This window comes from Eisenbergiella porci, from assembly GCF_009696275.1.
Classification (GTDB): Bacteria; Bacillota; Clostridia; order Lachnospirales; family Lachnospiraceae; genus Eisenbergiella; species Eisenbergiella porci.
In genome coordinates this window covers 56,635-114,305 of sequence record NZ_VUMI01000010.1, presented here as the reverse complement: position 1 = coordinate 114,305, position 57,671 = coordinate 56,635, and the positions used below count along the sequence as shown (strand labels likewise).

Annotated in this window: 52 protein-coding genes and 1 pseudogene (2 of these 53 only partly in view); 5 read left to right on the top strand and 48 right to left on the bottom strand. The window is 48.4% G+C overall.

Translation table 11 applies throughout. From position 1 onward, the window contains the following. The 32 genes and pseudogenes from FYJ45_RS08435 to FYJ45_RS08285 all read right to left on the bottom strand — a co-directional run. Positions 1-865: the 5' end (the start) of an NAD(P)-binding protein gene (locus FYJ45_RS08435; protein ID WP_154464243.1), read on the bottom strand. 986 nt of this gene lie to the left of the window's left edge; the window shows 865 of its 1,851 coding nt (coding positions 1-865); the start codon lies at positions 863-865; its stop codon lies off the left edge, out of view. A 485-nt stretch (positions 866-1,350) separates the two neighbouring features. Continuing rightward, a complete protein-coding gene (locus FYJ45_RS08430; RefSeq protein WP_154464242.1) occupies positions 1,351-1,806 on the bottom strand; it encodes a hypothetical protein in 456 nt (151 codons plus the stop codon). 44 nt (positions 1,807-1,850) lie between these two features. Next, the gene (locus FYJ45_RS31415) at positions 1,851-1,985 is read right to left on the bottom strand and encodes a hypothetical protein (RefSeq protein ID WP_268890926.1); all 135 of its coding nucleotides are present in this window, start codon (positions 1,983-1,985) and stop codon (positions 1,851-1,853) included. Further along, the gene (locus FYJ45_RS08425) at positions 1,982-2,407 is read right to left on the bottom strand and encodes a hypothetical protein (protein WP_154464241.1); all 426 of its coding nucleotides are present in this window, start codon (positions 2,405-2,407) and stop codon (positions 1,982-1,984) included. The genes FYJ45_RS31415 and FYJ45_RS08425 overlap by 4 nt, the downstream gene beginning before the upstream one ends. Positions 2,408-2,618: 211 nt before the next feature. Continuing rightward, positions 2,619-4,517 carry a M56 family metallopeptidase gene (locus tag FYJ45_RS08420; protein ID WP_154464240.1) on the bottom strand — a complete coding sequence of 633 codons (1,899 nt, stop codon included), beginning with the start codon at positions 4,515-4,517 and terminating at the stop codon, positions 2,619-2,621. 17 nt (positions 4,518-4,534) lie between these two features. Beyond that, positions 4,535-4,915, bottom strand: coding sequence for a BlaI/MecI/CopY family transcriptional regulator (locus tag FYJ45_RS08415; protein WP_154464239.1), 381 nt, complete (start codon positions 4,913-4,915; stop codon positions 4,535-4,537). Between the two features lie 145 nt (positions 4,916-5,060). Further along, positions 5,061-5,822 (bottom strand): EFR1 family ferrodoxin, encoded by a 762-nt coding sequence (locus FYJ45_RS08410; protein ID WP_154464238.1) that lies wholly within the window; start codon positions 5,820-5,822, stop codon positions 5,061-5,063. Positions 5,823-5,838: 16 nt separating this feature from the next. After that, positions 5,839-6,186, bottom strand: a complete 348-nt coding sequence (locus FYJ45_RS08405) for an ArsR/SmtB family transcription factor (protein ID WP_276890702.1) — start codon at positions 6,184-6,186, stop codon at positions 5,839-5,841. Positions 6,187-6,196: 10 nt separating this feature from the next. Beyond that, a pseudogene (locus tag FYJ45_RS33115) lies at positions 6,197-6,824 on the bottom strand (4Fe-4S binding protein). A gap of 291 nt (positions 6,825-7,115) precedes the next feature. Then, entirely contained in the window at positions 7,116-7,847 is a 732-nt protein-coding gene (locus FYJ45_RS08395) for a response regulator transcription factor (RefSeq protein WP_154464237.1), read from the bottom strand. 20 nt (positions 7,848-7,867) lie between these two features. After that, complete coding sequence (locus FYJ45_RS08390; protein ID WP_154464236.1) at positions 7,868-9,427, bottom strand: ADP-ribosylglycohydrolase family protein; 1,560 nt, start codon at positions 9,425-9,427, stop codon at positions 7,868-7,870. Beyond that, positions 9,424-11,313, bottom strand: a complete 1,890-nt coding sequence (locus FYJ45_RS08385; protein ID WP_154464235.1) for a cache domain-containing sensor histidine kinase — start codon at positions 11,311-11,313, stop codon at positions 9,424-9,426. Before FYJ45_RS08385 ends, FYJ45_RS08390 begins: the two co-directional genes overlap by 4 nt. 21 nt (positions 11,314-11,334) lie before the next feature. Continuing rightward, positions 11,335-12,129 (bottom strand): carbohydrate ABC transporter permease, encoded by a 795-nt coding sequence (locus FYJ45_RS08380; protein ID WP_154464234.1) that lies wholly within the window; start codon positions 12,127-12,129, stop codon positions 11,335-11,337. Next, complete coding sequence (locus FYJ45_RS08375; protein WP_276890708.1) at positions 12,129-13,016, bottom strand: carbohydrate ABC transporter permease; 888 nt, start codon at positions 13,014-13,016, stop codon at positions 12,129-12,131. The genes FYJ45_RS08380 and FYJ45_RS08375 overlap by 1 nt, the downstream gene beginning before the upstream one ends. 60 nt (positions 13,017-13,076) lie before the next feature. After that, on the bottom strand, positions 13,077-14,453 hold the full coding sequence (locus FYJ45_RS08370; protein WP_154464232.1) for an ABC transporter substrate-binding protein: 1,377 nt from the start codon (positions 14,451-14,453) through the stop codon (positions 13,077-13,079). Between the two features lie 609 nt (positions 14,454-15,062). Next, entirely contained in the window at positions 15,063-15,461 is a 399-nt protein-coding gene (locus FYJ45_RS08365; RefSeq protein WP_154464231.1) for a hypothetical protein, read from the bottom strand. Positions 15,462-15,657: 196 nt separating this feature from the next. After that, positions 15,658-16,527, bottom strand: coding sequence for a YitT family protein (locus tag FYJ45_RS08360; protein ID WP_235930724.1), 870 nt, complete (start codon positions 16,525-16,527; stop codon positions 15,658-15,660). 84 nt (positions 16,528-16,611) lie between these two features. Next, positions 16,612-18,570: a ribosomal protection-like ABC-F family protein gene (gene abc-f / locus FYJ45_RS08355; protein ID WP_154464230.1), complete on the bottom strand. Its 1,959-nt coding sequence runs from the start codon at positions 18,568-18,570 to the stop codon at positions 16,612-16,614. 608 nt (positions 18,571-19,178) lie between these two features. Further along, on the bottom strand, positions 19,179-19,811 hold the full coding sequence (locus tag FYJ45_RS08350) for a nuclease-related domain-containing protein (RefSeq protein ID WP_154464229.1): 633 nt from the start codon (positions 19,809-19,811) through the stop codon (positions 19,179-19,181). A gap of 24 nt (positions 19,812-19,835) precedes the next feature. After that, on the bottom strand, positions 19,836-24,032 hold the full coding sequence (locus FYJ45_RS08345) for a DEAD/DEAH box helicase (protein WP_154464228.1): 4,197 nt from the start codon (positions 24,030-24,032) through the stop codon (positions 19,836-19,838). Between the two features lie 102 nt (positions 24,033-24,134). After that, positions 24,135-25,601 carry a DUF389 domain-containing protein gene (locus tag FYJ45_RS08340; protein WP_025489799.1) on the bottom strand — a complete coding sequence of 489 codons (1,467 nt, stop codon included), beginning with the start codon at positions 25,599-25,601 and terminating at the stop codon, positions 24,135-24,137. Between the two features lie 212 nt (positions 25,602-25,813). After that, positions 25,814-26,233 carry a hypothetical protein gene (locus FYJ45_RS08335; protein WP_154464227.1) on the bottom strand — a complete coding sequence of 140 codons (420 nt, stop codon included), beginning with the start codon at positions 26,231-26,233 and terminating at the stop codon, positions 25,814-25,816. 600 nt (positions 26,234-26,833) lie between these two features. Continuing rightward, the gene (locus FYJ45_RS08330) at positions 26,834-29,347 is read right to left on the bottom strand and encodes an FAD-dependent oxidoreductase (RefSeq protein WP_154464226.1); all 2,514 of its coding nucleotides are present in this window, start codon (positions 29,345-29,347) and stop codon (positions 26,834-26,836) included. Positions 29,348-29,517: 170 nt separating this feature from the next. Continuing rightward, positions 29,518-30,195 (bottom strand): Crp/Fnr family transcriptional regulator, encoded by a 678-nt coding sequence (locus FYJ45_RS08325; protein WP_021635813.1) that lies wholly within the window; start codon positions 30,193-30,195, stop codon positions 29,518-29,520. A gap of 81 nt (positions 30,196-30,276) precedes the next feature. Beyond that, positions 30,277-30,546: a 4Fe-4S dicluster domain-containing protein gene (locus FYJ45_RS08320; protein ID WP_021635814.1), complete on the bottom strand. Its 270-nt coding sequence runs from the start codon at positions 30,544-30,546 to the stop codon at positions 30,277-30,279. Between the two features lie 14 nt (positions 30,547-30,560). Further along, positions 30,561-32,270: a hypothetical protein gene (locus FYJ45_RS08315; RefSeq protein WP_235930723.1), complete on the bottom strand. Its 1,710-nt coding sequence runs from the start codon at positions 32,268-32,270 to the stop codon at positions 30,561-30,563. A gap of 37 nt (positions 32,271-32,307) precedes the next feature. Next, positions 32,308-32,598: a hypothetical protein gene (locus tag FYJ45_RS08310; protein WP_235930722.1), complete on the bottom strand. Its 291-nt coding sequence runs from the start codon at positions 32,596-32,598 to the stop codon at positions 32,308-32,310. Positions 32,599-32,938: 340 nt separating this feature from the next. Beyond that, on the bottom strand, positions 32,939-33,901 hold the full coding sequence (locus FYJ45_RS08305; RefSeq protein WP_154464225.1) for a tRNA dihydrouridine synthase: 963 nt from the start codon (positions 33,899-33,901) through the stop codon (positions 32,939-32,941). A gap of 320 nt (positions 33,902-34,221) precedes the next feature. Then, positions 34,222-34,419, bottom strand: a complete 198-nt coding sequence (locus FYJ45_RS08300; RefSeq protein ID WP_154464224.1) for a hypothetical protein — start codon at positions 34,417-34,419, stop codon at positions 34,222-34,224. A 215-nt stretch (positions 34,420-34,634) separates the two neighbouring features. Beyond that, positions 34,635-36,149: a hypothetical protein gene (locus tag FYJ45_RS08295; RefSeq protein ID WP_154464223.1), complete on the bottom strand. Its 1,515-nt coding sequence runs from the start codon at positions 36,147-36,149 to the stop codon at positions 34,635-34,637. 23 nt (positions 36,150-36,172) lie between these two features. Then, on the bottom strand, positions 36,173-36,274 hold the full coding sequence (locus FYJ45_RS33110; RefSeq protein ID WP_154464222.1) for an RNA polymerase sigma factor: 102 nt from the start codon (positions 36,272-36,274) through the stop codon (positions 36,173-36,175). Positions 36,275-36,278: 4 nt separating this feature from the next. Continuing rightward, positions 36,279-36,629, bottom strand: coding sequence for an RNA polymerase sigma factor (locus FYJ45_RS08285; RefSeq protein WP_154464221.1), 351 nt, complete (start codon positions 36,627-36,629; stop codon positions 36,279-36,281). Positions 36,630-36,765: 136 nt separating this feature from the next. Here FYJ45_RS08285 and FYJ45_RS31410 point away from each other — a divergent pair, with 136 nt between their 5' ends. Further along, a complete protein-coding gene (locus tag FYJ45_RS31410) occupies positions 36,766-36,900 on the top strand; it encodes a hypothetical protein (RefSeq protein WP_268890928.1) in 135 nt (44 codons plus the stop codon). 38 nt (positions 36,901-36,938) lie between these two features. On the opposite strand, the gene FYJ45_RS08275 is transcribed toward FYJ45_RS31410, so the two are convergent. From FYJ45_RS08275 to FYJ45_RS08225, 11 genes are all read right to left on the bottom strand, one after another. Then, on the bottom strand, positions 36,939-37,949 hold the full coding sequence (locus tag FYJ45_RS08275) for a GGGtGRT protein (RefSeq protein WP_021635823.1): 1,011 nt from the start codon (positions 37,947-37,949) through the stop codon (positions 36,939-36,941). A 15-nt stretch (positions 37,950-37,964) separates the two neighbouring features. Continuing rightward, the gene (locus FYJ45_RS08270) at positions 37,965-38,657 is read right to left on the bottom strand and encodes an iron-sulfur cluster assembly scaffold protein (protein WP_021635824.1); all 693 of its coding nucleotides are present in this window, start codon (positions 38,655-38,657) and stop codon (positions 37,965-37,967) included. A gap of 265 nt (positions 38,658-38,922) precedes the next feature. Continuing rightward, positions 38,923-39,717, bottom strand: coding sequence for an ABC transporter ATP-binding protein (locus FYJ45_RS08265; RefSeq protein WP_021635826.1), 795 nt, complete (start codon positions 39,715-39,717; stop codon positions 38,923-38,925). Next, positions 39,710-40,639, bottom strand: coding sequence for an ABC transporter permease (locus FYJ45_RS08260; RefSeq protein WP_276890725.1), 930 nt, complete (start codon positions 40,637-40,639; stop codon positions 39,710-39,712). The genes FYJ45_RS08265 and FYJ45_RS08260 overlap by 8 nt, the downstream gene beginning before the upstream one ends. A 256-nt stretch (positions 40,640-40,895) precedes the next feature. Then, a complete protein-coding gene (locus tag FYJ45_RS08255) occupies positions 40,896-41,969 on the bottom strand; it encodes an ABC transporter substrate-binding protein (RefSeq protein ID WP_021635828.1) in 1,074 nt (357 codons plus the stop codon). 320 nt (positions 41,970-42,289) lie between these two features. Further along, positions 42,290-42,982 carry an acyltransferase gene (locus tag FYJ45_RS08250; protein WP_154464219.1) on the bottom strand — a complete coding sequence of 231 codons (693 nt, stop codon included), beginning with the start codon at positions 42,980-42,982 and terminating at the stop codon, positions 42,290-42,292. Between the two features lie 67 nt (positions 42,983-43,049). Next, a complete protein-coding gene (locus tag FYJ45_RS08245) occupies positions 43,050-45,182 on the bottom strand; it encodes a DNA topoisomerase (protein ID WP_154464218.1) in 2,133 nt (710 codons plus the stop codon). Between the two features lie 23 nt (positions 45,183-45,205). Beyond that, positions 45,206-46,291, bottom strand: coding sequence for an aspartate-semialdehyde dehydrogenase (asd, locus tag FYJ45_RS08240; RefSeq protein WP_154464217.1), 1,086 nt, complete (start codon positions 46,289-46,291; stop codon positions 45,206-45,208). A gap of 76 nt (positions 46,292-46,367) precedes the next feature. Beyond that, entirely contained in the window at positions 46,368-47,756 is a 1,389-nt protein-coding gene (gene argH, locus FYJ45_RS08235) for an argininosuccinate lyase (protein ID WP_154464216.1), read from the bottom strand. Positions 47,757-47,850: 94 nt separating this feature from the next. Continuing rightward, entirely contained in the window at positions 47,851-48,072 is a 222-nt protein-coding gene (locus FYJ45_RS33105) for a hypothetical protein (protein WP_195841730.1), read from the bottom strand. Then, complete coding sequence (locus tag FYJ45_RS08225) at positions 47,985-48,452, bottom strand: hypothetical protein (protein WP_154464215.1); 468 nt, start codon at positions 48,450-48,452, stop codon at positions 47,985-47,987. The genes FYJ45_RS33105 and FYJ45_RS08225 overlap by 88 nt, the downstream gene beginning before the upstream one ends. A gap of 204 nt (positions 48,453-48,656) precedes the next feature. On the opposite strand from FYJ45_RS08225, the gene FYJ45_RS08220 reads away from it, so the two are divergent. Then, on the top strand, positions 48,657-49,427 hold the full coding sequence (locus tag FYJ45_RS08220; RefSeq protein ID WP_021635835.1) for an ABC transporter ATP-binding protein: 771 nt from the start codon (positions 48,657-48,659) through the stop codon (positions 49,425-49,427). Next, a complete protein-coding gene (locus FYJ45_RS08215) occupies positions 49,417-50,244 on the top strand; it encodes an ABC transporter permease (protein ID WP_154464214.1) in 828 nt (275 codons plus the stop codon). The genes FYJ45_RS08220 and FYJ45_RS08215 overlap by 11 nt, the downstream gene beginning before the upstream one ends. A 131-nt stretch (positions 50,245-50,375) precedes the next feature. Here FYJ45_RS08215 and FYJ45_RS08210 read toward each other — a convergent pair whose 3' ends face one another. Beyond that, positions 50,376-52,076, bottom strand: a complete 1,701-nt coding sequence (locus FYJ45_RS08210) for a glycoside hydrolase family 3 protein (protein WP_154464213.1) — start codon at positions 52,074-52,076, stop codon at positions 50,376-50,378. A 56-nt stretch (positions 52,077-52,132) separates the two neighbouring features. Next, positions 52,133-52,990 (bottom strand): HAD family hydrolase, encoded by an 858-nt coding sequence (locus FYJ45_RS08205; RefSeq protein ID WP_154464212.1) that lies wholly within the window; start codon positions 52,988-52,990, stop codon positions 52,133-52,135. Positions 52,991-53,347: 357 nt separating this feature from the next. On the opposite strand from FYJ45_RS08205, the gene FYJ45_RS08200 reads away from it, so the two are divergent. Both FYJ45_RS08200 and FYJ45_RS08195 read left to right on the top strand, forming a co-directional pair. Continuing rightward, positions 53,348-55,033 carry a DUF4091 domain-containing protein gene (locus FYJ45_RS08200; RefSeq protein ID WP_154464211.1) on the top strand — a complete coding sequence of 562 codons (1,686 nt, stop codon included), beginning with the start codon at positions 53,348-53,350 and terminating at the stop codon, positions 55,031-55,033. Between the two features lie 220 nt (positions 55,034-55,253). Further along, positions 55,254-55,502: a GlsB/YeaQ/YmgE family stress response membrane protein gene (locus tag FYJ45_RS08195; protein ID WP_154464210.1), complete on the top strand. Its 249-nt coding sequence runs from the start codon at positions 55,254-55,256 to the stop codon at positions 55,500-55,502. Between the two features lie 72 nt (positions 55,503-55,574). Here the strand turns inward: FYJ45_RS08195 and FYJ45_RS08190 are convergent, their stop codons facing one another. The 3 genes from FYJ45_RS08190 to FYJ45_RS08185 all read right to left on the bottom strand — a co-directional run. Then, positions 55,575-56,720 (bottom strand): SH3 domain-containing protein, encoded by a 1,146-nt coding sequence (locus tag FYJ45_RS08190; protein ID WP_154464209.1) that lies wholly within the window; start codon positions 56,718-56,720, stop codon positions 55,575-55,577. Positions 56,721-57,014: 294 nt separating this feature from the next. Next, on the bottom strand, positions 57,015-57,329 hold the full coding sequence (locus FYJ45_RS30550) for a hypothetical protein (protein ID WP_235930721.1): 315 nt from the start codon (positions 57,327-57,329) through the stop codon (positions 57,015-57,017). After that, positions 57,314-57,671, bottom strand: partial view of a linear amide C-N hydrolase gene (locus tag FYJ45_RS08185; RefSeq protein WP_235930720.1) — the 3' portion only. 425 nt of this gene lie beyond the right edge of the window; the window shows 358 of its 783 coding nt (coding positions 426-783); its start codon lies off the right edge, out of view; it ends in the stop codon at positions 57,314-57,316. Before FYJ45_RS08185 ends, FYJ45_RS30550 begins: the two co-directional genes overlap by 16 nt.

Below are 57,671 nucleotides of genomic sequence, written 5' to 3'. Positions count from 1 at the left end.
TGGACAGAATCGCTTCAATATCCTCGTCCAGCCGTTCCCTCGGGAAACGGTAGTTGGGAATTCCGTAGCGCAGCATTCCGCCCAGCTTGCTTTTCTGCTCAAAAACAACAGCATGATGCCCCATCAGCTCCAGATAATAAGCGGCGGAAAGGCCGCCGGGGCCGCCTCCGGCAATGGCGATCCGTTTTCCTGTGGACGGCGCTTTGGGAGGCACCGGGACTGTATTGGCCCGCGCATTGTCCACGGCCATTCTCTTCAGGCCGCGGATGTTGACGGAGCTGTCAATCATATTCCGACGGCAGCGGGCTTCGCAGGGATGTTCGCAGATGAGGGCGCATGCGGTGGGGAAGGGATTGTCCTTACGGATAAGAGATACGGCGTCCGCGTACCGTTCCTCTCCCACCAGCGCAATATAACCTGGAATATCCACCCCCGCAGGACAGAGTGCCACGCAGGGCACCGGCTGGGTGATGGAATAGGAGCATTTTCCGTGCTCAATATGATAGATAAAGTCATCTCTGCAGCCCTGGAGTCCTGCCAGCACCATGTGGGCGGCTTCAAAGCCGATGGCGCAGTCTGCGGAATCCGTAATGTTGTTGGCGGTTTCTTCGATGAGCGCCAGGGTATCCATGGTCGCGGTGCCGTCCAGAACCTGTTCCAGCAGATTCTGAAGCTGTCCCAGGCCTATACGGCAGGGTACACACTTACCGCAGGTCTGCGCATGGCACAGCTTGAGAAATGACAGCTGCAAATCCACCGGGCACAGACCCGGCGGGCTGGCAACGATATGACGCTCCAAATCCTTGTACAACCGTTCCACAGTCAGCTGGGCCCGGTCTGGTGTGCTGATTTTCAGTCGGCTCATTGATATGTAACTTCCCCTTTCCTTCTGCTTTTGCATATTTTATGTATTTTCTGATTCTGAGGATTTTAAGACTGTTAAAATTATAACATATATTTATCCTGTATACTAGCATAATTGAATAATTTTAACTTTTATATGCAAAAAATATTAATACATTTTTACAAGAAGCAAATCAATTGTGTACACTTTAATATTCAATTGTGCCTTACGTTTTACATGAATTCTTGTGTTCCACAGTCATTTTGACTGTAAAAACAAGAATAATCAGGATTAGAAAATACAGGGAAGCTTTTCAGGAAACGAATCCGTAGGCTTTATGATTAAATAAAAAAACGCAGCGGCATCAGATGTTAAAAATCCGATGCGCTGCGTTTAAAAATATTATGAGGAAGCACTTTCCAGAATAACCTCCACCGCTTTTTCAATCAGTTCATCACGGCCTTCCCAGATTCCCTGGATGGTGGGTTCCACATAAATATCCGGAGTCAGTCCCCACCCTCTGTGTCTGCGACATTTTTCCCTTTATAGTAATCTGGATTATCAACGCCAACATACATGGGTTTATCTAAAATAAACCGGCCGGGGACCGTCAGGGACATGATAACATAGTTTTTCTGTTCCGGCATAATAAGGCAGCCCAGGGAATAAACGATGAAATCGCTGGGATAATGGCGCAGATCCACAATGATACCCAACGTATCCTTAAATTCTTCCATGATGGTAAAGATTTCTTTTGCCTTCAATGCACCCGGATCGATATAGCCTATGGAATTCTCAAGCAGCCGATGGGAAAACGGTTCAGGCTCATTGGAGGATTCACTCCTGACCCGTTCAATGCAGGGAACGGCAATATCAAAAATTTCATCGTCCCTTTTTACGGTCAGTGTGATTTCATCCGCATATCCCCGGAAAATATCTTCAGGCAGGTCATTGAGCACCACAGTGGATTTGATTTTGCTTTTCTCCGCGATATAATCTCATATCTCTATGCCGTCAGGAATTCCAGGAATACACTGTCCCAGTCCTCCCCAATTATGTCCTTATAAGGATAATAATACTCTATCATATTCCAGTAACGGAAAAGGCCCAGCATACGGTAGCCCTGATCGGCATAATTCATTGGGGAACCATTATTTTATCAAAGGAAACATAGGAACGGTTTTTATCTATATAGCCTGATTTGGAAATATTGATAAGAAGGCTGCTCAGCTCCGGGGATAAGTAGCTGCTGTCATAAATCCAGTCCGTTCCGGCCTCCAGGACTATCTCGCCCTTTTCCTCAGATTCATTCTCCTTAACCGTCCCCAGCTTATGAATCCAGCCATATAAAACAGCATTGACTTCCTCTTCGTCCGATGCACCGATAACAGCCGGAAGGACGCGGAAAAGCTCGTAATCCCAGTTGACATCGCCCTTCAGGATTTTAGGATGGTAATACTTTGCAAAACCCCCAGACCCGGCACAGCTTATGAAGCCGCTGCGACATTTCCTGATCCGGCGAGCCGATGGAAACACGGCTTCCATCATCAAATTCGTGATCAAACTGTCTGCCCCCTGCTTCTATCCTGTAGCAGAGAAAACAGATTAGAACCGTTATGCACGCAATCAGCCCCCATTTAACCCATGCGCGCGGCCCCTTCTTCCATTTTGACATATACAGCCCCACCCATGCACAAATACTTTTTATCAGTATACCATCTTTTTAATAAAAAGTCCCAGCTTTTCGGTTAATATATAGCAGTAAAAAAGGAGCCTATTCTTCCACTCTGATAGCGGTCTGCAGGATATAGTCCTCATTTTCCCCGTTTTCATGTTCTATGGTAAAGACCTTCTGTATGAGATATTCTCCCGGCGCTGTTCCTTCATACATAATGGAAAAATCGATGGTTTCTTCGGCGCTGCCTCCGGCGGGGATGACCCGCAGGACCTGAAGCCATGCCGTATTTTCCTTCATGGGCAGCTCGCGGTAGCCTCCGTTTTCTTTTATCAGCATACGATATTCGTCATCGTAATAAACAGTCTGGCCGGTAAAGTTTGAAATGGTCAGGGTAAGGCTGGTATCATCTGCGGTGCAGGTATCCCTGTCGGTTTCCATGAGAATACCCTCCTCCGGCTGTGCCGGAGGAAACAGCTCGGCTTCTTCCTTTGTCATAAAATCAATGTTGGAATTTAGGATTTGCCCGGAAACAGCGGTATATAAACCATCAGGATAATTCTCTGAAGCATAGGCTTCCAGCTTCGCCAGAAGCTGTCTTGTTTTATCCCTGTCTGAGGAATACTCATACAGAGGGCCGAAAACCTCCTCCAGACTGCTTCGTTCATACTGGTGATAATAGGTGTTATTGCCTTCCTCGATAGCATAGCTGATTTTCCCTGCGTTTTCTATTGTGGCGAAAAGCAAAACCGCATTGGAGAAGGTCCACCCGGAATCCTCCGGCCGCTGGCTGCCGTCCTTTACCCGGTAGATCATACGCAGCTCATAAGGTTCCTCCGAGGTCTGCAGTTCCATTTTCTCATAGACCAGCTCCTCCGGTACGGGTAGCCTTCCAAATAAAGCCTGATCCTGGAAGGGGCTTCCGATATAAGGAGTCCTTCCGGCGGAAAGATAAGCAGCCAGCTCGTCTGCTGACAGAGCCTTGCCGTCTGCTGGAATTGTCTCTGCCACAGCTTCCGGTCCGGGCTCTTTTCTTACCGGCGAAGTCAGAAGGACGACTGCAACTGCCGCTACCAGAAGCAGCGCCGCAGCGCATAGCCAGCCGGCAGGCTTCCTGAAGCCAAGAGCATGCTGAATCCGTTTTTTGGTATTGCTCTCTCCGAAGGCCATGGGCGCAAGCAGATGGATACCGCTGCTTTTCATACCCAGCTGCAGCAGTGTTTCCGCATAGCCGGCACGCTCCTGTGACGTCATTTTACGGAGCACCCGGTCGTCGCAGGAACGCTCCATGTCCTCTGTCATCAGCTTGAAATAAAGCCAGACAAGGGGATTAAACCAGTGCAGCAAGGCGGCAAGAAAACAGAATGGCTTAACAAGATAATCCCGGCGGGAAAAGTGTTCGTTTTCATGAGAAATCACATGGTGCTGCTCTTCCTGGGACATCCCGGCGGGCAGGTAGATCACAGGATGGAAAAATCCCAGCAGAAAGGGTGTTTCCAGCGCTGCCGATTCGTAAACCGGCGCCCGTCCTTTCGTATTTTCCACAAGAATTACGGCCTGGGCCGTTCGTTTCTTCAAGCGCAGAAAAGTATACAATGCAACCGTCAATATTATGAACACTCCCAGCAGCCACAGAGTGAAAAACATTCCCATCAGCAGTCTGTCAGGCGCGATGCCGCTTCTTCCGGCCGCAGCTGTCGCCCTGCGTACGGCACTGTCCGGCGCAAGGCTGTTGACTACGGAGGTATATGCCTGAAAACCGGCGGAAACCATCCCTTTATAGGTTACTGTATCCTGCCGGACTGGAATAAGGCTGAGAGCCGATTCCAGGCTGAAGGGACACAAAAATCTTACAAACACCAGGATCCAGAGCGCATAAAAATACCCCGCAGGCACTTTTTTCAGCAAGGCTCTCAGAAGCAGGACCACAACGCCCGCACAGGAAGCGGACAGGGTCATGTTCAGTATTTTCGGAAAAATATGCAGCAGGCCTTCCATATTTTTTCTCTCCCTTCTTATGAATCGTTTCGTCCATCCGACATGCTTGCGGCATCTATCAGACGCTTCAGCTCTTCCGCTTCCTGACGGGTCAGCTTCTTATCCCTGAGGAAAGCGGCGACAAAGGCAGGCAGGGAGTTTCCGAAACTCCGGTGTATCAGCTGTTTGCTTTCCTGCCTGCATACCTCGTCTTTTTTTACAATAGCGGTTACGGTAGCATTTTCATTTTTCAGAATGCCTTTTTCACACAGCTTTCTTAAAACGGTGTAGCTGGTGGCTTTCTTCCAGCCAAGGCGTTCCTGGGCTGTCTTAATTAATGCTGTGGAATTTATGGGCTCGTTCTCCCATACAAGATCTGCAAAACGGTATTCTCCATCCGGGATTTTCGGTATTTCCATGAATGTCGGGCCTCACTTTCTTCATTGGCGGTTAAACAGCTGTTTTCAGTTTATATATGTAAAAAGGTTTATTGTCATAAACCTAGTTTATAACAATAAACCTTCCCTGTCAATTTATTTTGCCGCAAATACATTTTTACGTACCTCAGCTTTTTTCCGGGTTTTCCGGGCAGATGTATCGTATCAGGCCCTTACTGTGTTCTCCGTATTCAATCGCTTCCGCAGGGCAGCGGCAGATACAGGCCATGCAGTGGGTGCAGCTCTTACCCCATACAGGTTTTCCGTCTGACAGGCGGATATTGTCCAGGGGACAGACCTGAATGCATTTGCCGCAGGAAATGCAGGAATCATCAGCATAAAATTTCCGGGCATGGACGAATACCGGATAAAAAATGTCATTCACAATACCGCTGCTTATTTTATCCTTCAATGCGACGGCAGGCCGGGGAAATACTTTGCCGCTCTTTATCAAAAGGGCGGCCTCATCCATCACTTTTTCCGACCGGCGGATAATTTCCAGCGCCTCGTCCTGTGCCGGCGCGGAATACATCGCAATATAGTTTTCCGGCATTACCACTTCCATGCAGCCGCAGAAATCAAGCTTCTTTGCATTGCATAACTTTTCAAGATAAGCGCCTGCATTTCCGATACTGCCGCCGCAGGTCATTACGAAATAAATGCTTCTGTTTCCCGTAAGCGCTGTATTCTCCAGCCATTCCTGCACGATGCGCGGTATCCTCCAGGCATAGGTGGGGACAACGATAACCCAGGGCTTTTCTGAGTGCAGCTGAGAATAATCATGACTGCGGATTTTCCCAAATAAATCCACGGCGTCGTCATTGATTGCTTTGCCGATTCTCTTAGCGGCATATTCACTGTTACCTGTCCCGGAAAAGAATAAAATCATAATCTGCTTCCTCCTGTCATGATTTGCTGATATGCCGGACGCTTGCATAAATAAGGTTGATTACATCTGAAATCTCTTTCCACTGCGTTTCATCGGCGCTCAGATAATAATAATTTTTCGTTCCCTCTCTCCGCATTGCGACGATTCCGGCTTCTTTCAGGATCTGCAGATGATGGGAAACGGAAGGCCTCGTTAAATGGGTTTTTTCCGCAATCTCCCCAACCCGGATTCCCGACAGAGCACTTTCCAAAAGCACGAGAAGAATCAACTGTCTCGTTTCATCGCCAATAGCGGTGAATGCATTCCGGCAGTCTCGGAACCCGGCCACGATTTTCTGTAAATTTTCTTCACATTCTTTTGCCACTTTTAGCCCTCTACATATATTTGACGATTAATTTTTACGTTGTACGGAACGTAAGAATTTCACATCCGGATAGCCCAGCATCAATGTCATGGCGGCACGTTTTCCCTTCGGAATGCCTATTGCCTTTCTGATTTTAGAGGAGGTATTTGCCGCCATTGTGAAAAATCCACTGAATAACACGCCCAGGCCGTTCGCCTCCGCCACAAATTCCATATTCTGTGCGGCGAGGATACCATTCGTTTTATCCCTGGCCAGAATAACAATTACTGTCGGAGCGTTAAAAAAGAAGAAGTGTTCATCAATTTTATTTTTGCGTGCCATGGGGCTGAATAAATCGGCAAACGGCTTTATTTTCCGGAACACTGCCTTATGGATCTTCGGAAACGGATGACGTCCAAAACCTCCTCGGGCTTCAGGCGGAGATCTTCTTTTTTCTCATTTTGTCCGGTATCGTAGCCGCTGATTGAAACGGCCCTCATAGGGCAGACTGCGGTGCATTGCCCGCAAATCAGGCAATCGTCCAACAGGGTTACTGCTTTTTTGTCCTTTATCTCTATGCTGTGCGCGGGGCATACCCTGGCGCATATACCGCAGCCAATGCATTTTGACGTATCAATTTCCACTTGATGCTGTTTCATTATCCGGGCTCCTTTCGTTTAAGTTCATTAACCATTATACTATAACGAAGCGGGTGGATTATTCAACATCGGTAAAGAAAATCGTTACCAAGCTTTTTATTCGCTCTGAGCTTCCCATGCTCTTTTCAGAAGGAAGGATGCGCCACGAAAAAAGGATTCCGGCCGCTGTGCGGCTGACGAAATCCTTTTTTTTCGGGAATTAATCCGGTATTGTTTTGAATATATAATTATGTTGCAAAAAATATCATGCTATAGCAAACTGATCATTTGAAAATTTTTCAAAATTATTTGTTACAAAAACCGGTTCCTGTAAGCGGAAGGCGACTCTCCCTCCACGCTCTTAAACACCTTGGTAAATACCCTGTAATCATGGAACCCGGCTTCACCTGAAATTTCGCATATACTCTTCCTGGTTGCAGCAAGCAGTGTTTTCGCTTTATCTATGCGGAGCCTTGTCAGGTAATCATGGTATTTCATGCCCAGCTCATTTTTGAACAGCTGGCTGATATAGGATGGATTCATGTGAAACTCATCCGCCAGGCTCTGAAGTGTGATATCCTCTGACAAATGCTGCTGCAGATAGGCTGCCAGCTGGAATACCGGCTTATTGTCTTTTTCTTCCGCCGCCGGCTGCTTTTCCCGGATAAGCTTAAGTTTTACGGCGTCGATTACCTTGCCGAATTCCCTGAAATCAACCGGCTTTAAGATATAATCCGTTATTTGCAGGCGGAGGGCTTCCCGGCAGTATTCAAATTCATCATAGCCGCTTACAATAATGCAGGCACAGTTCTCATTATGGCTCCGAATCATGCGCAGGGCATCCAGGCCGGACATTACCGGTATATTGATATCCATTATGATAATATCCGGCTTATATGTTTTTGCCAGATTGACAGCCATTACCCCGTCGTATGCTTCACAGACGATTTCACAGCCATAGGCCTTCCAGTCAAACAGCCTTTTAAACCCTTCCAATATTGTCACTTCATCATCAACCAGCATCACCTTCAGAGAATTTCCCATGCCTGCCTCCAGTTTAAAAATTATGCCTCTCTCATCAGTGTAACCTTAACCGCGCCTGAAGAATGTCTGCCTTCCAGAGATACTTCAATTATAAATTCCAGCCTGCCGCCGTCAAACATATCCGCATTAAAAACGATTTCAGCTTCAGCCTTTGAGCCATACAGATTATTCAGGGGAAGCGTAAATGCCCTTCCGTTTTTCAGTTCCACGCCTGACGGCATATAAACCGTAATCCTGGCCCACTGCTGCTGCCTCATCGTATGCGAATTGGTAACGGTTACTTTTACCTTACGCTCTTCTCCTGCTTTGAAGAAAACGGAATTTTCATAATCAACCATAAGGTTAAAAGCAGGGAAGGAATATCTTACCGCATAGGGAGACAGGCGGCAAAGCTCTCTGATGGGCAGCGCTTCATCCTTTCCGTTGCCGTTTATTTTAGGCAGATAATCCGTCGTCCTGCTGCAATACAGCGCTTTGCCCTCTTTACATTCGATTGTCATTCCGCCCTCGGCAAAAATATCGCAGATATCCTGTCCCAGGAACCCGGGGGCTGCCTTCATTACCCGTTCTGTCAGTTCGGTTACCGTGGAGGGCACCCAGATTCCCCCGCTTGTTTTGTCAATACAGAGCGTTGCAATTTTGTCGTCAAGGGGAGCTGTCCATTCTTCCGGAAGGCCTGATGCGCCGGCTATGATTCCCAGTACTGCGCCTAATGTGGCGCATGTGCAGTCCGTATCTTCGCCGCAGGCCACCGCCATGCAGAGGCTTCTGCCGAAATCCTCTTCGCCGTATAACCAGCCGGCAATAGTGAATGCCACATTTTCAGGAGCGTCAAAGCCCGGTGCTCCCGTCTCCATTCCTTCGTTGCCTTCCACGGGGATTTCATTGAGGGTGCCGCTTTGAATGCCAAAGGTACCGGGAGCCGTGTTATGGATCTGGATGCGGGCTTCCCTGAAATCCGTATGCTTATCGTAGCATTCCAGAGCCTTCAGGATAGCTTTTGCCGTTGCGCTTTCCTCAGGAATATAGGACAGGGCGATATCTATCAGGGTCCGTTTGTCACTTTCCGCAAAGGCGGCGCTCTGCAGAGCCGCGAAGAAAATTTCACCATACATGCCTTCGCCTTCATGATCGACAATGGCATCCTCGTAGGCATAGCGTGCCGCCAGATCCGGATGGCCGGGAGCCAGGCAGGCCCAGATTTCGGAGCGGATATAGCAGCCGCAGCTGTCCTTATAAGTATTATCGATCAGGCCCGAAAGGGGAGGCTGCAGGCCCGCCCGCAGGTTAGCCTTTCCTGTCCCGTATTCCACCCAGTTGGGAATACAATAGGAAAGCCAGTATTCTCCCAAAATAGAAGCATTTACATTCCTTCCGTAACGCTCCACCGCGGCCAGCCAGATAATCTGCAGATCCAGATCATCGTTGGGCGGAGGCCCCATGGACAGATCCTGCGTATAGAAAGAAATATCGTTTACCTGACGCCTCCCTTCGAAGGGCGCCCCCAGCACACCTCCGATGTTTTTTCCTGCCCAGCAGCCCATCACCTTGTCTTTGTAGGTTGCAAAATCCAGTTTCATTTTTTCATACCCTCTCTTTCTAAATTGTTGTTTATTATTAATGTCACCGTTACGCCGCCTTCCGGATTATCCTGGTATGACAGGCCCGCCGTATCTGGGTAAAACATTTTCAGCCGTCTTTGTACATTAACAATCCCTATGTGCATTTCTTCCGATCCTGTTTCACAGGATTCATCCCCTGCATTCTTGAGCACATTCTCCAGAAGACTTTTCGTTCCCCGGGACATGCCTGCCCCGTTATCATAAATTTTTATTATAATTTTCTCTTCATTTTCTTCAGCGCGGCATACGGAAAGTTTCACCTTTCCACGGTATCCCACCGCACGAAGGCCGTGCATGACGCTGTTCTCTATCAAAGGCTGGAGGATAAAATTAGGCATTTCCACCTGCAGCAGCGTTTCGTCTATTTCGTACTCACAGATAAGCTGCGGATATCTGCAACACATCAGCTTCAGATATGCCTGTATCAGCCGGATTTCATGGCTTACCGTAACCATCTGGCTGTCCGCTTTTACACTGAGCCTGAAAAAATCCACCATCTGCATAATCATTGCCGCCACGTCCCGGTCTCCATTCAGCTCCGCCTTTATCCGTATGGTATCCAGCGTATTGTAAAGGAAATGGGGATTGATCTGATTTTTTAAATAAAGCAGTGACATTCTCTGCTGTTTCAACTCCGCTTCTTTCAGCCGGACCTTTCCCTCATATTCAGATTCAATCAGCTGGTTGATGATATCCATCATATTATTGAAGGAGGCGACCAGCTGGCCTGTTTCATCCTGTGTGGTGACCACAAAACGCATCCCCATATCGTCCTGGTCAAAATGAGCCATTGAATCTGACAGGAATTTCAGCGGCCGCAACATCCTTTTTGTCCCATGAAAGGTCAGCCATACGGTGATCCCCAGCAAAATAACAAATATGATTACGGTTATACCGATAAAACGCATGGCATCCTTCCATATCAGCCCGACAGCCCTCCTGGTAACGAGGATCATACCGCTGTAATCCGATTTCTGGTAGGTGATAAGCCAAGGCACACCGTTGATATTTTCCTGGAAAACACCGCTGCTGCCGTTCATTTTATAATATATTTCAGGTGCTGCATTTTTCATGTTTTTTCCAAGACATTCGGAGGCCTCGTCGCAGACAATGTCTCCCTCCTCCGTGAGCAGCGTATATTCCACCTCATCATCCAGATACTCATTCAGCACATCCCGGATATCCTCCATATTGGTAATGAGTACGATATGCCCTATCTGCTCATTGGGAGAAAAACTTTTAATCCCCCTGACCAGATAAATGCAGTGATTGGTGTATTCATTTTCAAGCCGCCTTAAGCTGTAGCGCATAAAATCCGGCTGGGTACCCACAACAAGCCGGCATCCGGACACACTTTTTTCCCTTCGTTCCCACTCCTCCATTTTTTTGATAAAGCTACTCATGTCATAATTCCTTCTCTGGGAAGGATCCATGTTGTCCTGCCAGAAAATCAGGGAATCCAGGTCAAACAGGTAAACGGAATTGATATCTTCCCTTATGGTAATCAGTGAGGTGTATAATTTTCTCAGATATTCCACACTTTCAAGCTGTTTGGCATACTCGTAGGAATTATAGGACTTTAATATTTCCTGGGTCCTTTCATCGGAATAGGTCATGAGGGAAACACGTCCCATATCCTTCAGCTTGTTATCTATGGAACTCAGCGTATTGGAAATATAAACATTCATTTTCTGCTTTTCATTCCCCAGCGTCAGTTGATAATTGATGGATACGGTTGCAATTATCAGGGTGATGAAAATCAGTAGAATAATGCTCACATTCATCCATGTAATCTTGGCGCTGAGGCTCTTTTGGATCCGAAGTTTGTAAAGAATGCCTTTCATGCTTCCTCTTTTCGGGACTGCTTATCCTTTGATGGCTCCCTGTGTCAGTCCGGCGATTAAAAATCTGGAACCAAAGATGTAAAAAACTGCAATCGGACTCAGACAGATGACCAACGCCGCATACATAACTTCCAGAGGGAAGCCCTGTACTCCTGCCGTCTGTGTAAAACGCAGCGGGACTACCGAAATCGGCTGCAACGATGTATCATTTATAAAAATCATTGCCATCTGCAGCTCGTTCCAGGCGGAAAGAAATGTCTGAATCAGCACAAAAGCAAGTCCGGGTACGGCGATAGGCATCATGATGCTTGTAAAAATCCGTCCCTTTCCCGCGCCGTCAATTCGGGCGGATTCCATTAATTCATTGGGCAGCGCATCAAAATAATTTTTCAGTACCATCAAATTAAAGCAGCAGTTCAGGGTTGCGTACGGAAAAATCAGGGAAAAAGGGGTATTATTTATTTTAAGCCCTTTTACGATTTGAAACAATGGGAAAATCAATGCAGAGGTCGGTATCATCATTCCCGTTAAAAGCATATAGTAAATCGCCTTTTTGAAAGGAAAATCCAGCTTGGAAAAGGCAAAAGCCGCCATTGCCGCCGCAGCAGATACAATGACAAGGGTGCCGAAAACAACCGCGATGCTGGTAAGGAAATTGGGCGCCAGATTTACCGTTTTAAAAACCCGCACATAATTATTGATGCCCCTTCCCTGAAAGGAGCGGATTACCATGAGCACCAGCGGAAACAGGAATACCGCGGTAGCCGCCAGACAGATCAGCTGTCCGGTTATTTTAAAAAGTAATGATTTTCTCATCAGCCTGCCAACTCCTTATCCTTATCATTCCGATAATAAAATTTCAGCTGTATCAGCGTTATTATCATTGCAATTAGAAACATCACAACTACAATTGCGGAGGCGGGACCCTGCTTAAACAGATTAAAGGACTGTTTATAAATATAGGTGGAAAAGAATTCCGTTGCATAATTGGGTCCTCCCTTCGTCAGCACATAGGGAAGATCAAAGCATTTCAGCGATCCCAGCATTCCCATAATGAAAAGCGTATAATGGGTGCCACGAAGCAGCGGAAAAGTGATTTTCACAAACTGCTGTATCTGCCCTGCGCCATCAATGGTCGCCGCTTCATAAAGATCCTGAGGAATATTCAGCATGTTTGCGTAGTACATCAGCATACTGTAGCCGGTCCACTGCCAGATATTTACGAAAATAATACATACCAGCGCCCATTTAGGATCGGCCAGCCACTGCTGGCAGAAGCCGTCCAAATGAAGGAACCGCAGGAATACATTCAGATATCCCCTGTTTGTTTCGAAAATTTTGGAAAAAACATTTCCTACAATTGCAGGGGTAGCAATTACCGGGATATAAAAGATAATCCGGTAAAATTGCGAAAACTTAAGCCGCCTGATAAAAAAATTGGCAAATACCAACCCGAAAAATGCCTGGATGATTATGGTGAACAACGCAAAAACAACGAAGTTTTTAATAATCTTACGCATAATCGGATCACGAAGAACCGTTTTGTAGTTATCGAATCCCACAAATAATTTTTCGATATTAATCCCATTCCATTCAAAAAAACTGATAACGAAATTGTAGCATATGGGATAGACAATAAATATCAGAAACAATATTATGATGGGAAGGATAAACAGGTAGCCTGAATAATCTTTCTTTTTCACGGTTGCCCTTCCTTTCAATACAGCGGCGCCCATGTCCAGGCACCGCTGTGGGTATTATAGTTATCGGGACTGTGTCTGAGAGGCGGCCTCAATTGTGGCAGCCGCTTCTTCGGGTGTGGCTTCTCCTAAGGCAAGGACCGTCAGTTGGTCACTGATTATCTGTTTCAGATCCGCATAAGCCATTTCACGATAGCCGCCCAGATTATTTTCAGCCTGTTCCAATATGTAAGCCAGGTTGTCAAGCCCATCCTGGTTCATTCCCTGTACCTTCAGATCCAGATCTTTTCTGGAAGGACAATAGGAAAAATAATGGTTTATCAGTATATCCTGTCCCTCATGCAGCATGAAATCGATAAAGGTCCAGGCCGCATCCGCATTCTTAGTGTTTTTATTCATGCAAAGACATACGTCAACAGAAGCCGTAACCGGACAGATCTTACCGTCGTTATTCCAGTCAATCAGAAAAATATCATGGTCCGCGCCTTCCGAATTGAATACCTTATCCTGGTCCGGATCACCGCTTACATAAAAGCCAGCGGCCCAGGAACCATTCTGTATCATGGGAATGCTTCCTTCTTTTTCAAAAAGGTCTGAGGTATCATTATAAACACCCACACCTAACGCTCCGTCCTGAAAAATCCCTTCCGTAAAGCAGGACTGCCAGATTCTGAAGGATTCCACCAAATCAGGATCTGTAAAAGGTGTTTTTCCCTCAATTGCTGAGTACAGCTTTTCTGAATTGATATCATTTGCCATGCTCATCCATGTATCGATGTTAATCCAGGCATCTTTAGCTCCGATGGTAAGCGGATATTGTCCGTTCTCCCTGAGAACCCGGGCGCATTCTTTCAGATCGTCATAGGAGCCGGGGATTTCCAGGCCATATTCCTTCAGCATATTTACATCCGCCCAGGTAAAACCGGCGTAGGTAAGTCCTAAAGGAAGGCCGTAATAGTGCCCGTCCTCGTTCAGGAGATCCATGCAGAAGTCCATGTATTGTGACTGCCAGTCGGAGCCCCAGAAGTTTTCCGCATATGGAGTCAAATCCATCTCAAAGTCTCTGAATTCCTTGATTGTTGCACCTGTCTGCATTCCGAAAACATCGGCTCCCTCGCCGCTTGCCAGATCAATTTTCAGCTTTTCCACATGATCAGTATAGGGCATATAAACATGATTTACTTTGATGTTGGAATACTTTTCCTCAAAAGCTGCAATGACCTCATCAATAGCTGCCCCTTCACCCGGATTCCATGTCTGGAAATTGATTGTCACCTGCTCCTGCGTTCCTTCGGACTGAGCAGTATCTTTACCAGTGCCCTGCTCAGGCGCTTCGCTTCCCGCGTTCCCTCCTGTCTGGGCAGGGCTGCTTCCGCAACCTGCCGTCAGTGAAGCCGCCATAAGAATTGCTAACACCATACATCCTAACCTTCTCTTCATAACGAATTCCTCCACAATTCAATATATTTGTTTTTTGTTGACAAAATTATTATATAAATTTATTTTGTGCACTTATACCCATTATTTATTGAAATATGTGTTATTTTTTTAGATTTTTATAAGCTGGTGATTGCGATTAATTGGTCGCATTGTAAAATTGCTTATAATACAGCCTTTTTGCATATTGTAAGCAAACATTTTTATGAGGCGGGAGTTGATATTTTGATAGAGATATAATACAGGCGGATATGTGATATTCTGATGGCGGTATAATCCAGACGGACAAATGATTTTCAGCAGATGAATGTATAATGCAAAAAATACCGGTTCCATTGTCAGGGAACCGGCATTTTTTACCACCTCCGGCGGCAATATTTTTTCTGCCTTTCTGTAGCCCATTCTGCCCTCCTGAAAAGTCAAATCCCCCGCAGTAAGCTGCGGACATTTGATTCCCGCGACAGAAGCCAATTGGATATATAACCTGGCAGTGTTCACTGCATATCCGGCCGGCCTGCCGTCCGCGGGAATAGTTTCCCGGATGAGCAAAGGCTATTACAAGTCTTTCATATTATATGATTTATTGTCTGCAATAGCATATCCAGCTCATTGCTACATCCTTCCTTCCGCCCTGGCCTTTGCCGCCTTCAGTATTTCCACGAAGGCATCGGCCTTGGATACCGCCTCAGCGCCTATTCCGGATTTCGTACTCACCACCCGGTTGGTCAGAAGGGTCGGCATGGATATTTTTTTACCATCCAGATAAAAAACAAAACGTATCCCTGTCATGGCGGAAGCGATTGTTTCAATACGGTCAATGCGGGAGGCATTGAAAATCTGGATTTTAAAAGGATTGTAGGAAGAAATGAAGCCAATCATGCCGTTTGTCATGTCGATATAGAGAATTCCGCCTCTCCCCTGAAAAGAGCTGTCAAATCGGTAAGGAAGCGCGTCAACCTCCTTCGCCGTCTTTTTTACAAACAGGCTTGAAAAATTACCCCATGCAATCAAACTGCGCAGCTGTCTTCCCTTTAAAATCCAAAGCTTCCAGCTCTTTTGCCAAATCAGGGCAAAAAAGGTAAGGTGTTCATTCAAAGCCTTTCGTAGTTTTCTTCTCCCCATCCGGGAAGTTTGTGTTCGAAGGCCTCTTCCCAGGCCTTTTTGTTTTCATTAAAATAGTTCATTTATTTTCTCCTGTTTTCTAATATCACCAAACCTTCGGCCGGTAGCGCATATCTGTGACCGTATAAACCGTAATAAATGCCTCCGGGTCCTCATGGTTAATATAATTCATCAGCTTCTGGTACTCGCTTTTATTTACAATAGTAATGATTTCATTATGCTTTTCCAGATTGTAAGCGCCGATTGCCTCATAGACGGTAGCGCCGCTGTGCAGGGTATTGATAATAAAATCTCTCAGCTGTCTTTCTTTTTTTGTGATGATGCAGACCCGCCGTTTTACATTCTGCCCGAAGATAAAATGATCCAAAATCATGCCGTTCAGGTAGGTTCCCAGGATGCTGAGGATTACCGTCTTTTTGTCATAAATCAGGGCGGAGGAAAGCGCCACGCACATTCCGGAAAGAGACATAGCCTTACCCAATTCCATATGCAGGTACTTATTCATGATTTTAGCTACAATATCCAGCCCGCCGGAAGAAGCATTTCTGTTGAATAAAATACTCAGCCCGATGCTGACTACGAAAATATAGCAGACCACATCCAGCTCCGCGCTGCCCGTCATTGACTGGTTATCCGGCAGTACCCGTTCAAAAATGCCTAAGAATACGGGCAGAAGAATGCTTGTGTAGACCGTCTTGACACCAAAGGTCTTTCCGCAGGTAAAGAAACCAATCACCAAAAGTATCACATTTAAAATCATTGTGATGGCTGATATGGATAAGGGAACAAAATTGGAAAGCACTATGGCCAATCCGGAAATACTGCTCACCGAAGCATGGCTGGGTATTAGGAAAAAATATACCGCCGCCGAAATAACGGCTACCGCTGCTGTCAATACCAGCATTTCCATAAACCATCCTGCCTGTTTTGCCTGCTTTTTTTGATTCTTTTCCATAGTTCCATTCTCCTTTTACCTGCTTTTTTCAGGACGCTTCCTGAAAGGAACGATTAAAATGTTCCCTTTTATTATCATTCATTTTTACCCTTCCGTCAATTCCAGCCATTCCTCCATTTTTTCATCAATCTGGTTTTCCAGTCTTTTTTTCTCAGCTTCCAGCTCCAGCAGCCGCTCATAATCAGTTCCTGCCGCAGCCGTATCGGCCTCGCAGGCGTTTTTTAATTTCTCCAGCATCCTGATTTCCTGCTCCAGCTGCTTCTGGCGGTATTGGTTCCGTCCGCTTCCTGTCGCAGCCGGTTTAGCCGGGACAGTGTTTGTTTCCCACCTCCTTTCCGTTTTCTTTTCCGTTTCCTGAGCGGGCGCACTTGGCATGGCGGCTCTTTTTGCCTTTTCCTGCCGGTAATATTCATAATTGCCGGCATAGCTGCAGGCGCCCGTTTGCGTGATTTCCACCATCCTGTCAGCCATTTTGTTCAGGAAATACCTGTCGTGGGATACAATAAGAAGCGTCCCCTTAAATTGTTCCAGCGCTGTTTCCAGATTTTCTCTGGAAAGAATGTCCAAATGGTTGGTTGGCTCATCCAGTATCAGGAAATTGATGCCCTGGCTATTTTCTCCGGGAGTATACACCCCGGTCTGCATCAGCCTGGCCAGATAAAGTCGGCTTTTCTCGCCGCCGGACAGATTTTCCACCTTTTTAAAAACACTTTCACCGGTAAAAAGATATCTGGACAGTTCTTCACGTGCCTTGCCCTCCCCGATAACCAATCCATCCCGAAAGGCCTCCAATACGGACACATCCTCCCTGGGGAAATGCACCTGCTGCGGCAGATAGCCGATTCTGGCGCTGGCGCCCACACGGATGCTCCCTGCGTCTGCCGGAAGCTCTCCCAGTATCATACGGAGCAGCGTTGTCTTTCCGCACCCGTTTCTTCCAAGCAGAGCCACATGTTCCTGATAATACACCTCCAGATCGAGATTGGAAAAAAGCTTTTTATTACCAAAGCTTTTTGCAACGCCTTCCAACAGCAGAACATCCTTTCCGGAACGCTCACCCTCCTCAAAAGTTACCCGCATTCCCGGGCCCTCGTTTTTCGGACGCTCCACTTTTTCCATCCGATCCAGCCTCTTCTGCATGGAAGCCGCCCGCTTATACATACTCTCATTATCAGCCTGCGCGGCCCAGGAACGCATATCCTTGATTGCCTTTTCCATAGCCTTAACTTTCTTCTGCTGTTCCTTGTAAGCATCCAGCTGCCGCTGCCTGCGCCGTTCCTTTTCCTCCAGGTAATAAGAATAATTCCCCAGATATTCCACGGCCGTCCCGTCCTCTACCTCCAGGATTCTGGTAGCCGCGGCATCCAGAAAATATCTGTCGTGGGAAACCATAAGCACAGTCCCTTTATAGTTCTTCAAATATTCCTCCAGCCACTGCAGCATGGACATATCCAGATGGTTCGTAGGTTCATCAAGCACCAGGATATCCGGATTCTGCAAAAGGACCTTTGCCAGGCAGGCCAGCGTCTTTTCTCCTCCGCTGAGCGTCCTGAACTCCGCCTCCAGAAATTCGCCGGACAGCTTAAGCCCCGTACAGATACGCGCAAAACGCTCCTCCATTTCATATCCGCCGCCTGCCTCATACCTTTCCTGCAAAAGAGTATATTTTTTCAAAAGAACATCAATATCCTCTTCGCCCCCGGAACCTGCAGCATTCTCCAACGCTCTTTCCAGCGCCTGCATCTGCTCCTGCAGCATTACTAACTCGCAAAAAGCCTGCTCGCACACCTGCCTTACCGTCATTTTCTCTTCATAAACAGGCATCTGCTCCAGATAACCTGTCACCGCATTTTTGCGGATGGATACACATCCTTCATCCGGCGCCTCCACTCTGGTAATCAGCTTCAGAATGGTGGATTTCCCGCAGCCGTTTTTTCCAATTACGGCCACCCGCTCATCCTCCTGCACCTCAAAGGTAATGTTTTCAAGCACCAGCTGTGCTCCATAATACTTTTTCAATTGACTGCATGATAACTCTATCATTTTTACTCTCCTTCTTCCCGAACCGGCCCACTCCCCTCATCCTGCCTGAGCCGGCTCCAACGCGCCTGTCACACGTTCTGCCGCCATAAAAAAAGCACCAACAGGCTGCCATAATTTACCGCAGCCTGCCAGGGCCTCTCCTTCTGTATACGATAAACACCCCGCGGCCCCGCACAAAAAAATGCAAAGCCCTGCCGGCTGTTCACCATATCCATCCATATAATCCTCAGATATACAAAAAAAGACCCGGGGAGCAATACCGCCCGGATCCTGATATCATTCTATAATTTCTCGATCGCCGCTTCCCGCACTGAAAAAATACGGAAAACCAAGTTCAGAAATCACTTACCCTGCCGCACAAAACGCGGCCTCCGGTTTCGGTTGCTCACTTCCTGATATGCAATTTTGGGCAGACTCCACCTGTGATCCGGAATAAACATGTATAATTCCGCACATAGATATCGGCAATCTGTCTAAAATTGTATGACCAGGAACAAATCCGACCATCTTTCTTTCCTTCCTCTGCAATCTTTGTGTTTTATAATAACATGACATAACAATAAAAGCAAGCCGAAATCTCAAACTCTTCGACAAACGAAATCCAGTCCCTACAGCTTTTCAAGCCGTTCGCACACGCGGTCTATGTCCTGAGCCTTCAGAAACCGTCTGTTATGGCGGAATATATCCGCCACAGCCGCAGAAAGCGCATAAACAGGCAGGGCAAAACGGTTTTCTCCCATATATCCGGCCGTAGCCAGTAAGCCCGCCTTTCCGAAGACCGCAATGGAATAATAAGGAAGCCAGGGCATGTCTTTAAACTCCCACTGCATCCGGTCCAGAATCCGCTTATTTTCCAGGAAAGGATTATACAGATAATTGCGGCAGGAAAGAAACCAGCTCTCCCGGAAGGACTGTATCCAGTAACGCCCTTCCGGATTGCCGGAGATCACTCCCGGGAAATTCCCGGAATAAATTACATAAATACCTGATTCATGGATCATCACCACATCCGCACCGCCGGTCCGGCCCAATTCATCCGTCAGACACAGATCTGTCAGAATCCTTTTATATCCGGCCACAGGCCTGAGAATATCCAGAATCTCCTCCGTACAGGTTTCCCTTTTAGTAAAGGAGCATTCATAATAAGAGCTGTGACTGTACTTTACATCATAGGGATTATAGGAGGCTCTTTTTTTATACATATAAATAAACAACAAAATTAAAACGAGTAAGCTCAGCATAATTTCCGCCGCTTTCCTCCTGCACTAACGGTACAGGACGTAATCCTGCATTTCTCTGATAAAACCGGCGCCGGACAGCGCGCCGGCCCCTTCTGCGGGATAATCCTTCACAACAATCCGTTTCAATCCGGCAAAAATACGCTTCTGCCGGAAATCCTCCGCAAACAGCTGCATGAGCGCAAGGCATTCCTCCGGCGGACATCCGCCGAAAAAGCGGAGTGTTTTTCCCTGCCGCTCCATGACCGCAATGGGATTTCCGCCCTTCATGGCAACCAGGGTTCCGGGAATGCAGGTAAAGCCTTTCCCCTCCTGATGCGTCAGCACCTTTCCCCAGATCTGCGCCGGATCAGACGCATTCAGCCATTTTATTTCCTGCTCCGGTTTTTCCAGGGCCAGTACTGTACTGTGAAAATCCTTTTCCCGGATAAACTGTGCCCCGGAAAGACCTTCCACAAAATACCCCCTGCGGACCTGGCCCGTATATTCCCGGATACGCAGGACGGAAAGCGCCGCCTGCCAGGACATATTCCAGGAAGCCACAGTTTCCCGGCACAAAATAATGCTGCGGTCAAAGCAGCGTTCCCATTCCTGGCCGTTTGTTTCCTTCTGAGGCCTTACCACGTCCCAGCGCCCTGCCTGCAGAGCCATTACGCGCGCGTTCACCCGCTGCCTCGCGGTTGCTTTTTTTATTTTATCCCGGTCAAGCCACTGTCTGACGGGGACAAAGCTGTCCGCATATACAAGTCCCTTTTCCAGAAGGGAGAGCAGAATCCCGTGGGGAGATTCCCCTTCCAGCAGACCCTTCAGCGCCTGCATAAAGCTGGCGCCGCGCTTTAACAGAGCCTGGTAGATAATTTGTTCCTTTCCCGATAACGTTTCCAGATTAGGGGAAAGATCCGCTTCCCAGTCAGTGTTTTCCGGATCATCAAAGCGGAGCATACCGCCTTCCTCCATATGCCAGAAAAAGGTGCCTTCAGCTAAAATGGCGTCCAGCAGGGACTCTCTGTAGCCCTTCACTCTCGCCGGCAGAATAACGCTTTCCCATAATGACGCAGGGAAAGGGTGTCCTGCAAATATGGATAAGGTCCGTTCCAGCTGTTCCCCGGAAGGCGCATGAATACTCATTCTGGAAAGAAGCAACGCTTCATAGGAGGCGGCAGGCCGTGTCTGTATCTGGTTTCGCCTGTTTTTCAGAGTCTGCCTGCGGGCTCTGTCATACAGCTTTCCATGATAATACACACCTTCACTTTCCACGGCCTCTTCCCGGCAGACAAGCTCGTTCAGTATTTCCAGGGCTTCTGTTTCCGTCCAGAAATAACGCTGTGCCGTCTGCCAGGCGGTCTGCCCTCCCCGGTATCTGAGCAGCCGCCTGACAATGTGAAGCCGTGCCTGGACCGTCTCTGTGTCCGTTTCCGGTTTTGCAAGCGGCAGAAGTTCCCCATCCTCTGATTCACAGACGGAAAGCGCAAGGAGATACTCCTCCCTGTGTTCCATGGCTATCCACAGTCCGGGCTCAAGATATGCCGCCCGGTCCTGGGCAGCCAGACTTTCCAGCCACTCCACAGGGACCTCCAGTTCCCCGGCGGTAAGATCTCCTTCTGTCATCAGCAGGGTATGCAGCTGCTTTTCATCCTCCGGAAGATGGCGGCGTTGCTGCACATCCGCCAGTTCCTCTTTCCCTGCGGCAATCATCTGCGCCTGCTTCAGCTCATCCTCCACCGCAGCCTGGACTCCTCTGGTGGTGGGATAATAATCATACATGACCGCGGCTTCCTGTGCCCACTGCAGGGGAAGTGACATGGGAGAAGGTGTTTCCGAATGGAATTCGCGTACGCTGATTGCGCCGGATCGGATGTCATGAAGAATCTCCTTCACTCCCTCCGGATCCCAGATCTGTGTCAGGCATTCCCGCATTGTCTCCCGGATCAACGGATGAGCCTTCTCCAGGGACACTCCTCCGGAAGTATCCTTTACCAGCGTATCCAGCATTTCCGCACTGCGGAGACGCTGCATCCACAGAGGAAGCCTGCCGCTTTTTTTGACCCCCATCATCAAAGCCCTGCCGCTGTTATAACGGAAAGCAATACCGAAAATAGGCGTTGCCGGAAGAAGGGCTTCCAAAACAGGAACCACACTTTCCGGATCCACCTGATAAAGCAGGCCCTCCGGCATCCGCTCCTCTCCGTAGGAATATAGAAGGATGCCATCCTCTTCCTCCACACAGCCAACATTGATGCCGGCCCGCTGCCTGGCAGCCTGCTGCAGAAGCAGCGCAAGCGGCGCATTTACACGCTTGCCGAACAGGGAATGTATCATAATCTGCGCGTTGCCGGACTGATCCCGGAAATGCTCCACAAGAATCGTCTTATCGTCAGGCAGGCCATCCGTTGCCTGGACCTGTCTTTTAATAAAGCCAGCTGACAGATCAGCGGCCGCATCATCCAACCCAAGCCTGTTCAGCGCCTGAACCAGGGTCCCTTTCTCACAGGCCTCCTGCAATTCATGGTAAATACGGCCAAAGGCCTTACTGGTACGAAGATCCCTTCCTTTTAACTCTCCTTTCCAGAACGGCACTCTGGCTCCCTCCAAAGGCGCCTGGGCAACGGTGACCGAATCCCGGCTGATATCCTGAATCTTCCATGCAAAAGCGCCCAGCAGAAAACGGTCGCCCTTCTGGGATTCGTATACGAATTCCTCGTCTACCTCCCCCACCTTGACTCCATCGCCTGTACGTACTGTATAAAGACCTTTATCCGGTATGGTACCTCCGGCGGATACGGCAAGCATCCGGCTGTATCCGTCTCCCTCCACACGCCCGTGAATCCTGTCATATAATATCCTCGGGCGGACCGGAATATCCCTGTCATGCTCAAAATCCCCTGCCAGCATGCCAAGAACAGAGTGGACATCCTCCCTGGTTATTTCCCGGAAGGGATAAGCGCGCGGCAGGATTTCCATAACCTCATCCACCTCATAACCGCGGAAAGCCGCCATGGATACCAGATGCTGCGCCAGCACATCCAGGCAGCCTTTAGGCGGATTGGCATGCTCCACCCCGCCCCGCCTGGCCAGTTCTGCCGTCATGCCGCACCAAACGCCCTCAGGCGCTGTACGGGGAAAAAGATACATCACGCTCACCCGCCCCGGGTTATGCCCGGCGCGGCCCAGCCGCTGCATGGTGCCGGAAATGGTTTTCGGGCAGCCGACCTGAAGCACCTGGTCGATTTCTCCCACATCAATGCCCAGCTCCATGGAAGAGGTGGCGCACAAAAGGCGCAGGCTTCCGTCACGCAGCGACTGCTCCACCTCAAAACGCTGTTCTTTTGACAGGCTGCCATGATGAACCCTGGCGAAGCCGTCTCCTCCCAGAAGATTCACATAGTAAGCCAGTTTTTCCGCATAACGGCGTCCCTCCACAAAAGCGATGACGCTGCGGCTTCCCTGACAATGGCGGTAGACCAGCTCCGCCAGCTCTTCCCAGACAGGATCCTTGCGTTTCCCCTTAGCGGCATCCGCAAAGGGACTGGTTATCACAAGCTCCACTTCTTTTTTCATGCCTGGGGACACAATGGTTACCGGATCAGGCGACAGATAGGCCGCCGCCAGGGAAAGCGGTTCTATGGTTGCTGAAAGCCCGATGCGCTGCAGAGGCGCTTCGCAGATTTTATCCAGCCTGGCGACGGAAAGCATCAGATGCGCTCCGCGTTTGGTATCAATCATGGCGTGAAGCTCATCCAGGATAATGGCCCTGGCGCTGTTAAGCACAGACTGTCCTGATTTGCTTGTGAGCATCAGATACAGGGATTCCGGCGTGGTAATCAGAATGTGCGGCGGATATTTCACCATGCGCTGCCTGTCCCTCTGGGGCGTATCTCCGGTACGGATCGCCACGTCGATCAGATCGGTCCCGCCGCCGGAAATACCGTCCAGAGGACGGCGCAGATTTTCCCTGATATCGCCTGCTAGGGATTTTAACGGCGAAATGTATATCAGTTGCAGCTTCCTTGGAAGCGTCCCCTCTCTCGCCTGCTTCATCAGCCTGTCAATGAACACAAGAAAGGCGGAAAGCGTTTTGCCCGTTCCTGTGGGAGCTGATACAAGCGCATGCTTTCCTCCTGCAATCGCAGGCCAGGCTTCCTTCTGCACTTGAGTGGGTTCTCCCAGCGCAGCCGCAAACCAGTCCGCAGTTGTCTTATCAAAAATTGTCCGCATATCCGTCATTCATATTCCTCATTCATTACTGTAAAAGGGACTGACAGACGGATTTCGACAACAGTTCTAAAACTGAACTGCCGCCTTTTTCCTCTGTCTGCCGCTTTTTATTTATATTTCATCCGCTTCCTCTGCATCCGGATTCTCCGCACTATTTTCTTCCGGCACGCTGTTTTCAGAGATACTGTTAGCTGATACGGAATTTTCGGAAATTCCCGGAAGCAGCCGCCAGGAAGCTGTCACCTCCTGTCCAATAATCCGGGACGCCCATTCTTCTATTTTTTCAAGCTGCGCCTTATCCAGGGGAGTATCTGTCTGAAGGATAAGCAGGTATTTTTCCACAACCACCTTCTTCTCTTCATCCAGCCCTCCCAGCGCGGCACAGTCCAGGTCCTTGATCTGGGGATAGAAAAGGGGGAGTTCGTCCATCAGCTGTTCCTTCAGAGAGGCGCTGAAGGAAAACTGGGCATAGGCAGGCCAGTACAGCTCTGTTTTCTCTGACAATGCCTTGGTTTTTTCCTCATAATCCAGCTGGATTTCCTCTCCTGCCGCAATTTCCGAATTAATCAGGTTTTCCACCTCTTCCTTACTGATACCGCCCGTAAATTCCGTCTGCGTCAGGTACAGCTTCATGCCCTTTAGCTGGCTGTAATCTGCCAGAGACTGTTCGATTGCATCCCGTGTGGCGCTGTCCAGGCGCTTGCCCACCACAGCCACGCGTATGATTCCGTTCTGCGTATCCAGGCTTTTGGAAACCACCTGCGTCTCATCAAAATCAAACTGTTTGGAAATAAAGCTGCTAAACTGGCTGTTGACCGCGCTGGTATTGATCATCTGGTAGGCTAAATAGACGCTTGGCAGCACAGTGATAATCCCTACCAGCATCACATATATTTTCTGCTTGCGCAGCACCTTCCCAGAAATTTCCTGCTTTGCATGGACATGCATGATCTTGAGGACCACCACAGCCGAAAGGCAGATAAAAAAGCAGTTAATGAAAAAGAGGTACATGGCCCCGCCGAAAAACTTCCAGGAATGACGGGCGATGCCATAGCCCGCCGTACAAAGGGGCGGCATCAGGGCGGTGGCAATTGCCACACCGGGGATAACGTTGCTTACCTTTTCTTCCCTTGTAGTTCCGATAATTCCTGCAAGGCCGCCGAAAACGGCTATCAGGACATCCCATATGGTGGGCGAGGTTCTGGCCAGCAGCTCGTTGGACGGCGCGGTTATAGGCGACAGCATAAAATATACGGTGGATACCATCACACAGAACACCACCTGGAAGGCAAGCTTCATAAACGCATGTCTGACATATGCCATGTCATAGGTGGCAATCCCGTAACCTATATTCATGATCCCGCCCATGAGCGGAGAAATCAGCATTGCCCCTATAATAACCGCGGTGCTGTTCATATTCAGTCCAATGGAAGCGATAAACATGGCTAAAATCATAATGCACATGTTCGTTCCCCTCAGCTGCCCTCCGCTCTTTATTCTGTCCGCTATTTCCTCCTGAGATGCACAGTCCGTGTTCAGATTAAAGGTGTCGATCAATATTTTCCGCAGCTGGTTCATTTCGTGGTACCGCCTTCCATGGGTTTCTTTTATGTAATTTGTTATGAAAATAGTAATGTTTTGACTTTCCTATTATATCGCGTTCCGTGATAGAATCCAAACGAATTTTTAATATTTTCAGGAACTGTTTTTAAAATTTCCTGAAACTGTCCGGTCCCTTCACATTTGCTGCTTTCCTGACTGCCTTGAATACGCGTCATATATTTCCCCATTTATACATAAGGCCTTTCATCCCTGTAATAGACGGCATGTCCCTGATTATGCTTCAATCCTATGGAGCGGTAGATATCCTCTTCCGTCCCTTTCACAATATAGGCAACCGTAAAAGTATTTCCCAGTTTCCGGAGTTCTTCGGTAAGCAGGTTCCCCATACGGCCTGCAATCCCATATTTATCCTGTTCAATTACAGAACCGTTATTATATTTAAGATTATCCCCCTGAAGCTCACATTCCAGACAGAATTCCCGGATATCTGCCGATAATCCGTCAAACATGGCGCGTATCAGCCCGACCAGCTTGTCCTCATAAAAAGCGCCGACGATGTATGCGGGAAATTTTAATGGCTCCGGTATTCCGATCGGCTTTTTGACATACGCATTGGCAGCTTGCGCATCCGTTCTTCCAACCGGCATAAACAGCGTATCGAATCCTCCGAGTGAATTTCCCATAGGGTCTGGAAAAAATATAACTCTGTCTGGCATACCGTATTTTTGGCGCCCGACAAAATAGTATCGGTTATATTAGTAATATACAAATCAATCATCTCCGCTGCCTTCATCCCCAACTGACACATAAGCCCGTCCTCCCTGCTTTTCAGTTCGTTTCATTGATACCTATGCCTATACATTCCTTTCAGGGTTCCGGCAACTTGAATCTGCACGAGATGGAAAAACATCATTAAAACTATTTGATTGTGTCATAGACACACAGCATTACGGTACCGCCTGCCATCAGAGTATATTTGCATAATACCAGTTATAATACAGACAGAAACCAAACGACAGGTGCGCCTTGCGCAGAAAGGTAAAATATGAAGGAATGCCCTAACTGTCACGAACTGGTCGGCGACAGCGTAAAAATCTGTTTCAACTGCCATTATGATTTCAGCCTGAAAAGGGTGGTTGGCTTCAGAAAACACTGGAGAGCTATGCCCTTAACGGCTGGCATCTGCATTCTGTATTTACAAATGAAGTTTTTGTATTCTCCAGAAAGCTTGCTGCTTTCCCTTAATTTTATACAAAGAGATTAACATTGGAGATTTCTGCATCTCCCAGATAAGAAGCTACGCCGGCTAACTCCACACCATCGATAAGCTCTTCTTTTGTTATGCCCATCACGTCCATGGACATGGTACAGGCCACAAGGCGGACACCCTGGGCCATGGCCTGGCGCATCAGCTCTTCCAGAGAGCTTACGTTTTTATCCTTCATTACCTTTTTCATGAGCCTGGTTCCCATGCCGCACATGTTCATGTTGGAAAGCTTCAGCTTCCCTGTGCCCCTCGGCATCATCATTCCGAACATACGATCCAGGAACGGTTTTTTCACCTTTACCTTTTCCGGCTTACGCAGTGCGTTCAGCCCCCAGAAAGTAAAAAACATGGTAACCGGCCTGCCCATGGCCGCCGCCCCGTTGGCGATAATAAAGGCTGCCAGCACCTTATCCAGATCACCGTCAAAAACGATGATGGTCTTACCCTGGTTTTCGGCAGGATACTGCGTTGTTCCGGAACCGGACGGACAGGCGCAGCCTGACGCAGCGGTTCCCTCCGCGGAATTTTTGCACCCTTTTTCAATCGTAACCTTATTTTCACGGTTTTCTCTTTCCACGTTTACCAGCCGGTTTCCGGTTCTGCTGCACCAGGCCTGCACATCCCTGGCAAAGCCCATGTCTGTGGCTGTGACACAGAGCTGCTCCCCCTCTTCCATCTCTTTGAGCGCTTCATTTACCTTCATGATAGGCCCCGGGCACTGCATGCCGCAGCAGTCAAGGATCTTTATGCTTCTCTCCTTTTTCGGAAGGTTTTCCTCTTTCATCTGCGGCTCCTTTTGCGGAAGGCTTCCCGCATATTCTTTGTAGTGATAGGATTTATAAAAGGCGCTGCCGCCCTCCAGGACCCGTACCTTCAGAAAGCCGGACTGCTGCAGGATGCGGGCCGCATTGTAGGAACGCACGCCGATGGCGCAGTAGGGAATAATCAGCTTTGAACGATCCAGCTCATCCAGCCTGCCGCGCAGCTCTCCCAGGGGAATGTGTACGGAACCCGGAAGCGCGAAAACCATGCGTTCCACATTTTCCGTGATATCCAGGATCTGGTAAGTGTCCTTCGCAGCCTCATCTGCCTGCAGCTTTTCCAGTTCACGGACGCCTATGAAGGAAACCAGCCCGTTTCTCACATTTTCAGCAACAAAGCCGGCCATATTTACAGGATCCTTGGCGGAGGAATAGGGCGGCGCATAAGCCAGCTCCAGTTCTGCCAAAGCATCTGTGGTGCCGTGCAGACGCATGACGGAGGCAATGGTATCCACTCTTTTATCCACGCCGTCCTGACCGATGATCTGCGCGCCTAAAATCTTTGCCGCCCCATCAAAAACGAGTTTCAGCGTCATGGGAACCGCGCCGGGATAATAGCCTGCATGGGATTTCTGCTGAATCAGTATTGTGTCATAATCCCGGCCCTTCTTTTTCCCGGAGGCGAGGAGCGTCTTTTCATTGATTCCCACGGCGGCAGCCGTCAGGTCAAAGCATTTCGCCACACTGGCGCCCAGGGTCCCTTCATATACTTTTTTATCACCTGCGATGTTGTCCGCACAGATTCTGGCCTGCTTGTTTGCCGGGCCGGCGAGGGGGATCATGGTTTTATTACCCGTAGTAAACTGAGTCACCTCAATCACATCTCCCACCGCATAAATGTTGGGGACGCTGGTCTGCAGATGGCCGTTGACCACAATGCCTCCCCTTTCGTTCAGCGCCAGGCCTGCATCGGCGGCAAGCGCGCTGTTAGGACGTACACCGATGGAAAGAATGACCATATCCGCGTTTACCTTCCTGCCGCCAGACAGCAGGATTTCCACCTGCCCGTTCTCCTGTCCGAAGCTCTTAACCCCATCCTCAAGCAGCAGCCTCACACCGTTCAATTCCATATTTTCATGGAGCAGTTGGGCCATTTCATAATCCATGGGAGCCATTACCTGGTTCTGCATTTCTATAATGGATACTGCAAGCCCTGCCGCATGAAGGTTTTCTGCCATCTCCACCCCGATAAAACCGCCTCCGATCACCGCTGCGCTGCGGGGATGGTTTTCCTGCACAAAGGCTTTGATCCGATCTGTGTCGGCGATATTCCACAGGGTAAAGATATGTTCTCCGTTAATTCCCGGAATACCGGGCTTCAGCGGGGATGAGCCTGTGGCGATAATCAGGTGATCATAGCTTTCCTCATAGGTTTCTCCCGTAAGCAGGTTTTTTACCGTTACCTTATTTTCTTCGGGCCGGATGGCGGTTACCTCATTCTCCACCCGGACATCAATATTAAATTTGCTCTTCATTCCTTCCGGCGTCTGAAGCAGAAGCGCCTCCCTGCTTCGGATTATATCTCCTATATAATATGGCAGCCCGCAGTTGGCAAAGGAAATATAACCGCCCTTCTCCAAAACCACGATTTCCATGCCCTCATCCCTACGGCGTAGTCTTGCTGCTGCTGTGGCCCCGCCGGCCACACCGCCGATAATCACTGTTTTGCTCATAAAAAATACACTCCTTTACAGTAAGCTGATGGACTCATCTTACCTTATGGAGTGTATTTCTTCCGTAACCAGGTCACATAACATACAGGGGCCCCTGCGCCCTTCATCATTCGGAAAAAGATACGTTTGACGGCTGATTGATTCTGCTGCCATACACACCCTTCCTGCCGCTACTGCCTGGCTAGCTCCTTCAGCCGTTTCTTATCTTTCAGCCGGACCCTGCCCCGGCCCAGCTCCACCATACCTTCATTTTCAAAATATTTAAGCATCCGTGAAACAACCTCACGCGCGCTTCCCGTATATTTGGCGATCTGGTCATGGGTCATGGTCAGCGTATCCTTTCCTGTCTTTGCGGACTCATCTATGAGAAAAACTGCCAGCCTGCGGTCAAAGCTCATGAACAGGATCTGCTGCATCGTCCACATCACATCGGAAAAACGTTCTGTGGTCTGCTTATAAATAAAATTTTCCACATATATATTTTCATCGGAAAGCTTCTTAAAAACAGCGGTGGGGATGACAGTTACCCTGCTGTCTTCCTCTGCGTCAATGAGAATCTCAAAGGTGATTTCCTGCATAAAACAGGATGCACTAAGAATACAGGCCTCTCCCTCTTCAATACGGAAAAGCGTGATATCCCTGCCGTCCTCTGACTGGATATATACCCGCAGCGCTCCTGCCTGCACAAGGATTACCCCCACACAGTCCTCCGAAGCCTTGTGAATGAAGCTTCCCCTGGAATACGTCATCTCAGCGGCGCTGCGGCAGATACTTTCCATTTCCGCAGCAGTCAGCTTCTCCCAGAAAGGGAAAAAATCTTTCAACTGCCCACATTTTTCCTTCTCCATATATTCTCCCCTTTCCCGGCTGTTTCCTGCCGATATCTGAAAAAAGTCCCGATAAATGAAAAGGGACCGCCGCAGGCGATCCTATTTCACCGGTACGAACTTCGCCTGGTTCATCAGCGGATGCTCCAGGGAAATCGCCCCTTTATTCGGGCAGGCCATTACACAACTGCCACAATAATAACATTCTCCCGGATAAATAACAAGAGGGTGCTTTCCCCTGACCGGGTTTGGTATCATAATATCCACCTGGCATACATCGGCGCAGCGGTTGCAACCGACACACAGGCTTTCGTCAAACTTCAGCGGCCTTGCACTGCAGGGCACTACGGAAGCCGTCAGTTCCTTTTCCATGCTCGCTTCTCCTTCTACCGTAATCTGCCGCCAATATAATCCTGGTTCCGTTTTTCATATTCCTCTTCCACATCCCCGAAATATCCAAGCGGCACTCTTCCCTTCACGGCTTTCCCGTTTTCCTGGCGGATGGTGATAAAGCATTTGTCGGCTTCCGGGTCCATCTGCGGATAATCGCTTCGTTCAAAGCACAGAGGCTTTGAGCTGGATTCCCGGAACAGACATGCCTGCAGAATCATTTTTGCAACCTCTAATATATCAAACACCTCATGGGCGCGCATCAGCTCATGCGGGTTATCCGCCTTTACCAGGGGAACCGCTTCCTTCTCATAGCTGTTTAAGAGGGCCAGCCCCTCCTCCAGGAGAGCGCTGCATTTTATTCCGCCGCAGTAGTTCTGCATGGCCTTGGAAACCGCCATATTCAGCTCCCTCCAGTCCATGCCGTCCTCCACGTAAAGCGGCGCATACAGGCGTTTTTTTTCCGCTTCGATTTGCTGCCTGTCTGGAACTGCCAGTTCCACATCTTCTATGGAATCCGCAGCCTTTCTGCCCGCATAATATCCGGTTGCGGCAGCAAAACCACAGCAGTCCGAGGCAAAAAGCTGATCCCCGGCAGCATAGATCCCGTCAATATTCGTTTTCAGATCCCAGTCATGCATGATGCCGCCGGGCGCGCCGAACAGCTGCCGTTCCTGAGCCAGAAAAGCCGCGGACTGCCAGCCGTTTCCGTAGCTCTGCAGCATATGCTTTTCCGGGTCAAAGCCGCGTTTTGTATAGTTTTCCAGAATCGGGATCTTGGTTTTTCCCTCTTCGCCTACCATCATGCCCCAGATAACCTTGCGTTCCATTTCAGGCATCCGGCTCAAATCCGCATAAAAAGGAAGCTGGTAGCCGCGTTTTATCAGTTCGTCAAAGGGCAGGGTTTCCGGTCCTCTGTATTCATATTTCGCTTCGTCAATTACGCCGCCCTTGAGGAAGAATTTCTGCCCGGGCGCAGGATAATAACGCTCTGATACGGTTTTCAGCTCCTTGCCGTCCCGGTCCACATAAGGGATTTCCACGCCCCTGGCATCCACCATGGTGGCCGCGTACCAGGTATTGTGGTTATTTCCGGTGCCATAGGGAGGAAAGCTCCGGCCGGCCGCTGAAAACTCGCCCTTCACCGATTTTTCCATCATGGTAAATTCGATCCCGGCCCGGTATCCCATGGCATGGCCGCTGCCGATGCTCTGGGTGGGACGGAATTCGCACAGTCCAACCAGGTCAGGATTAAAAAGCCATACCCTGGCGGGACGCGACATGGTGAGTATTGTGGCCTTTGCCCTGAAAATCATGAATTTACCGGTACGCACATTCATGCCCAGCGCGCCTGTCCCTCTTTTTTCCCCATTTACCACGGCCGTCAGCAGGGCTGTGGCTTCCGTTCTGTCATAAACGGCCACACCAAGCTTTTTCAGCTCACGGTACAAAGCAGGCTTGAAGGTACTTCCCCACACACGGAGCGTAAAACGGTTTTTATAATCATAGGCGAACATGAGCCTGGTTTCTTCATCCCTGAACTCTGCGCCCTTGAACTCATCCTCCGTGTCCCGCACCTTTCCGCCGAAGCTTTCCATATCCAGCAGACGGTCGTAGCCCTCCCTGCATTCGATATAGTGGGCGATACCGTTGCTGTAATAATCCTGCTCTTCAATATAAGCCTCTGCGATTTCCTTGGGAGTCACCCGGGAACAGGGATTGGTACAGGCGGATTCCCAGTGGTCATCTTGCGGTAAGAAGCCCTGCCAGAATCAGTCCGCCGCCGCAGCCTATAGAGTAATAGATTCCGGGCCATACGCCTTCGTTGTAGCCATTGGTCGCGCTGCTGAGCACGATCCCCACGCCGATTTGAACTGCTGCAAGGGTGATTGCCGTCATCGGCGCATTCAGCTTCCGTCCTGCCACCAGGAAATCCGAGGCCTTCTTATTTTTTCTGGATGCATAGATTCCCGTGCCGATCATGACCAGGAAATACACCACACAAATTGTTACAATAACTGTGTTTCCCCCCATAATTTCTGTCTCCTTTAGATGATTTATCTTGGGTTTTGCTTCGCTGCTTTTTGTGCGCTTTATTGCGCACACGCTTTAAAGCAGTAAAGCCATATTATTGTAACATTCCTGTACAAGGAAAGCAAGTCATTTTTCATTTCTTTTGCCTGCTTTGTAACAGTTCAGCCTTCGGCCGAACTGTTACTGCATCTGCCCATGATAAGTCGCCTTCGGCGAGGGGCGGATGCCTGCTGCCACTACGTTTTCGCACGGTTTGCGCAGTGAATGCGCAAACCTGCCTGAACTGTTACCCTGCTTTTTCGAAAGCTGAAGCTCCGTTTTTTTCTTATCCGCCATGAAATTAACCCATAGGCCTGAAGCCGGCGTTCTCTGCTATCTCCTGTTCCCGGAACAGACTGCGGACGGTCTCCTCATAATCGCACAGACGCTGCGCTTTCCTGATCTTTTTTACATATTTTTCAGAGTTGGAAAACAGGCAGCCCAGATAGTACCATAATTCCTTCATCCGGAACAGTACATCCCGTTCGCCGGAAAGCACCTCTCTGTAATCCTGTTCCAGCCGTTCAAGGAAACGCTTTATTTCCTGCTTTCCTGGCCGCTCCTCTCCCGCCAGTTCTCCCGGCAGGCCGGGATTTGCCAGGATTCCCCTGCCCAGCATTACCGTTTCAGTCTGCGGAAAGGCAGAGGAAAAACGGAGGTAATCCTCTGCGGTAAAAATGTCCCCATTATAAACGACCGGATTCCGGCTTAATTCCTGCGCTTTCCCAAAGGCCTCCCAGTCGGGCTTATTTTTATAATAATCCGTCTGTACCCTGGGATGGATAATCAGCTCCTTTAGCGGAAATTTATTGAAGATTTCCAGTAAAAGGCCAAATTCCTCCGCTCCCTCCAGCCCCAGCCTGGTTTTCAGGGATATCTGCATATCCAGAGCTTCAAATACTTCCGCAAGGAACCGTTCCAATGCTTCCCTCTCCCTCAGAAAACCTGCCCCTTTTTTCTTGGACACCACGGTTCCCGAAGGGCAGCCCAGATTCAGGTTCACCTCCCGGTAGCCATATTCGGCAAGCTTTTTGGCCGTGCGGATAAAATCCTCCGCTCTGTTGGTCAGAATCTGCGGAACTACATACATCCCCTGATTGTGCTCCGGCAGAATATCATTCCGTTCTTTGGAATTCAGGGTCTTGTCCTGCTTCGGCGCAATAAAGGGTGTAAAATACTTGTCCATGGGATGGAATATACTATGGTAGGCATTCCTGTATATGTAGCCTGTAATTCCTTCCATGGGGGCAAAATATAATTTCATTTCTGTTTTCCTTTCTGCATTGATGTATCCTGTGACGTTAAACGGGCCGGAGAATTTTTCCCCGGTCCAATGTTTGATTTTGCACACAAAATTTCATTTCCCTATTATACTACGTTGTGTATGAATAAGGAAAGAAAAGAATCTTGCTTTAATTGCTCTGGCTTTGGCAGAACTACTGCTACTTATTTATCGTATCAACAACAGCCATCCCGCAGATTCTCGGGGCAGGCTGCCGGATGGAGAGCTCTGCGATATCATCACTGTCCCGGCCGCAAGCACCAGCAAAACCAACAGGGCCGCTATCAGATACAGGGAACGCATTAAACTGTTTTCACTTTCTCCCAAAAGCCCCAGCAGTGCCGTTCTGTGATACGCTCTGTTTTCCGGTGTATCTTCTCATATGCCGCCGTTAGCCTAAGATAGCTTTTCATAGGAATGCTATCACCGCCGCTTCTTTTCACTTCGTCGCTATTTTGCAGCTTTATCCCAATATACGGGACATCCTTTATTTCCTTCATAAGCGCCACCTTCTTTCAAGGTAAAACATAGCAATGAAAAATGACTTTTAAGTGAATCCCAGCTTATATAAGGGGCAAAAACGTTCAAATCAATGACGTTTACGATTTGATTGACGTCCTGGAAAGTATCGTTAAGGAGGAGGAGCAATAGCTTCCCCTCCTTAATTTCAGGTAGAATTTTGCTTACAGTGAAATACTGTTGCATCTCTGGAAATTTATTCTGCTTTCATAAGATATATCTTTTCCAGACTATAGTTATCAAAATCCATAATTCCATCTTTCACGGTATAGTTATTGGAAATGAACAAGGCTCTGCTTCCTGGTGTAAAACACATGGCGGCCCCATCGGGGAGTTCATACTGTGCACGCGTGGCAACAGCCTTCTGGTCTCCGATATTATAGGTATAAATACCATAAGGCCCCCAGATTAGCAGATCTGAGTTTGTCCCGGCTCCCATCGTATCAAAGGCTCCCACATCATCAGGAAGGACATTGCTGTATTTTTCATCAATTGTGAAGTTTTGTATATCAAAGCCAACTATAGTAGGGATCCATTCATGCCCAGCCATAAGCACTCCGTATACCTCTCCGTTTCTGGCCCGTCCCAGCCCCCGGACATCGCCGTCGTCACAGGTAATGCTGCCTGCCAGGGTGCAGTCTTCATTCAGAACCAGTATTCTCTGACTCTTCTTGGCGCCTTTCCATTCTGCCAGATAAATTCTGCCATCCTTATCTGCAGCAATCGCCTGATAAGGCATTTTCGTCCCACTGATTTGATTAATATCAGCCTTTTCAAGTTCCTCTCCCTCAGGCGACAGCTTCCACAGACAGGAGCGTACATTCTCAAAGGAACCATTTTCTGACTGGGTAAGAAGAAGGCAAAGATTCCCTTTTCCATCGCATGTCATCATGGAAATATCCATGCCGTCAGGCACCTGTACCTCTATTTGCACCGGCTTATCACTGCCAAGCTCCAGCTGATACAAGCATGCCTGACTTCCATTCGCTTTATTGCTTCTTTCTCCGATATAAAGAGTATTGCCGAAAGCTGCCGCAGCATCAATCCGCATTTCGCCACTGTAATTTATAACCTGATCCTGAGCCGTCAGCTCTATCTGTACCGGTTCATAGATTGCATTATACGCAGAACCATCCAGATCTCCGGCGGCAGCTTTGCTTTCGGCCTCATGTATACTAAATTCCCGTTTTTCCCGGAAATCAATAATTTGCAGGATTTCTTCATCATTCAGTTCTTTTTCCGGTAAAAAGAATGTGCCGCGCGATGCAAGGAAGGCGACTCCGTTCCCATCATATTCCGATGCAGCCTCTATTCGTTTCAATGTTCCCTCCGGAAATACGCCCTCGTTATAATATTTCTCATTCAGCTCTTCCATTTTCTTTTTTTCCGTATCGTTCAGCTCCCTGGAATAAAAATCAGCCGGTGCGGTATTCAGCGATGCCTGGAAATGACTTGATCTTTCAGCCTCATTCATAGCCTCCATCCGCTTCCTAACGTAATTAACCGCTGCCGTTACCGTAACAGACAGTGTTGCAGCCAATGCTGCCGCAAGTATTATCGCCTTCTTCCATGCAAACCGCCTTTTCTTCCCGTTGGGAAGTCCGCTCAGGATGTTTTCAATATGTTCGTCAAAGTTTTGGGGCAGCTTCGGCGTTCTGTCCGCTTCCTTTTGAGCCAGCTTCATTATTTTTTTATCAAAATTATCAATCATAGTCCGCTCCTTTCCATCCAGAATCATGCCAGCTGTTTCTTTAATATATCCTTAGCCCTGGACATCCTGGATTTAACGGTTCCCTCCGTGATATGGAGAATTTCACTGATTTCCTTTATTTTCATTTGATCATAATAAAATAAAAATGATTACGGAGCGATATTTTTCATCAAGGGTTAATATAATGTCCCACAGTTCATCGTATTTATCATTTTGTGTCATTCCATACCGACTCACATCCTCAGTCAGTTCCACCCTTTTCCTTTTCCGGAAAATATGTTTTGCTTCGTTTGCGGTAATCATCATAATCCATTGCCTGAACTTATCGATCTCCCTTAAAGAATCCAGATGCTCATAGGCTTTTATCACCGCTTCGCCTACCGCATCCATTTCATTTTGCAGTATTCCATAAGAAAGCCGGTACATGGGCAGCTTATATTCTCTGATTAAATCCGCAAATTTTTCTTTTGTTATCCGCACCTGCTTTCACCTCTCTTTTTCAGAAGCTTCTGATTATAAGAGTATCCTGTATGGAGAAAGGTTCCATTTCACTTATAAAAATTTACAGAAGCAATTGCTGTTTTATGGAAATATATGTTGGTTAATGGGAAATAAAATGATAGTACTGATTGGCGCAGGTAATAACCCGATGGTTGGTATGACCGCGGATTTTGCTGTCTCTATCGAAGAAACTGTAATTATATCCGAAGAATTTACAGATTTTTCAGAAAAAAAACCGTACCAACCATAAAAGGTCGGTACGGTCAATTATATATTTATGTCATTTACTTAGAACTTGCCAGCCTGAGCAGCCTCTTCGATACTAACAGCCACAGCCACAGTCATGCCGACCATCGGATTGTTACCCGCGCCAATCAGACCCATCATCTCAACGTGAGCCGGAACGGAAGAAGAACCAGCGAACTGAGCGTCAGAGTGCATACGTCCCATGGTATCTGTCATACCGTAGGAAGCAGGGCCTGCTGCCATGTTATCGGGATGAAGTGTACGGCCTGTACCACCGCCGGAAGCAACAGAGAAGTATTTCTTACCCTGCTCGATGCATTCCTTCTTGTAGGTACCTGCAACGGGATGCTGGAATCTTGTGGGGTTGGTAGAGTTACCGGTAATGGAAACGTCAACACCTTCTTTATGCATGATAGCAACGCCTTCACAAACATCGTTTGCACCGTAGCAGTTAACTTTTGCGCGAAGTCCTTCGGAATAGGATTTGCGGTATACTTCCTTTACAGTGTTGGTGTAAGGATCATATTCTGTCTCAACGAAAGTAAATCCGTTGATTCTGGAGATAATCTGAGCTGCATCTTTTCCAAGGCCGTTCAGGATAACTCTTAAGGGTTTCTTACGAACCTTGTTTGCTTTCTCTGCGATACCGATAGCGCCTTCAGCTGCTGCGAAGGACTCATGTCCAGCCAGGAAGCAGAAGCATTCGGTTTCTTCTTCAAGAAGCATCTTTCCAAGGTTACCATGGCCAAGGCCTACTTTACGGGTATCAGCAACGGAACCGGGAATACAGAAAGCCTGAAGTCCTTCGCCGATTGCTGCAGCTGCGTCAGCTGCTCTCTTGCAGCCCTTCTTAATTGCAATTGCAGCGCCTACAATGTAAGCCCAGCAAGCATTTTCAAAGCAGATAGGCTGGATTTTCTTAACCTGATCATATACGTCAAGTCCAGCGTCTTTTGTGATTTTCTCAGCTTCTTCAAGGGAAGCGATGCCGTAGCTGTTCAGTACGGCATTGATTTTATCAATACGTCTTTCATATGATTCAAATAAAGCCATTTTCGCTACCTCCTCTTATTCTTTTCTCGGATCGATGATCTTAACAGCATCAGCAACACGACCGTACTGACCTTTTGCTTTTTCATAAGCTGTGTTCGGATCGTCGCCCTGCTTGATAAAGTCTGTCATTTTTCCAAGGCTTACGAACTGGTAGCCGATAATCTGATCTTCTTCGTCAAGAGCGATGCCTGTTACATAGCCTTCTGCCATTTCCAGATAACGAGGGCCTTTCTTCAGAGTACCGTACATAGTACCAACCTGGCTTCTTAAGCCCTTTCCAAGGTCTTCCAGGCCTGCGCCTACAGGAAGTCCGTCTTCGGAGAACGCGCTCTGTGTTCTGCCGTAAGCGATCTGTAAGAACAGTTCTCTCATAGCTGTGTTGATAGCATCACATACAAGGTCTGTATTTAAAGCTTCCAGAACAGTTCTGCCCGGAAGGATCTCTGCTGCCATAGCTGCGGAGTGGGTCATACCGGAGCATCCGATTGTCTCAACCAAAGCTTCCTGGATAATACCTTCCTTAACGTTCAGGGTAAGCTTGCAGGCACCCTGCTGAGGAGCACACCAGCCAACACCGTGTGTCAGACCGGAAATGTCTTTTACTTCTTTGGATTTTACCCATTTTGCTTCTTCAGGGATCGGAGCACAGCCGTGAGCAACGCCTTGTGCTACTGGACACATTTCTTCAACTTCTTTTGAATAGATCATGTGAAAACTCCTTTCGATATGTAGATTGTATTAGCAAACAGTGCGGCGCCGTATGGTAAAGCGCCTTATTGATAACAAAATACCTTTGCGGCAAAAAGGCCGCAAAAATACCTGTCCCTAATCGCTCATATTATTTTCTCATATTTCAACTTAAAAATCCAGCCTTTTTGAAAAAATTTGTCAAAGAATTGTCGAAGTGGTAAAAATAAGCGTATCCGATGCTTATGAGGCTTCGGATACGCTTATAAAATCCACATTTCTGTTATCAGTTCAACATCATCCGGTCGTTGGCGAATTCTCCGCCGCTGGCCTGTTCGAATTTCTTCAGGAGGTCTGATACCTGAAGCTTCTTCTTCTCTTCTCCTGACACGTCATAGATAACTCTTCCTTCATGCATCATGATAAGGCGGTTTCCGTGAGCGATGGCATCCTTCATATTATGGGTAATCATCAGGGTGGTCAGGTGATCCCTGTCAACGATCTTTTCCGTGATATCCAGAACCTTTGCCGCTGTTTTCGGATCCAGCGCCGCCGTATGCTCGTCAAGGAGCAGAAGTCTGGGCTTTTTCAGGGTTGCCATAAGCAGGGTCAGCGCCTGGCGCTGGCCTCCGGAAAGGAGGCCGACTTTGCTGGTCATGCGGAATTCCAGTCCGAGCTCCAGAATTTTCAGCTGTTCCTGATACTCTTCTCTTTCCTTCTGCGTAATTCCCAACCTGAGGGTGCGGTGGCCTCCCCGCCGTGCCGCCAGTGCCAGATTTTCTTCTATCTGCATATTGGCGGCAGTTCCCGTCATCGGGTCCTGAAACACGCGCCCCAGATATTTGGCCCGTTTATATTCCGGCAGCTTGGTCACATCGATGCCGTCTATGCTTATCGTACCCGCGTCTGCATAAAAAACACCTGCCACTGCATTGAGCATCGTTGACTTTCCTGCCCCGTTTCCGCCAATGACGGTTACAAAGTCTCCCTCCTGAAGCTCAAGGGAAAGGCCGTTCAGCGCTGTTTTTTCATTAATCGTACCCGCGTTGAAGGTTTTGGTAATATCTGTTAGCTTAAGCACGGGAAGCACCTCCTTTTTTTACCGTCTTTTTGGAATATTTGTCCTTCAGGTAAGGGATTGCCAGGAACAGAGCCACAACCAGGGCTGAAAACAGCTTCAGATCGTTGGAATTCAGGCCCAGCCACAGAACCACCTGCAGAACGATATAGTAGATAATTGCTCCCAGGGCCGCCGAAAACAGCTTGAAAGCAAAGTTCCCGCGGACACGGCTGAAGATTACTTCACCGATAATAACGGCCGCCAGGCCGATAACGATAGCGCCCCGTCCCATATTTACATCCGCAAAGCCCTGATACTGGGCATAAAGCGCACTGGCAAAAGCAACGATTCCGTTGGAAAGCATAAGTCCCAGGATTTTACAGAAATCCGTATTGATTCCCTGTGCCCTGGACATATTCGGGTTGGAACCGGTGGCGCGGATGGAGCATCCAAGCTCAGTACCGAAAAACCAGTACAGTAAAGCGATCAGTACAATAAGAATTACGATACAAATCAGTATTGTATTTTTATAAAAAGGAACGCCCTTTATGTAGCGCAGTGAAACCAGCAGGGAATACTTATCCACGCTGACTGCCTGATTGGAGCTGTTGGCAAGAATTCTCAGGTTAATGGAATAAAGGCCGAGCTGGGTCAGTATTCCTGCAAGAATTGCCGGGATTCCCATGGCCGTATGAAAAATTCCCGTAACCAGTCCGGCAAGCGCCCCTGCCAGAACCGCGCATAAGAGGGAAAGGCCGATGGAATGTCCGCTTCGTATCATCATAATACAAACAGCGCCTCCGGTGGCCATTGTTCCATCCACTGTCAGGTCCGCCAGATCCAGTATCTTGTAGGTAATATAAACCCCGATTGCCATAATGCCCCAGATCAATCCCTGGGCGCAGGCGCCTGGCAGCGCGTTAAAGAGCGACATGATATTCACTTCATTTTACCTCCGCGTATCTTTTTAATTAAGCCTCTTTGGACTTTTCTTCATTTTTAGGGCTTTTACGTATTTTCACAGCCAAATATATATTTATAACAGGAAAAAATATGATCTTCTTTTCCAACTATAGAGTACGACAAAAAGCGGTAAAAAAGCAGGGCTTTTTTAACCGCTTCTGTACGTAAGGAACTAAAACCGTTCCCCAGTTCACCGCAGATGGCTGCGGGGATGTACTTTATGTTAGAAACATTGGTTATTCGGCTTTGATGGCAACATAGTCATCAGGCACTGTAATATTCAGTTCTTTGCAGATTGCTTCATTGTATTCCTTGGTTACATTGGGAGCGGATTCAATCGCCATGGTTGTAATGTCAGCGCCGTTTACAAGAATATCCACTGCCATCTCGCCGGCTTTATATCCGATATCGTAATAGTTGATGGACAGGGTGGCTACGCCGCAGCCCTTGCAGATTCCTTCTTCACCGGCAATGACGGGAACGCCTGCGGGCAGACATACATTATTGATAACCTCTGTATTGGAAGCAGCCGTATTGTCTGTGGGGACATAGATTACATCACACTCTCCCGCCGCATTGGTGGTTACGGAAGCGATATCATTGGAGTCTGCGAAGGTGTAGGTCTTGCAGGTATATCCCAGCCCTTCCAGATGTTCCTGGATGGTATTTGCCTGATATACGGAATTGGCTTCTGCAGAGCAGTAAAGCAGGCCGACAGTTTTGGCATCCGGGAAAAGCTCATTCAGCATGGCTGCCTGTTCCTTCAGGGGAGCCAGATCGGATGTTCCGGAGATATTCTTGCCGGTGGTTCCTGTCCACTCGTCAATTTCCAGCGCAGTCGCATAGTCTGTGATGGAGGTTCCAAGAATCGGAATGGTTCCGGTCCCTGCCGCTGCTGCCTGAAGGGAAGCTGTTGCGTTTGCCAGAATCAGATCCACGTCTGCAGAAACAAACTGATTGATAATGGTTGCGCAGGTTGCGGAATCACCGGAAGCATTCTGCTCGTCAAATTCCACGTTATCCTCGCCAAGCTTTTCTATCATGGCTTCCTTGAAGCCTTTTGTTGCGGCGTCAAGCGCTTCGTGCTGCAAAAGCTGGCAGATACCGATCCTGTATACTTTATCCGAATCGGTCTGCGCTGCGGGCGCTTCACTGTCGGCTGCCGCCTGGCTTTCCGCAGGTGCCTGGACCGACTCCTGTACAGCCGGCTCCGAAGCCGTGGAAGCAGCATTCTGTGCACTGCTGCCGCAGCCGGCCAGCATGGCTGCCGTCATTGTTAAAACGGTTGCTACTGCTAATAACCTTTTCATAACTTTTTCCTCTTTTCTATGTATCTTTTACAGTTCGATGCTTTAGCGCGTGCAAGCATTAACGCGTCTAACAGTAACTATACACGAAAATAAGGCTTTCGTCAATAATAATTTCAATATTTCGTATATGGCCTGCAATATTTTGTAGCAGCTCATTTATTGAAGCTGTTATAAAATTTACCCCTTATTCAAAAAACCTCATGTATTCCCCATAAAAATGGCAATCAAAAAAACGGGCAGATTGCTCCACCCGCTTTTTTGATATATAAATATCCGGTTCATTCCATTGAAATTACTGTTTATCCGCCGTTTGCCAGTACTTACTGTCTGTCCGTACCAGCCTGTGTGCCGCGTTTTTCGGATATTTCCGTTCTGGTTTTATAAATGCTGTTGGCAGGTACAAAGCCTCTTACCATAGAGGTGGGATAAATATTGCTGTCTCTGCCGATTACCGTTCCGGGATTCAGGACGGAATTACAGCCGACCTCCACATTATCGCCCAGCATGGCGCCGAATTTTTTCAGGCCCGTATGGAATTCCTCTCCATTGCATCTAACTACAACGAGGGTTTTATCGCTCTTTACATTGGAGGTAATGGAACCGGCTCCCATGTGAGATTTAAAGCCGAGAATGCTGTCTCCCACATAATTATAATGGGGAACCTGCACCTTATTGAACAGGATTACATTTTTAAGCTCAGTGGAATTGCCTACCACGGCTCCTTTTCCAACGATGGCGCTGCCCCTGATAAAGGCACAGTGGCGGATCTCCGCTTCCTCGTCCACGATGGCCGGACCGTTGATATAAGCGGTAGGTGCAACTTTGGCAGATTTTGCAATCCACACATCCTCGCCGATTTTGTTGAATTTATCTGCAGAAAGCGTATTTCCCAGTTGTATGATAAAAGCCTTGATTTTCGGTAATGCCTCCCAGGGATAGGTAAGGCCCTCAAATAAAGGCGCTGCAATCGTTTCATTCAAGTTATACAGATGTATGATTTTACATTCTTCCATGTCCGCTCCTTACTGTGTCCGTGACACTCGCTGCCTGCTTACACGCTGCCTGCTGCCCCTGGCCCGGTCAGGCTTCCTTCGCCTCCGTTTTCTTTCCGGCAGCCGCCCTGGAGGGCTGCTTCGTGTAATACTTTGAATTTTCCTCAAACTGCCTGTACAGAATCTGTTGATTGTTCAGCTGCTTCACGATGTTGGTTCTGCGTCCAACAAAATCGGTCAGCTTTTTCATATACTCCTGTGATGTAATCGTGCCATCCGCTACCATGGTCAGGCCTTTTTCCCAGCTGGCCGTAAGTGCCGGATTCAGCAGCGGCCTGATGGAATCGGATACCACGTCATAAATCATTTCCCCCATCTGCGTGGGCGTGATGATCTGTGTTTTTTTATTCAGGTCAAGATACTGGATGGATACCAGCTTCTTCAGGATCTCCGCCCTTGTGGCGCTGGTCCCGATACCGCTTCCCTTAATCTGGGCGCGAAGTTCGTCATCTTCAATGAACTGGCCGGCGTTTTCCATCGTCAGGATCATGGTTCCTGAATTATAGCGCTTTGGCGGAGATGTCTCCCCTTCCTTGATCTCCAGGCCCTCATTTACAAGCGGCGTGCCTTTTTTCAGCCCCTGGAGTATTTTCAGGAAGGCGGCATCGCATTTCACATCCTCCTGTGCGCCGTCTTTCTCCTCATTTCTGTTCTCTGCATTTGCAGGAACGTCTTCTTTTTTCCTGGAAAAAGAGAACTGGCTCACCTTCAGGTAGCCTTCCTCCGTCAGCACCCTGAAGCTGGCAAAAAAACGCTCTCCCTTCATAATACTGACCAGGGATACCTTCTGGTATACCGCAGGCGGATAAAAAATACTTAAAAACCGTCTCACGATAATTTCATAAACCTTTGCGGCCGTGGCGGAAACGCTTTTCAGCGCCCCCAGTCCCTGTCCGGTAGGAATAATCGCATAGTGATCCGTAATCTGTTTATCATTGACGTATCTTGTTTTGGCAATTCCCTGATAGCTTTTGCTTTCCAGAATCTGCGCCGCAAAGGGGGCAACGGAACTGATTCCCCGAAGCCCGCTGATATTTTTGCTGATTTCCTTTGCAACAGCGGTGGAAAGCACACGGGCATCCGTTCTCGGATAGGTAGTCAGCTTTTTTTCATAAAGCTCCTGGACGATCCGCAATGTCTCATCCGGGCTGATTTTAAAATATTTGGAGCAGTCATTCTGAAGCTCTGCCAGATTATACAAAAGCGGCGGATTCTTCTGTTCTTTCTTCCGCTCGATTTTATCCACAACGGGAATTTCCCTGGGCTCCTCCTCCAGGAAATTTATCAGCTTCTGCGCTTCTTCCTTATCCTTAAAGCCGTTTTCCTTATACAGTAAAGGCGACTGGAACCATCTGGAGCCTTCCACTGCCCTCCATTCTCCTTCAAAGCTGCGGCTGCCGTTCTCAGCGGCCGCCAAAGAAGCACTTGCCTGGTTGTCCTTCGCCTGGCAGACAATGGAAAAGCGCCCGGTTACCCTGTAAAACGGCGTCTTCACAAACTGCCGGATTTCCCGCTCGCGGTTTACCACCATTCCCAGGACACAGGTCATTACCCGGCCTACAGAAATAACAGCCTTGTCTCTTTTCAGGTAGTTCTTCACCGGTGTGCCGTATTTCAGGGTCAGTACACGGGAAAAATTGATGCCCATCAGATAATCTTCCTTGGCGCGCAGATAAGCCGCATCGCAAAGGCTGTCATAGGCAGAAAGATCCTTGGCTTCCCGGATGCCTCTGAGAATCTCTTCCTCTGTCTGGGAATCAATCCAGACCCGGCGGCGTTCCTTGCCATGGACGCCGGCCTGTCTTTCCACCAGACGGTAGATATATTCTCCTTCCCGCCCGGAGTCGGTACAGACATAAATTCTGGTGACATCGGCCCGGTTCAGCAGGCCGCTCACAATGTCAAACTGCTTCTGGACGCCGGGAATTACTTCATATTTATATTCCTCCGGAATAAAAGGCAGCGTTTTTAACGTCCACCTTTTTAATTCCGGGTCATAAGCATCCGGGTAGCTCATGGTTACCAGATGTCCGACACACCATGTGACAACGGCCTCGTTTGATTCCATGTAGCCGTCCCGGTTGCTCATATTGTATTTTAAAGCTTTTGCAAATTCGCGGGCAACACTGGGTTTTTCCGCAATAAATAAATCTTTGCCCAAATCATACCTCTTTTTTTCAGGGCTTATTTTTTAGTAATATATCCCTGTGCTTTCAGCAGTTCCGCACACAGAACGGCTCCGCCTGCTGCTCCACGGACCGTATTATGGGAAAGTCCGATGAACTTCCAGTCATAAACCGTATCTTCACGGAGACGTCCCACGGAAATCCCCATGCCCTTTTCATAATCCACATCCAGGGAAACCTGCGGACGGTTATCTTCCTCCAGATACTGGATGAACTGCTTCGGCGCGCTGGGAAGCTCCAGCTCCTGAGGCAGGCCTTTGAAATTCACAAGCTTTTCAATCAGCTGCTCTTTGGTGGGCTTCTTGTTAAACTTCACGAAAACAGCGGCCGTATGTCCATTGAGTACGGGGACGCGGATACACTGGCAGGTGATCACCGGGCTTGTCGCCGGAACGATGACGCCGTCTTCAATTTTACCCCAGATACGGAGAGGTTCTTTTTCACTCTTTTCTTCTTCTCCGCCAATATAGGGAATGATGTTTCCAACCATCTCCGGCCAGTCCTTAAAGGTCTTTCCGGCGCCGGAAATCGCCTGATAGGTGGTGGCTACCACTTCTGTAGGCTCGAATTCCTTCCAGGCGGTCAGCACGGGGGCATAGCTCTGAATGGAGCAGTTGGGCTTTACGGCAACAAAGCCTCTTGTGGTTCCTAGGCGTTTCTTCTGGAAATCTATTACCTTCATGTGCTCCGGATTGATTTCCGGCACTACCATGGGAACATCCGGGGTCCAGCGGTGTGCGCTGTTGTTGGATACCACAGGGGTCTCCGTTTTCGCATATTCCTCTTCAATCTTCTTGATCTCTTCCTTTGTCATATCAACGGCGCTGAAAACAAAATCCACCTGAGCGGCAACCTTTTCCACTTCGTTGACATTCATAATCACGATTTTCTTAACCGCTTCCGGCATGGGAGTGGTCATTTTCCATCTGTCACCCACGGCATCCTCATAAGTTTTGCCTGCGGATCTGGGACTTGCAGCAATTGTGGTCACTTCAAACCAGGGATGATTCTCCAGCAGGGATATAAAACGCTGTCCCACCATACCTGTTCCGCCTAAAATACCTACCTTCAGTTTCTCACTCATTTTTTCTCTCCTCATCTTTCTTCTATATATATTCTAAATGTAACTGTTTAGGACGGTGTATCTTCTTAAATGTGGTTTAAGAATGCCATTCTTCCTTCAGGTATTCCCTGTTAACACGGATGACTTCCTTCATGGCCTCCATACCTGGCGCTCCCAGTGTCAGCCTTTTTTCCACGCAGGTTTTCAGTGATACCGCATCGAAAATATCTTCCTCAAATACAGGGCTGACGTTTTTGAGTTCCTCCAGGCTTAAGCTGTCAATGCTGGTATTCTTCTCAATGCAGTACAGCACCAGCCTGCCGATAATGCCGTGGGCATCCCGGAAGGGCACGCCTTTTCCCACAAGATAATCGGCGGCGTCCGTGGCATTGGTGAAGCCGTTTACCGCGCTCTTTTCCATGACGGCTTTATTAAAGCGCATGGTCTTTACCATTCCGTTAAAAAGGATCAGGCAGTTCTTTACTGTATCTATGGCGTCAAAGGTCAGTTCCTTGTCTTCCTGCATGTCTTTGTTATAGGCGAGAGGAATTCCCTTCATTGTTGTCAGAATAGAAACAAGCGCTCCGTAAACACGTCCGGTCTTGCCTCTTGTCAGCTCAGCAATGTCCGGATTCTTCTTCTGCGGCATGATGCTGCTGCCGGTGGAATAGGCGTCGTCGATCTCCACAAATCGATATTCATTGGAATTCCAGGTGATTATCTCCTCCGAAAAACGGCTTAAGTGCATCATCACCGTGGAAAGCGCTGATAAAAACTCTATCAGATAGTCTCTGTCGGAAACGGAATCCATGCTGTTTAACGTAGGACCCGCGAACCCCAGCAGGGAAGCCGTCATACAGCGATCCAGCGGATAGGTGGTACCCGCCAGAGCGCCGGCTCCCAGAGGGCAGTAATTCATGCGCGCATAAATATCCTTCATCCGAAGCCTGTCCCTTTTAAACATTTCAAAGTAAGCTCCCAGATGGTGTGCCAGCGTGGTGGGCTGCGCCTTCTGCATATGTGTGAAGCCTGGCATATAGGTATCCAGGTTCTCTTCCATCAGCGTTATCAGCGTTTCCAGCAGTTCCTTCAGGCGGCCGTCGATTTCCAGCAGCTCCTGACGCACATACAGCCTCATATCCAGAGCCACCTGATCGTTGCGGCTCCTTCCGGTGTGAAGCTTCTTTCCGGCATCCCCGATCCGGTCAATCAGATTCGCTTCCACAAAGCTGTGGATATCCTCATACTCTTCGGTAATCACAAGACGTCCCTCTTCCACATCCCTGCGGATGCCGGTCAGGCCCTCCGTGATTGCTTCCTTCTCTTCCTCCGTCAGGATTCCCTGCTCCTTAAGCATCGCCGCATGGGCAATGCTTCCTTCAATATCCTGTACGAAAAACCTTTTGTCAAAATTAATAGACGCATTGAACTGATATGCCAGCCTGTCCGTTTCCTTGGTAAAACGTCCGCCCCAGAGCTGTGCCATAAACATCCTCCATTCCGCCAAAAATCCGGCCTTTTATTCGATAAAAAATGACCTTAAAAATCAATTTAAAAATGATACTACCATAAAATGAACTTTATTGCAATAAAGTTTTCTTATCAAACGCCAGTATCTTCCGCAGACAGACAAAAAGCACCAGACCTGATGCCACAGTAAAGACAGCGGCCGCACTCCGGCGATTCCATAGCTGATTATTCTCCTCTCCCAGCGTCATTGCCACAGAGGCCAGATTGGACACGGCATGGACCAGAAACGCCGCCAAAAAACCGCCGCATTTTTCATAGGCCGCCGCCAGCACAAGCCCCAGTCCCGCCGCGTAGACCGCCTGAACCCGCTGCCGTAGATAAGCTCCGCCATCCCGTCATACATTCCGGACGCGCTTTCCAGCCAGGTGAGAATCAATAAGCCGTTAAGCGTAATGCATACCGAGATCCCCGCAGGGATGAGAAGCCAACCGCAGCCCAGGGCCTTTCCTCCCCAAAACAGCCTGTCCGTCAGGCCCTTTCCTTTTTGCAGACGTTCCCAGGCGAGCAGGGTAAGGATTGCTGCAGCTGCGCCAATCCCCGTCACCTCCAGTACGGAAAAACTGTGGGGACAGGAGAATGCAGCAGCTCCCAATGCCGCCAGGAACCATAGAAAAGGCCATAACAACCCCCACATAAGCTTCAAGCCCCGCATATATGCAGTCCCCCTTACATAAGCCGACAAAAAGCTGGCTTTTTCTTTTTATTTTACCATTTTCCCCTGTTTTCTTCCACCGGAAAAATACCGGGAAGGAACCATTTCCCCCCGGTTTCATATGATATGTTATATAACTGACCGGACCTGGATTGCCGCTGTGGGACCTGCCGCTTCCTTTCCCGGCCAGATTGGAGGATTGACATGGAAGATATCATACTCTCATTGAAAAATATAGCATTCTCCTATCACAGCCTGAATGGAGAAATAAAAGCACTCAACAATATATCCTTTTCGGTCAAAACCGGAGAATTCCTGGCCATCGTCGGTCCCAGCGGCTGCGGAAAATCCACGATTTTATCACTTATTGCCGGATTGCTTCAGCCTGAATCCGGCGATATTACTTTTTATACAAAGGATCCTCAGGACAAAAAGCCCGGCATCGGGTATATGCTTCAGCACGACCACCTGTTTGAATGGCGGGATATTTATAAAAACGTTATGCTGGGCCTGGAGATCAATAAGCAGATGACGCCTGAGAAGAAGGAAAAGGTTCTTGCCATGGTGGATGATTACGGGCTTACACCGTTCCTTCACAAGAAGCCCAGCGAGCTTTCAGGGGGGCTGAAGCAGCGTGCCGCACTGGTGCGCACCCTGGCTTTGGAGCCGGAAATACTGCTGCTTGACGAACCCTTCAGCGCCCTGGATTACCAGACGCGCCTGACCGTATCGGCTGATATCTGCCGCATTATACGTTCCGCCGGGAAAACAGCCATCCTGATCACTCATGATCTTTCGGAAGCCGTCAGCCTCGCAGAACGAGTCATTGTACTGAGCAACCGGCCCGCCCGGGTTAAGGCGGAAATTCCCATCCATCTGACCCTGAAGGACGACTCTCCGCTGGCCTCCAGAAATGCGCCTGAATTCAAGGATTATTTTAATCTGCTATGGGAGGAACTGACAGATGAATCATAAAAATAAAATGAAAAATACTCCGGCAGAACTTTCCGCGTCTGCCCAGGAGCGTTTTGTTGCTGATCACAGAAGGCACCACAGAATGGTGACCTTCATGCGTTTTTTTATCCTGCTTGTATTCCTGGCTGTCTGGGAGCTGTGCGCTGATTTGAAAATCATCGACTCCTTTTTCTTTTCCAGTCCCAGCCGGGTGGTTACCTGTTTTATTACTATGCTGCAAAAGAACTCCTTATGCATGCATATTGGAGTAACGCTGTATGAAACCATTTTAAGCTTTCTGCTGGTATTCGGCTTCAGCATGCTGTGCGCCACCCTGCTGTGGTATTCCTCCAGGCTGACGGAAATTCTGGAGCCTTATCTGGTGGTGCTTAACAGCCTTCCCAAATCCGCCCTGGCGCCGCTTCTTATCGTATGGCTGGGAACCGGAATGAACACAATTATCGTAGCCGGTATTTCCGTTGCTATCTTCGGAGCCATTATCAATCTTTACACCGGCTTCCGTCAGGTGGATGAGGAAAAAATCAAACTGATTTACACCCTGGGCGGGAACCGGAGGGATACACTTTTTAAGGTGGTGCTTCCCGGTTCCATTCCTATTATTTTGAGCACAATGAAGGTGAATATCGGGCTTGCCCTTGTGGGTGTAATCATCGGGGAATTCCTGGCGGCAAGAAGAGGGCTTGGTTATCTGATCATTTATGGAAGCCAGGTCTTCCAGCTGAATATGGTAATTACTTCTATTATTATACTCTGTATTATTGCCATGGGACTTTATCAGATGATTCAGTGGCTGGAGCATTATTATAAAAAGAAATGATAAAAGAAAGGCCGTACAGCTTTGGTGTGCTGTATGGCCTTTCCTGTATTTTTTTCGCCGGATGCATTTTCAGGACGGATTTTCCTTCGCTGCAAACCTACATACTGTAAAGCTGTACAAAAATGGGCTTTCTAAAGCCTGGTGTCCCACCTGCCGCAGAATACATTTTCCTGGTAACGTCCTTTGAATTCTGATTTTCCCATAATCTTTTCTATCGCGGCTTCCATAACTGTTTCGGAATCAAAATAGGCGTTGATATAGGTCCTGGCCATCGGTACATCAATGAGGTGGTTGGGAAAGCCAAGCGATAAAAAGATGGTGGGGATCTGTGAAACATACCAGGGCTGATCCGCAGGTGAGGCCCATTTGACACGCATCGAATTATACTGGGCAAAGCCTGTCACATGGAGGGCGACAATGCAGGCATCGTATTTTGCCTGGAAATCCTCCATTTTCCCTTTTCCCTGAGGCGTCTGGGCATCCACCTGGAAGCCCTGCTGCTGTAGCAGGCGGAGCAGCTGTTCTTTTACTTCCTCACTGTTGTCCTTGATCAGCTTGCCGGCCACCACCATGCCTTCTCCGCCGCCGATAAATACAAGTTTCAGCCGCCTGCTTTTTTCAGGGGTCAGCGGGAGGATGCTTTGGGTATCCTTTACCAGTGTAATGAATTGATCTGCAGCCTTTTTCGCTATCCAGCGGTGTTCCCTGCAGCCCACAACCTCCAGCGCTTCCCTGGGAGGCATAAGGGTGCCTTCCGCCTGCTTACGGTGGAGGCCGATGGCTGCTTTTACGCCCAGGATCCTGTAAAGAGCATCCTTCAGCCTTTCTTCCGTGATGATACCGCTGCGATAGCCCTCCAGCATATAGCCGAAGTCTTCTTCGGGATCATTAAAAAAGAGGAAGCAGTCACAGCCTGCGGCAATTGCCCTCGGCACCTGTTCCTTTCTCGGCATGGCGGCGAACATGCCTATCATATGGGACGCATCTGTTACCACCAGGCCATGGAACTGCATTTTTTCCTTTAAAAGCCCGGTAATAAGCTCAGGCGACAGTGTGGCCGGTAAAATCTCTTCATTTTTCAGGCCGGGATGGAGTTCCCTTTGGTAGGAAGGCAGGGCAATGTGGCCTGCCATAATGGTCATTACACCGTCGTCTATCAGTTCCTGGTATACTCTGCCGAAGGTATTGTCCCATTGCGTACAGGAAAGATCATTGATACCCATAAGCAGATGCTGATCGTTCTCTTCCGTCCCATCTCCGGGAAAATGCTTGCAGCAGGTAGCGAAGCCTTTTTCCTTTGCGCCGCGCATAAAAGCCTTTGCATAGCGTATGGTATCCTCCGGATTGTCATTGAAGGCCCTTGTCTGCACAATGGTATTTCTCCAGTTAAAAAGCAGATCCACAACCGGGGCAAAATTCCAGTTGCAGCCCACGGCGGCGGATTCGGAAGCGCCTACACAGGACATTTCATAGGCCATTTCCTCAGAATCCGCTGCGGCGACCGCAGCTCCGTTGGCAACAGCGGTCCCGCCCTCAATTCCGCCGTTTCCTCCGGCTTCACAGTTAGAGGCTATTAAAAGAGGAATTTTGGTATTTTCCTGAAGTATCCGGTTCTGTTCATACAGTTCTTCCTTAGGCGCATTGTGATAACGGATTGCTCCCACATGGAAACGGTCAAGAACCGATTTCATGACTGCTGGATCGCGGTTGGTTACCATATATACAAACAGCTGGCCGATTTTTTCCTCTGTGGTCATGCCGGCTATGGTTTCCTCCACCCATTTAATATCTTCCTCTTTCAGGTAGAAGGGTTTTTCTTTCAAATTTACCATGTTTCCTTTATCCTTTCATAACTGCGCAGCAATTTCACAGTTACATCCTTTCCATATTATGCTTTGCCTTTCAGATTGTCATGAAACAGGTCTGTCAGTTCTTCCTGGTACGTCCCGGCATAGCTCCCCTGCAGGAATTTGGGCAGCGCCTGCGTGCGAAAGCGTTCCCAGCTGGCCGTTTCCTGTTTTACAAGAACAGGGTAAAAAAGTACGTTGTTTGCCAGGGCCGCTTTTTCGTCCCCGGGGGCATCTCCCAGCATCAGGACATTTTCCGGAAAATATCCTTTTTTTATGAGTTCGCCGATACAGAAGGCTTTGGAACCGTCATCCTGCGTGAGGAGGACATCCGTCATGGTGGCAAGCCCGCAGCGCTGCCATTCTACCTCCACCGCTTTTTTGTTGGCAGAAGATACGACGGCAATATCCGCTTCCCTGTGAGCCGCCTCCAGCGCTTCCTTTACTCCGGGAAAGGGCTGAAGCTCGTCCAGAGGCAGGGCTGCAATCTGTTCGTTTACCTTTCGCGACCAGGAAAGTGCTTTTTCCAGTATTTGAATTTCTTTCTGGTCTTCTTTTCCCCTGCTGTCCGCGATTTCCTTTTCCAGCGCCCTGTTGGAAAGCTCGTGTGAAGAAGCGGTCCATGAAAGCAGCCTGTCAATTCCGGGAATATGCCGATAGCTGCGGTCCGCTTCCTCCAGGGCTATCGAAAGCCCCTGGAAACGGTTGATTCCACGGGTCATGGAATACAGATTCGTGTTGTTCCAGCGTTGAAGGATTTCCTCCTGCCAGGGGGTAAGGGACCACTCTTCCACCATAGCAGGCCCGAAGCACCGAAAATGCTTGATATCCATGGTATCCATAGCACAGCCGTCGGAATCTACACAGATGAGATGGGAATGTTTGGAGGTGAGATGCATGTTTGTGTCCTTTCCCGGACATTGTCCGCATGCCTCTGCTTTAAAAAGCAGAAGCTTTCGTATTTAATATTTCCAGCAGGAAACGGAAATATGCTGAAACTGCGGTTTTTCCAGTCCCGGCCGTTTTACGAAAACATTATGGGAAACTATCGGATACCCCAACAGAAAATATACAAACAGAATGTTCTGAAAGCGTTTTTTTATTAGTTTACTGACAATATGTCATGACTTCTTACAACCTATATCCATATTGGCACTTTTCTTTGCACATTATGCTTCATTTACTGTACCACTATGGAGTTTTTTCAGAAATTTTGCTATTCTTATGCCATAATTATTAATATAGGGGGATTATATATGAGCGACACAAAATTTACTTTACTTACAGTCAGCTCTCTGGATAAAATTTTTCCAGATGAGCCATTCCAGCCGCAGACTCCATGTACCGGCGCCGCCATGTTTCTGAATGAGCGTTTTTCTTTTCAGGCCGCCTATTGCCTGGAAGGCCCGCAGATTCTTCACGCAAACGTGGCGCTGTCCGGTTCCCTGAAGGATGAAGTTGTATTCAGACAGACGGGGCTTGTACCCAGTGAGCTTCCGATTTTTCCGGAGGCGGATGATTTTGTACTGCGTACCACGCCCGGACTGTATCCGGATCCTCTCTATCCGGTAAAGGAGCCTCTCACGTTGATACCCGGACAATGGCGTGGCCTGTGGTTTACGGTTCCGGCAGAATGTACGCTTCCGGAAGGAAGTTATGATCTTACTATCACCTTTACCTGTGATGATGGAGCTGTTCTCGGTAGCTGTACCTTTACTGTGGAACGTCTGGATGCCCGTCTTCCGGAGCAGACGCTGCTTCATACGGAATGGTTCCATACAGACTGTATTGCTGACTGGTACAAAACTCCTGTTTTCAGTGAAGAATACTGGACGCTTGTTGAAAAATACATGAAGGAAGCTGCAAAATATGGTATCAACATGCTTCTGACGCCTCTTTTCACCCCTCCGCTGGATACGGCTCCGGAAGGAGAACGCACAACGGTGCAGCTGATAGATGTATCTCTTTCGGACGGTACCTATACCTTCAATTTCGAAAAACTGGAACGCTGGCTTTCCCTTTGCGAACGCAGCGGTATCCGTTATATGGAGTTCTCCCATCTTTTCACACAGTGGGGAGCAGGACATGCGCCTAAAATTATGGCAAATGTTGCAAACACAGGGGAAGGGATGCAGGGAAAAGAGACGGTAAAGCAGATATTCGGCTGGGCTACGGATGCGGCGAGTGATGAGTACAGGGAATTTCTGGAAGCATTTCTGCCTGGGCTGATGGAATTCATTGATGGGCATCAGCTGCGCGGGCGCTGCTATTTCCATGTTTCAGACGAGCCCTCCAGGCAGCATATTCCCGCCTACCTGTATGCGAAAAAACTTCTGGAGTCCCAGATTGATGGCCTTCCCATTATGGATGCGCTGTCGGACTATGAATTTTATGCCCAGGGGCTGGTGGGCGTTCCTGTATGCAGCAATAACCATATTGAACCATTTCTGGAGAATAAGGTTCCCGGCCTTTGGACCTACTATTGCTGCGGGCAGTATCAGGAGGTGTCCAACCGCTTCTTCTGTATGCCGTCACAGAGAAACAGAATTCTCGGTATCCAGCTTTATAAATTCAATATCCGGGGCTTTTTGCAGTGGGGCTTTAATTTCTGGAATGCTTCGCTTTCCCGCTACCGCATTAATCCTTACTGCGTTACCGACGCTGCCTGCGCATTTCCTTCCGGCGATGCCTTCCTTGTTTATCCCGGCGAGGACGGCCCGGTGGCTTCCATACGGGCTGAGGTGCTGATGGAGGGTCTTCAGGATATGAGGGTTCTGCAGCTGCTGGAAGAGCTGACCGACAGGGATACGGTTATTGCTATTATGGAGGATGGCCTGGATACGCCCGTTACCTTCAAACAGTATCCGCGCGAAGCCTCCTGGCTGCTTTCTTTCAGGGAAAAATGCAACAGGGAAATTATCAGGCTTCTTTCTCAGAAATAAAACTTGCAGGGGGAACGGCCAAGAGGCTGTTCCCCTTTTTGGACGCGGTGAAAAACAGCCTCTTCCCGCTGCGCAGGATAATACAAAATTACCAGGCCAGAGGTGATTACAGAACCCGCTGAATCAACTTTGCCACCCCCGCCGAATAAGTTTCTTGCTTTTTCTGCGGGAATTGATTATGATAGAAAGACAAATACGAATGAAACATAGGAGGTAACGAATGATATCCTTTTTATTATCCATTTTATATGGGGCTCTTGCCGGCTGGATTTCCAGCAGAATCATGAAAACAACAGGCGGTACTCTCCGCAATATCATTACAGGTATCGTCGGCGGTATGATTGGCAGCTTCCTCTTCAGCCTGATTGGCTTTTATGCCCATGGTTTTCTTGCAAACCTGATTGTATCCATAGTGGGTGCATGTATTTTTATTTATATCGGCAAAAAGCTGTTTGGCGGCATGAAGTAAAAAAAAGGAAGTGGATTTTCCTGTATCATACAGGAGTTCCCTTCCTTTTTTACTGCATAGATAATTCACGGTTTATTTTAAAACATCTGATTTCACATATCCAGTCTCGCCCTGGAACTTAACGCGTGTCCAGCCATCTGCCTGTTTCATCAGTATTTCAAGCTTCTCTCCTGAATAACACACTCCGATTCTGTCGGAATTTTCATTGGCGCTTTTTCTTACATTTACGGTTTCCGAAACCGTAAATTCACCACTGTTAGGCACCTTGCCGGAACTGGCGGCTGGCTGAGAGGGTGTAGGTGCCGGTTCTGGCTCTGAAGATGGCGTACCCGTGCCTTCCTGAGACTGTGTATTCTCTGCAGACGCTTCCGGGCTTTCCGGTGCGTTCTTCTGTTCCGTCAGTGCTTCTCCAACAGCTACCTTCATATCATCCACATAGCCTGCCAGGAATGCGGAAAGCGCTTCGTCCCCCGCTTTCTTCTCTTCCGCTCCGGTCCTGATTCTGTCGTACAGTGCAGTGACATCCGCCTGCGCCGTAACTTCGTTGGAATAGGCAGCCGCCTCGGGATCGTGCTCCCAGTCATGAATATAGAAGCTTCCTTCCGCGTTTTTGCTTACATAAAAAGGCGTAAGTCCGGGAACCAGCGTGTCAAAACCTTCGAATTTCACATCATAGCAGGCATATACCACATAGCTGTCCGGTTCCAGTCCGGATTTCGTATAGCAGACAATATTGTTATAGGACTCAATGTGGGAGCTGTTCTCCTGCATACGAAGAAGTTCCTTATCCTCCGAATAATCAAGCAGAGACTTTACTGTATCCAGGTCGTCGGACTGCAGCGCCGCATAATAACGGGTTATCAGTTCATTTACCTCAGGGTAGGCATTTTCAAGCAGCGGTTCCGCAGCCTCCTGTGATTCTCCTGTTTGTCCGCTTTCCTCCTGGGAAGCATTTTCCTGGAAAGCTGTTTCCTGTGAAGAGCCTTCCGCTTCACCGGAAGCCTTCTCCGTTTTCCCTTTACTCATGCCCCAGCTGACTAAAATAATGGTCCCAATCACAACTGCCAGCAAAACTCCCAGCACTGCGGACATGGCTTTATTCTTAATCATCCACTTTACGAGCATTGACGGGTATTCCAGCGGGCTTTTTTTCCGTTTTCTTCTTTTCCTGTGACGGTTATTGTAATGCGAAGGATTTCTTCTGTTATCCATATTCATTCTTCACTTCTTCCTGTATATATAAAATAAGCAGCAGCTGTTCCGTTTACGCACAGCTGCGGCAAATTATCTTAATTGTTTTCCCATGCAATTAATCATAGCATAAGCAGTATTTATTGTCCATATAAGGAAAACTTAAGAAATTATGAATGTTTTATGACAAAAAGAAAATTCGCGTGAAAAGTGATTATATGAAAGGCCGGTAATAATCAAACAAATTGATAATATCATAATCGGATAAAACCTCCTGGTCAAACGCCTTTTTACTAAAACCGGAACTAAAGTTTTGTCGCTTCAGTATGTGGCAGAGGCATGCTCCAGCGATATCTGATATTCATTACCGAAATCGCCGTCAAACCAGTAGCTGATGCTTTGTGTTTCCTGATCGTAAGCCATGGACCATCGCGTCTTCCATTCCCCCTTCTGCGCAGTCCGCCTGAGAACCTCCGTCACCTGCTGTCTCGTCATTACTCCTGCGTTTGCTTCATAAGCGGAGCACAGTTCTTCATAGCGCTTCTGCGCGTTTTCCCCGCCGGCAGAGCTGTCGCCTTTCGCAAGATTAAAATTGGTGGCGCAGCTGGCGTTCACAGTGATCATCTTCCCGTCCATAAACTCCAGTACAACGGATTTTCCCGTGGCATCGGAAACAGCCAGATGATGGCTGATGCCGCCCGATGCATGGATATCATATTTTTCAAGCACGCTATCGCCTCGTCAACCGTTGCGGCCTGATTCAGCAGCAGCCGGGTTGCCGTTGTCATAGTCAGATCCGGCCTGCCGGTATCCATATCTGTCATACCGCCTTCATTGACCTCCAAATCAGCGACACAGAGCCCCGCCTCATTAATTCCGTCCATGGGGACATAAAGAGCCGCTATCGTAAGCATTTTATTCATAAGATTATCCGGCCTGAGCTCCGTGCTGTTTGTAATATTCTGCAGATCACAGGTG

Bases quoted from the DNA above. Each gene is read 5' to 3' on its own strand.
- FYJ45_RS31415 (WP_268890926.1), bottom strand. From the start codon at position 1,985: ATGAATTATGCCGATCAGGGCTACCGTATGCTGGGCCTTTTCCGTTAC.
- FYJ45_RS08420 (WP_154464240.1), bottom strand. From the start codon at position 4,517: ATGGAAGGCCTGCTGCATATTTTTCCGAAAATACTGAACATGACCCTG.
- FYJ45_RS08415 (WP_154464239.1), bottom strand. From the start codon at position 4,915: ATGGAAATACCGAAAATCCCGGATGGAGAATACCGTTTTGCAGATCTT.
- FYJ45_RS08410 (WP_154464238.1), bottom strand. From the start codon at position 5,822: ATGATTTTATTCTTTTCCGGGACAGGTAACAGTGAATATGCCGCTAAG.
- FYJ45_RS08395 (WP_154464237.1), bottom strand. From the start codon at position 7,847: ATGGGAAATTCTCTGAAGGTGATGCTGGTTGATGATGAAGTGACAATA.
- FYJ45_RS08390 (WP_154464236.1), bottom strand. From the start codon at position 9,427: ATGAAACTGGATTTTGCAACCTACAAAGACAAGGTGATGGGCTGCTGG.
- FYJ45_RS08385 (WP_154464235.1), bottom strand. From the start codon at position 11,313: ATGAAAGGCATTCTTTACAAACTTCGGATCCAAAAGAGCCTCAGCGCC.
- FYJ45_RS08380 (WP_154464234.1), bottom strand. From the start codon at position 12,129: ATGAGAAAATCATTACTTTTTAAAATAACCGGACAGCTGATCTGTCTG.
- FYJ45_RS08370 (WP_154464232.1), bottom strand. From the start codon at position 14,453: ATGAAGAGAAGGTTAGGATGTATGGTGTTAGCAATTCTTATGGCGGCT.
- FYJ45_RS08360 (WP_235930724.1), bottom strand. From the start codon at position 16,527: ATGGAAAAGAATCAAAAAAAGCAGGCAAAACAGGCAGGATGGTTTATG.
- abc-f (WP_154464230.1), bottom strand. From the start codon at position 18,570: ATGATAGAGTTATCATGCAGTCAATTGAAAAAGTATTATGGAGCACAG.
- FYJ45_RS08350 (WP_154464229.1), bottom strand. From the start codon at position 19,811: ATGCTGAGCTTACTCGTTTTAATTTTGTTGTTTATTTATATGTATAAA.
- FYJ45_RS08345 (WP_154464228.1), bottom strand. From the start codon at position 24,032: ATGACGGATATGCGGACAATTTTTGATAAGACAACTGCGGACTGGTTT.
- FYJ45_RS08340 (WP_025489799.1), bottom strand. From the start codon at position 25,601: ATGAACCAGCTGCGGAAAATATTGATCGACACCTTTAATCTGAACACG.
- FYJ45_RS08335 (WP_154464227.1), bottom strand. From the start codon at position 26,233: ATGCCGGTTGGAAGAACGGATGCGCAAGCTGCCAATGCGTATGTCAAA.
- FYJ45_RS08330 (WP_154464226.1), bottom strand. From the start codon at position 29,347: ATGAGCAAAACAGTGATTATCGGCGGTGTGGCCGGCGGGGCCACAGCA.
- FYJ45_RS08325 (WP_021635813.1), bottom strand. From the start codon at position 30,195: ATGGAGAAGGAAAAATGTGGGCAGTTGAAAGATTTTTTCCCTTTCTGG.
- FYJ45_RS08320 (WP_021635814.1), bottom strand. From the start codon at position 30,546: ATGGAAAAGGAACTGACGGCTTCCGTAGTGCCCTGCAGTGCAAGGCCG.
- FYJ45_RS08310 (WP_235930722.1), bottom strand. From the start codon at position 32,598: ATGGGGGGAAACACAGTTATTGTAACAATTTGTGTGGTGTATTTCCTG.
- FYJ45_RS08305 (WP_154464225.1), bottom strand. From the start codon at position 33,901: ATGAAATTATATTTTGCCCCCATGGAAGGAATTACAGGCTACATATAC.
- FYJ45_RS08300 (WP_154464224.1), bottom strand. From the start codon at position 34,419: ATGAAGGAAATAAAGGATGTCCCGTATATTGGGATAAAGCTGCAAAAT.
- FYJ45_RS08295 (WP_154464223.1), bottom strand. From the start codon at position 36,149: ATGATTGATAATTTTGATAAAAAAATAATGAAGCTGGCTCAAAAGGAA.
- FYJ45_RS33110 (WP_154464222.1), bottom strand. From the start codon at position 36,274: ATGAAAATAAAGGAAATCAGTGAAATTCTCCATATCACGGAGGGAACC.
- FYJ45_RS31410 (WP_268890928.1), top strand. From the start codon at position 36,766: ATGATAGTACTGATTGGCGCAGGTAATAACCCGATGGTTGGTATGACC.
- FYJ45_RS08275 (WP_021635823.1), bottom strand. From the start codon at position 37,949: ATGGCTTTATTTGAATCATATGAAAGACGTATTGATAAAATCAATGCC.
- FYJ45_RS08270 (WP_021635824.1), bottom strand. From the start codon at position 38,657: ATGATCTATTCAAAAGAAGTTGAAGAAATGTGTCCAGTAGCACAAGGC.
- FYJ45_RS08255 (WP_021635828.1), bottom strand. From the start codon at position 41,969: ATGAAAAGGTTATTAGCAGTAGCAACCGTTTTAACAATGACGGCAGCC.
- FYJ45_RS08250 (WP_154464219.1), bottom strand. From the start codon at position 42,982: ATGGAAGAATGTAAAATCATACATCTGTATAACTTGAATGAAACGATT.
- asd (WP_154464217.1), bottom strand. From the start codon at position 46,291: ATGAGTGAGAAACTGAAGGTAGGTATTTTAGGCGGAACAGGTATGGTG.
- argH (WP_154464216.1), bottom strand. From the start codon at position 47,756: ATGGCACAGCTCTGGGGCGGACGTTTTACCAAGGAAACGGACAGGCTG.
- FYJ45_RS08225 (WP_154464215.1), bottom strand. From the start codon at position 48,452: ATGCGGGGCTTGAAGCTTATGTGGGGGTTGTTATGGCCTTTTCTATGG.
- FYJ45_RS08220 (WP_021635835.1), top strand. From the start codon at position 48,657: ATGGAAGATATCATACTCTCATTGAAAAATATAGCATTCTCCTATCAC.
- FYJ45_RS08215 (WP_154464214.1), top strand. From the start codon at position 49,417: ATGAATCATAAAAATAAAATGAAAAATACTCCGGCAGAACTTTCCGCG.
- FYJ45_RS08210 (WP_154464213.1), bottom strand. From the start codon at position 52,076: ATGGTAAATTTGAAAGAAAAACCCTTCTACCTGAAAGAGGAAGATATT.
- FYJ45_RS08205 (WP_154464212.1), bottom strand. From the start codon at position 52,990: ATGCATCTCACCTCCAAACATTCCCATCTCATCTGTGTAGATTCCGAC.
- FYJ45_RS08200 (WP_154464211.1), top strand. From the start codon at position 53,348: ATGAGCGACACAAAATTTACTTTACTTACAGTCAGCTCTCTGGATAAA.
- FYJ45_RS08195 (WP_154464210.1), top strand. From the start codon at position 55,254: ATGATATCCTTTTTATTATCCATTTTATATGGGGCTCTTGCCGGCTGG.
- FYJ45_RS08190 (WP_154464209.1), bottom strand. From the start codon at position 56,720: ATGAATATGGATAACAGAAGAAATCCTTCGCATTACAATAACCGTCAC.
- FYJ45_RS30550 (WP_235930721.1), bottom strand. From the start codon at position 57,329: ATGGACGGGAAGATGATCACTGTGAACGCCAGCTGCGCCACCAATTTT.